Source organism: Amycolatopsis sp. (assembly GCF_025464955.1).
Classification (GTDB): Bacteria; Actinomycetota; Actinomycetes; order Mycobacteriales; family Pseudonocardiaceae; genus Amycolatopsis.
In genome coordinates, this window is record NZ_JAODNM010000067.1 from 1 (window position 1) to 56390 (window position 56390).

Here is a 56390-nt window from a genome sequence, read left to right on the forward strand (position 1 = left end):
TAGGTGTCGGAGTGCTCCAGCTCCTGGGCGTGCGGGATGACTTCCTTGTCCACGAACGACCGGACCGTGGACAGGATCTCGGACTGGACGTCGGTCAAGCCGGCGGTCTGGGCGAGGCGGGCCATCACTGCTCCCTTGAGTGGCGCTGTGCCGGCCCTGGACAGGCCCGACGCTGGGTTACCGGTGAGTATGCCTGAGTATGACGTCAAACCCCCGGTACTCGCTATGAGTGGGCTCACGTCCGGCTACGGTGATGATCCGACCTAACTGAGGGGTTCGCAGCATGACCGATCCGGCCACCCCGCCCGAGCAGCCGCCGTCCGACGCCGCCTCGACCGTCGAGAACACACGCGCCGAGAAGCCCTGGACCCCGGAGACTTGGACGCCGGAGCCCTGGACACCCGAGACGCCGCCCGCGCCTCCGCAACCGGCCGCCACGGAGGCTCCCGTCCCCCAGCCGCAGGCACCACCCGCGCTACCGGCGCCTGAGCCGCCGAACTCGTATGCGCCCGCCGCCCGACTCCCTCCGGCGCCGACGTACAACCCCGGCTACCAGCAGCAGCCCTACGGCTCGCCGTACCCGCCGCCCGCATATGGCTACGGCTATGGCTACGTGACCCCGACGCAGCAGGAGCTACGGCAGCAGCGAACCGGGCTCGCGATCGGCGCGCTGGTGTGCTCGCTGATCGGCATCTTGACCTGCGGCATCGGGTCGATCGCCGGGGTCGTCATGGGCCACATCTCCTATGGCCAAGCCAAGCGCGGCGAAGCCGGCGGCCAGGGTCTGGCGCTGTCCGCGGTCATCATCGGCTACGTGGTTTTGGCCCTGTGGGCAGGCTTCATCGTCGCGTCTTTCCTGACCGGCCTGTTCGAGGGAATCAACGCCCACTAGCGTCACTTTTGGACAGCCGGGCCGGAGTGTGGGACTCGCCGACGCGCTGTGCGAGTCCCACATTCAGCGAGGGCGAGTCCCACAGTCAGACCGGCGAGTCCCACACCCAGCTCCGGACACCGGCATTCGCCGTACACCGACACGACCCGGCCCTATACGACCGAAGAACCACAAAAGCGCCCTCCTTGCGCACGCTAAGGATCGCAACTCGACGGCGAGTTGCGATGGTGGCCGAGCCCAGCGGCCACTAGGGAGCGGGGGCGTCGTCCGATGCCCTGGGCAGCGGAGCGTGTCCGTTGCCCGCCTCGACGGCGGGCTGCGCGGGCGCTTCGACAGGAGCAGCCGCCGGAGCGGCGGCGGTGTTCGCGTTCGTCGCCGACTCGAGGAACCGCAGCAGTTCGACGGGGAACGGCAGCACCAGTGTCGAGTTCTTCTCCGCCGCGACCTGGACCACGGTCTCGAGCAGCCGCAGCTGCAGCGCGGCCGGGTGCTCGGACATCTCCGCCGCCGCCTGCGCCAGCTTGTACGAGGCTTGCAGCTCACCGTCCGCGGAGATCACCCTGGCCCGGCGTTCCCGCTCCGCCTCGGCCTGCCGGGACATCGACCGCTTCATCGTTTCCGGCAGCGCGACGTCCTTGATCTCGACGCGGTCGATGTGGATGCCCCAGTCCAGCGCGGGGCTGTCGATCATGACCTCGAGGCCCTGGTTGAGGTGCTCGCGGTTGGACAGCAGGTCGTCGAGGTCGCTCTTGCCGATGATCGACCGCAGGGAGGTCTGCGCGACCTGCCCGATGGCCGACCGGTAGTCCTGCACGTTGACCGCGGCGACCACCGGGTCGATGACCTTGAAGTACACGACGGCGTCGACCCGCACGGTGACGTTGTCGCGGGTGATGCCGTCCTGCGCGGGGATGGGCAGGGTGATGATCTGCATGTTGACCTTCTGCAGCCGGTCGGAGATCGGCATCAGGAAGGCGAGCCCGGCCTCGCGGATCTTGGGCTGGACGCGGCCGAAGCGGAAGACCAGCCCGCGTTCGTACTGCTTGACGACGCGGACGCTGGCACCGAGCCAGACCGCGCCAACGACGACGACTGCGGAGACTATTTCCACGATCATGGCAGCTCCCGGGTATTCCGCCCTGGATTCGATCGTACGCCTCAACGGGCCCGAAAAGAGGGAGATGTCCAGGTGAAGGGCCTGATCGTGCCGACAGGGTTTGCCGCCGTCACGGCCCGGCGCGAAGGCGAAGCGGGACGCCGCTGGCTCGAAACGCTGCCCGCGCTGGCTACCCGGTACTGCCGCGAATGGGACGTCCGGCTCGACGGCGAACCCATGCACGGTTACATCGGGGTGGTGGTGCCGGCCGTCCGCGCCGACGGCACCCCCGTCGTACTCAAGTTGACGTGGCTCGACACCGAAAGCAGCGGCGAACCGCTCGCACTGTCCACTTGGAACGGTCAGGGAGCGGTGCGGCTGCTGGAAAGCGACCCCGCGCGCGGCGCGATGCTGCTAGAGCGGCTGGACTCCGGACGCATCCTGCGCGACGAGCCGATCGACTACGCCGTCGAGATCGCCGGCGGTCTGATGCGCAGGCTCGCCGTGCCCGCGCCGCCCGAGTTGGGACGCGATCTCCGTACCGAAGCGGCAAGGCTGGTCGACGCGCTCCCCCGTCGCTGGCGCGAACTGGGTCAGCCGTTTCCGCGGTATCTCGTCGACGCCGCCGTGGACGTCTGCCGGAAGTCCGGCCCAACTTCGGGCGACCTACTGGTGAACGAGGATCTGCACTACGAGAACGTGCTCGGCGGAACGCGCGAACCCTGGCTCGTGATCGATCCCAAACCACTCGCCGCCGACCTCGAATTCGGCGTGCTGTCGCTGATGTGGAACCGCGTCGAAGAGTCCACTCCGGACGCTCGGATGGCCGCGATCGTCGCTGCCGCAGGGCTTGACGCCGAGCTTGCCGTCGGGTGGGCCCTCGTTCGAGCTGTCCGGAGCTGGCTCAACGCGATCGAGGAGGGCGAACCCACCGAAGACCCCGCTGCCCTCTTCGCGCCCAGGCTCGCCCACTGGGCGTATCAGGCGGCGCGGGCGATAGATTGACCACATGGCAGCTGTGAACAGGGTTTTTGCCGCTCAGCTGGCGGGTTTGCCGGTATTCGGTCCGGATGGCGAGTCGATCGGCAAGGTCCGCGATCTGGTCGCCGGGCTGCGGCTGGACCATCAGCCGCCGCGCATCCTCGGGTTGGTGGTCGAACTGTCGACGCGTCGACGCGTGTTCGTGCCGATGCTGCGGGTCACCTCGATCGAGCCGAACGCGATCACGCTGGCCACCGGATCGGTGAACATGCGCCGGTTCCACCAGCGGCCCAACGAGGTGCTGGTGGTCGGGCAGCTGTTCGACGCGCACGCGAAGCTGTCCGACGGCGAAACCCGGATAACCGTGGTCGACGCCGCGATGGAACCGACGCGGACCCGTGACTGGGTGCTCGCGAAGCTGGCGATCCGGGAGCGGAGTACGCGGCTGGGCCTGAGCAGGCGGCGGTCGTCGCTGCAGGTGCTGCCGTGGTCGGAGGTGTCCGGGCTGGGGCTCAACGACCTGTCCGGGCAGCCGCAGGGCGCCGGGCAGCTGCTGGTCCTGTTCGACACCATGCGCGCGGTCGACGTCGCCGCGACCCTGCGGGACCTGCCGATCAAGCGCCGCCACGAAGTCGCCGACGCGATGGACGACGAGCGGCTCGCCGACGTCATCGAGGAACTGCCGGAGGACGACCAGAAGGACCTGCTCGCGTACCTGCCCGAGGAGCGCGCCGCGGACATCCTGGAGGCGATGAACCCGGACGACGCGGCCGACCTGCTCGCCGAGCTCACCCCGGCCGACCAGACCAGGCTGCTCGGGCTGATGCAGCCGGAGGAGTCCGAGCCGGTCCGGCGGCTGCTCGCGTACTCGTCCGACACCGCCGGCGGTCTGATGACCCCGGAACCCGTCGTGCTGACGCCGGACGCGACGGTCGCCGAGGCGCTCGCCCGGATCCGCAACCCCGAACTGCCCGCCGCGCTGGCCAGCATGGCGTTCGTCTGCCGCCCGCCGACGGAGACGCCGACCGGCCGGTACGTCGGCTGCGTGCATTTCCAACGGCTGCTGCGGGAACCTCCCGCCGAACTCGTCGCCAGCATCGTCGACACCGACCTGCCGGCGCTTCGGCCGGGTGCCGAACTGGCGGAGATCACCCGTTACTTCGCGGCGTACAACCTCGCGTGCGGGCCTGTGGTGGACCCGCAGGATCACCTGCTCGGCGCGGTGACCGTCGACGACGTGCTCGACCACCTGCTCCCGGACGACTGGCGGGAGACCGGCCTGCACGACATCTCCGGCGGCTCCATCGACGAACCCGAGGCCACGACCGAGGTGAACCATGCCTGAGCTGACCACGCGGCGGCGGCTCGACCAGCCGCGCCGCCCCAACCGCTTCTCGATCAACATCGACCCGGACTTCTTCGGCAAGTTCTCCGAAAGGCTGGCACGCGGGCTCGGCACCGGGCGTTATCTGTTCTGGCAGACCGTGATCGTGATCGTCTGGATCGCGATCAACGTGTTCGCGGTGGCACTGCGGTGGGACCCGTACCCGTTCATCCTGCTCAACCTGGCGTTCTCCACGCAGGCGGCGTACGCGGCGCCGCTGATCCTGCTCGCGCAGAACCGGCAGGACGACCGTGACCGCGTCTCGCTCGACGAGGACCGCAACCGCGCGGCGCAGACGAAGGCGGACACGGAGTACCTCGCGCGGGAGATCGCCTCGCTGCGCATCGCTGTCGGCGAGGTCGCGACGCGGGACTACCTGCGCAACGAGCTCGACAAGCTGCGGGAGGACTTGAACACCAAGCCCCGCAAGTCGAAGAACCGCGTGGAGAAGGTCACCGATAAGGTCGCCGAGAAAGTAGACGGAAATGTCGCCGAACAGGTCGTCGAGCAAAGTAACTGACGGCACGTACGAAGGGTCGCTACCTGTCCGTAGCATGAAAGGGCAGTAGTTGTACCGCACAGCCGTTCTATCGCACAGCAGTTCTATCGCAGAGCAGTTGTATCGCACAGCCCCAGCAGAGAAGGCCGGTGCTCGACCCGTGACCAGTACGCAGCAGCTCCCCAGCGTCGAAGACGTCCGCGAAGCGATGAAGGACGTCCAGGACCCGGAGATCAAGAAACCGATCCTCGAGCTCGGCATGCTGAAGAACGTCACGATCGGCGAAGACGGCCTGGTCACCGTCGCGATCTACCTGACCGTCGCCGGCTGCCCGCTGAAGGCGACCATCACCAAGGACGTCACTGAAGCGGTTACCAAGCTCGACGGCGTACGCGAAGTGCGCGTCGAGATGGACGTGATGAGCGACGAGCAGCGCACCAACCTGCGCAAGTCGCTCCGGGGCGACAGCGCCGACCCGGTGATCCCGTTCTCCCAGCCCGGGTCGATGACCAGGGTGTACTGCGTGGCGTCGGGCAAGGGCGGCGTCGGCAAGTCGAGTGTGACGGTGAACCTCGCGGTGGCCATGGCGCAGCGCGGGCTTTCGGTGGGCGTTGTCGACGCCGACATCTACGGCCACTCGATCCCCCGCATGCTGGGGACGTCCGAGAAGCCGACCAAGGTCGACACGATGATCATGCCGCCGCAGGCGCACGGCGTGAAGGTCATCTCGATCGGGATGTTCACCCCCGGGAACGCGCCGGTGGTGTGGCGCGGCCCGATGCTGCACCGCGCGTTGCAGCAGTTCCTGGCCGACGTGTTCTGGGGCGACCTCGACATCCTGCTGCTGGACCTGCCGCCGGGCACCGGTGACATCGCGATCTCGGTGGCGCAGCTGATCCCGAACGCGGAGATCCTGGTCGTCACCACCCCGCAGCAGGCCGCGGCCGAGGTCGCCGAGCGGGCGGGCTCGATCGCGCTGCAGACGCGTCAGCGGATCGCCGGCGTCATCGAGAACATGTCGTGGCTGGAGAACGAGGACGGCTCCCGGCTGGAGATCTTCGGCTCCGGTGGCGGGCAGATCGTCGCGGACTCGCTGTCGAAGGCCGTCGGCGCGAAGGTCCCGCTGCTCGGCCAGGTCCCGCTGGATACCCGCCTGCGCGAAGGCGGCGACAGCGGCACGCCGCTGGTGCTATCCGAGCCCGACGCCCCGGCGTCGAAGGTGCTGCGCGAAGCGGCGTCGAAACTCACCGTCCGCGCCCGCGGCCTCGCCGGCATGATGCTGAACGTCACCCCCACCACCCGCTAACCCGCGGTCCGGGCGCCCCGCCCGCTCGCGCGTCCTCGCAAGTCGACGGCGAGTTGCGATAGTTGCGGACGCTAAGTACCGCAAGTCGCCGTCGAGTTGCGGTCCACGGCGTCCCGAAGGTGGGTTACGTGGCGTCCGGGTCGAAAGGGGGCTTTTCGCCGGAGGTCAGCGGCTCCGCCTGGGGCTTGACCTGGGGCGCGCTGGTGGCTGGGTAGCCGTTCGGCTTCGCACCGCCGCTGGTGCCGTTGATCTCGCCGTTGATGTCGCTCTTGATCGCGTTGATGCCCAGCGGGTCGGCGTCGCCGTCGAACAGGTGCTGGGTGACCACGCGCCGCGGGTCGAAGTTGCGCAGGCTGCGGAGGTCCTCCAGCGGCTTGCGGAGTTCTTCGAACTCCGGCCCCATTTCCTCCCGCAGCTGTTCACGCGCACCGGCCGCGAAACCCTTGACCTTGCGCAGGTTCTGCCCCAGCCAAGCCGCCGCGCCGGGCAGCCGCTCCGGACCCAGAATAAACAGACCGGCGACGATGAGCACCAGGATCTCGCCCCAGCCGACGCTGTCGAACACCCGTGACCTCCGCCTTCGTTCATCCCCAGGTCAGCGTACTCGCCGGACCATTCGATTCGTTAGTCAGAACCCAGAGTTACGTCAACTGTAAGAAGCGCCCCCGCGCGAACCAGCTGCACCGCGACGACCTCGCCGGGATTGTGCTCCCGCACGGCCACGGTCAGCTCGGCCGCGTTGCGCACCAGGCGGCCGCCGAGCTTGGTGATCGTGTCGCCTTCCTTGATGCCGGCGTTGGCGGCCGGGCCGCCGGGCGCGACGTTCTGGGCCTGCGCGCCTTCGGCGGTGTCCGCCGAGACCGACGCCGCGTTGATGCCGATGTCGGCGTGCTTGACCTTGCCGTCCTTGATCAGCGCGGTGGCGATCTTCATCGCCTGGTCGGCCGGGATGGCGAAGCCGATGCCGATGCTGCCGCCGGTTCCGTCGGTGCCGTCGGTCCGGATCGAGGAGTTGATCCCGATCAGCGCGCCGGTCGAGTCGACGAGCGCGCCACCGGAGTTGCCGCGGTTGATCGGCGCGTCGGTCTGGATCGCGTCGTAGGTGACCGGCGCCGCGCCCGCGTCGCCCTGCGCGGTGACCGGCCGGTGCAACGCGCTCACGATGCCGGACGTGACGGAGTTCTCCAGGCCGAGCGGCGAGCCGACGGCGATCACCGCGTCACCGGGCTCGAGGTTGGCCGACTTGCCGATCTGCATGACGGTCGGGTTGCTGACGTTCACCTTGATCACCGCGAGGTCGGTCAGCGGGTCCGTGCCGACGATCTTGGCTTCGGTGCGGGTGCCGTCGCTGAACACCGCCGTGATCTTCGCCGCCGGGTCGGTGGACGCGAGCGACACGACATGGTTGTTGGTGACGACGTAGCCCTGGGGGTCGATGATCACGCCGGAGCCGACATCGCCGGAATCACCCGACTTGACCTCGATCGACAGCACCGCCGGCGACACGCGCTTGGCGATGTCGGCAATCGAACCGGGCGCGCGTTCCTTGCTGGCCTGCGCCTGGGAGATGGTCGCCTCGCCGGTCAGCGAGTTGCCCGTGTCGGCGATCCACCAGCCGACCAGCCCGCCGACCGCCCCGACGAGCAGGGCGACGACGCCGAGCAGCGCCAACGCCCTCGGCTTGACGCGGCGGCCGAACAGCACCTCCGGCAGGCTGAGCATGGCACTGCGAGGACGCTCTTCCTCAGGATCTTCATGCTCGAGGTCGACAGCCGGACCACCCAGCACCGCGCCGGCGGCCGGGTCGCGCCACGGATCGGCCGCGTCGGACCACAGGGGCGCGCCGGAACCGCTGGCGAGGCGGGCGTTGCCATTGAGGCCGCTGTCGTCGCGGGGGCGTTCCAGCGTGACGCCGTTGGCGCCGGCGGGACGGCCGAAAGCCTCGGCCAGCGACTCGGGCGGCGGGGTCCGCGCGGCCGCGACCTGGCCGCGGCCGTTGCCGGTGTCCGGGGTGTACAGCTTGTCGAACGCGCCCTCGACCCCGCGCGGCCGACCGAAAGTGGCCGCCTGCACCGGGTCCACGGACGGCTTGTCCAGCGGACGGGGAGCCAGTCGGTCCTCAGCTGCCCGGGCACCTGGCTGCTCATGGTTCTCGTTCGGCTGCTCGGTCATCATTCCCCGGGACTCATCTAGCGCCGCGAGGCGTTGGCCGCCACCGGACACTGAAGGTTGCTCGGCGTGACGATACGCCAAGCCTCAACCATCGAGTTTGCCGTCGCACCGGTGAAGTGGGCGTTGCTTGGAGGACGTCGTCACCGACCGGCGACGAGGCCCGCCGTGAGCGGCACCGTGCTGGACAGCGGCGCGGGCACTACCTCGGACGTGGTCACGCCGGGTGCCGCGGGACCGCCGAGCTGCCCGAACTGCGCGGGCAGCAGGTTGACCCCCTGCGGCGGCGACTGCGGCCCGGTGTCGGTCGCGACCTCACCGGTGTCGCCACCGGTAGCGACCAGCGCGAGCGCGCTGAGCACCAGGCCCGAAACGACGACGCCCGCACCCTGAGCGGCGCGACGACGGGCGGCGCCCCGCGCAAACGGGCCCACCCGGCCGCCCCCGAGCACGGTCGGCGAGCTGCCGAGCGGGGTCGTGCGGCCCAGCGGCGCGGCGCCGCCGAGGACGCCCGCATCACGCAGGCCGGCGACCCGGTCGGGACGCTGGATCGCGACGAGCTGGCCGTCGGAAGTCATGGCGAGATTGTCCGGGGCACCAGGCAGCTCGGTGTGCTCCGGGATCGACATGAGGCTGGCGAGGAACCCTGCCGACATCGAAGGCGCGTCCGCGCGTTTGACCGCCGCGCACGCCTGACGCTGCGCGGTGATCTCCGCGGCGCAACCGGGGCAGCGGGCGATATGCGCCGCGGCACGGTCCTGTGCGCCTAGCGAAAGTTCACCGTCGACATAAGCGACGACGACGTCGGGAAGCAGGTGCGACTCGGGGAAACCCCAGCCTCGCGGTGCGGTCATACCGAAGACCTCACCCTCTCAAGAGATTCGTGCTCCATCGCGCGGCGGCGCTCGAGCGACGCGCGCAGTGCCTGACGGCCGCGGTGGATCCGGCTGCGGACGGTGCCGAGCTTAACCCCCAGCGTGGCGCCGATCTCCTCGTAGGACAGACCTTCCACGTCACACAGCACCACGGCGGCGCGGAACTCCGGCGGCAGCTCGTCGAGCGCGCTCTGGAGGTCCGGGTCGAGGTGGGTGGCGGTGTAGACCTGTTCCGGGCTCGGGTCGTCGCCGACGATCCGGTCGGTGTCGTCGGGCAGCGCCTCCATCCGGACTCTGGACCGGCGCCGCGCCATGTCGAGGAAGAGGTTGGTGGTGATGCGGTGCAGCCAGCCCTCGAAAGTGCCCGGCTTGTACGAGGCCAGCGAGCGGAAGACCCGGATGAAGGTCTCCTGCGTGAGGTCCTCGGCGTCGTGGGAGTTACCGGTCAGGCGGTACGCGAGGCGGTAGACGCGGTCGGAATGCTCCTTCACGACCTCGTCCCAGGACGGCGGCGTCCAAGCGGCCTCGCCGGCGTCGACCGGAACCGGCGCGACCTCGGTCTCGAGCTGCTTGGTCATCGAGTTCCTCTGCTTCGCGGGGGAAGGCGCCTCCATCAGGCTGTTCTCCCAACTACTCCACCCAACGCGGGCCATCCGCACTGTGTTCCCGGTACTGCGGTCCTGCTACTTCGTTCTTGCGACTGAGTCTGGCTGGTCTTCTTATGGTTCTAGTGAGACAGGACTGAGAAAGGCCTGAGAACTGCCCGTTTGGCTGCGTTGTGGGTCACCAATCGGCCACGTTTGGACTTCACACCCCGCCTACCAGGGAGCCTGCGCGGATTTATCGACAAGCACCGCTAACCTCGCACCGTGAGCTCCGGGACGCACGCCACCCCTTCGGCTGATCTTGGCGACGCCGAATTCGTCGAGGGGTACCTGCCTGACGACGAGGTGCTGGTCGCCGCCCGCGGCAGGGCGGCCGAATTCGGCTGCACACCGCTGAGTGCCGCGGCCGGGGCGGCGCTGCGGTTCCTGGCCGCGACCGTGCGGGCCAGAGCCGTCGTGGAGATCGGGACCGGAGCCGGGATCAGCGGCCTGCACCTGCTGCGCGGGATGGCTGCCGACGGCGTACTGACGTCGATCGACATCGAACCCGAGTACCACCGGGCCGCCCGCAAGACCTTCCTGGAAGCCGGCTACCCGCCGGGACGCACCCGGCTGATCATGGGACGCGCTCTCGACGTCCTCCCACGCCTGACCCACGGCGGCTACGACCTGGTGTTCGTCGACGCGGCGCGGATCGAGTACCCGAGTTGCTACGAGAAAGGCGTCGCGCTGCTTCGGCCCGGCGGCGTCCTCGCGTTCCACAACGTCCTCGGCGGCTCCCGCGTGGCCGACCCGAGCCGCCGCGACCCCGAAACGCTCGCGCTCCGCGAGGTCGCCCGTGCCATCCGCGAGGACGAACGCCTGGTCCCGGCCATGCTGCCGGTCGGCGCCGGACTGCTCGTCGCCGCCGTCGCCTGAGGGCTTCGCTCCGCTTCGCCTGCTTCGCAAAATCCCTAGACCCGCGCCATCCGACGCCCCAGCACCAGCGCGGGGACGGTGGCCAGTGCGAGCCAGACGGCGATGACGGCCACGAGCGCGCCCCAGCCGGCGTGGCCGTAGACGACAGCGCCGACCGTGCCGCCGACGCTGCTGCCCAGGTAGTACGACAGCGTGTACAGCCCCGACACCTGGCCGCGAGCCGTTTCGGGCGCCTCCGCGGCGGCCCAGCCGTTGGCGACGGCGTGTGCGGCGAAGAAGCCGCCGGTCAGCACTACAAAACCGACGATGATCAGCTGCAGCGAGTCCGGCAGCGTCAGCACCGCGCCGACAATCGTCATGAGCAGCGCCGCGACCAGCGACCGCGTCCGGCCGAAGCGTGTGATGAGCCGTCCGGCCATCGACGAGGACACCGCGCCCATCGCGTACGCCAGGAACACCAGCGACGCCACCGCCGGGGAGAGGTCGATCGGATGCCCGGTCAGCCGGAACCCGGCCGCGTTGTACAGCGCCACGAACGAGCCCATCGCCAGCAGCGCGACGGCGTACTGGGCCAGCAGCACCGGCTTGCGGATCGCGGCGCCCAGTCCGACGAGGACGTCGTGCAGCCGAACTTCGCCGCGCGGCGAAGGAGTGGATCGTGGCAGCGCCACCACGCTCACCACCCCGCACACCAGCCCCACCCCGCCGACGACGGCCAGCGCGCCGTGCCAACCCAGCGGACCGGCGGAGAAGCCGCTGGAGAGCCGTCCGAGCATGCCGCCGAGGGTGTTCCCCGCGATCATCGCGCCGACGGCCGCCGCGACGCCCTTCTTGCCCAGCTGCTCGACCAGGTACGCGGCCGCGACCCCGGGGAACCCGGCGATGGCGATGCCCTGCAGCGCCCGCAGGATCAGCAACGTCGAGAACGACGGCGCGAGTGGCAGCACCAGCCCCAGCACCACTGAGCCAATCACCGACGCGAGGATCACCGGCCGTCTGCCGATGACCTCCGACAGCGCCGCGATCGGGAGGACGGCCAGCGCCAGCGCACCGGTCGCGACGCTGACCGCCAGCGAGGCACCGCCGGGATCGAGCCCGAACCGGGCCGCGAGCTGAGGGAGGACGGGCTGAGGGGCGTAGAGCAGGGCGAACGACGAGATCCCCGCGGCAGCGACGGCAATGGTGACGCGCCGCGAACTCACGCGGGCGGGCAACTCGAGCGAAACTGACATGACCCGAAACTAAGCTCTGCTAACCAATACGTCTAATGCTCAAATGTGCGAGTATTGATACTGTGGCGCATGAAAGCTCGGAAACCCTGCTAGCCGCGCAGCTCGCGCCGAACCTGGCCCTGCTGGCCGCCCTGCACGAGGTGCCGAACGTCACCCGCGCGGCGGAGCTGCTGGGCGTGCCGCAACCGACCCTCAGCAGGCGTCTCGCTGCGCTGGGCCGTGAGCTCGGAGCTCCGGTGACAGTGGCCGACGGCCGAGGCGTACGCCTGACCAGAGCCGGCGCGTTGCTCGCCGAGGGCGCCGTCGCCGCACTGGCCGGCCTCGAATCCGGGACACGTCGAGCGCTCGAGGAGATCCAGCCGGACACCGGACACATCGTGCTCGGCTTTCTGCACCTTCTTGGCCGCTCCCTGGTGCCCTCGCTGCTACGCGACTATCGCGCTGTCAACCCGCGAGTCCGCTTCACGCTCATCCAGGGCTCACGCCAGGAGATGCTCGACAGGCTGACCTCCGGCGAACTCGACTTCGCTCTGCTCGCCCCGCTCCCCGCCGACGACCCGGCGTTGGACTCGGTGAAGTTCGCCGAGCAGGAGATCCAGCTGTCCGTGCCACACGCGCACCGGCTGGCCGGGCGCCACGAGGTGTCCATCCCCGAACTCCGCGACGAGCAGTTCGTCATGCTCGAACCCGGCTACGGCCTGAGGAAGATCACCGACGAGCTCTGCGCCCAGGCCGGTTTCACGCCGTCGATCGCCTTCGAGGGCCAGGAGTCCGACACCGTCCGCGGACTCGTCGCCGCCGGGCTCGGGGTCGCCCTGCTCCCCCGCTTCGAGCCGCGGGAGCCGGCCGGGGTCACCGAAGTGCCGCTGAAGCCGAGGCTCACGCGGACGATCGGACTCACCTGGCGGGCCGGGGAACGCCTGACCCCGGCCGCCGGCGAGTTCCGCGATCAGGTGTACGAAGCCGCCAGCTCGACCAGCGTGCGCGCGGCGAACCCGGTGGCTCCGGGGACGACGTCGGCGTAGGTCTTGTCCGACCGCGCGGGGCCCGCGATGTCCAGGTGCGCCCACGGCTTGCCGTCGGTGAACTCGCGCAGGAACAACGCCGCCGCGATGCCGCCGGGACCACCGGGGGCCTGCCGGACGTCGCCGAGCTCGCCCTGGACCGACTCGACGAGGTCCTCCAGCAGCGGCATCTGCCACCAGGCTTCGCCCGCGAGATCGCCCGCTTCGCGGACACGGTCGGCGAGCGCGTCTTCGGTGGCGAAGAAGCCGCCGGTGCGCGTGCCGAGCGAGACCTTCATCGCGCCGGTGAGCGTGGCGACGTCGATCACCGCGTCCGGCTTGAACTTGGCGATCCCGTAGGCCAGCGCGTCGGCCAGGACCATCCGGCCTTCGGCGTCGGTGTTGGAGACCTCGGTGGTCTTACCGCCGTAGTGGCGCACGATGTCGCCCGGCCGGTACGCGGACCCGGACACGTGGTTCTCCGCGGCCGGCACCAGCGCGGTGACCCGCACGGGCAGGCGCAACTCGGCGATCGCGCGTACCGCGGCGAGGACCGCGCCGCCGCCCGCCATGTCGGTGCGCATGAGGTGCATGCCATCGGCGGGCTTGATGGACAGGCCACCGGTGTCGAAGGTGATGCCCTTGCCGACGAACAGCAGGTGCGTCTTCGCGCCGCGAGGCCGGTACTCCGCCTCGATCAGCCGCGGCGGGCTCGCCGAACCGCCGCCGACCGCGAGGACGCCACCGAAGCCCTGCGCGGCCAGCCAGTTCTCGTCGCGGATCGTGACCTGCAGGCCCGTTCCGGCGCCGACGACCCGCTCCGCCGTGCCGGCCAGCCAGGCCGGGTCCTTGATGTTGGAGGGAGCGTTCGCGAGGTCTCGTGCCAGCGCGGCCGCGGCCGCCAGCTGACGGGCTCGCGCGACGGCCTCGACGGCGTCCGGGGCGTTCGTCAGGAGCCGGACGGTCTTCACACCGGGAGCGGGGTCTTCGGCGGTGACGGTGAAGCTGTACCCGCCCAGGAACAGGCCTGTCGCCAGCTCGGCGACCTGGGTGGCCGACGCGTTTTCGGGCAGCTGGACCTGCACAGCCCGTGACGGCTTGCGACCGGCCTCGGTCTCCGCGGCGATGAAGCCGTCTGCCGCGCGGACGAGCGCCGCGCCGGCGAGCCGGTAGTGCTTGCGCTCGCCGTCACCGACGCCGACCAGCCAGCGCGTACCGGCGCCGGACCCGGGGATCCGCTGGACGTCGCCCGCCTTGCCGGTCGACGTCACCTCCCCGACGGAGAACGGCTCGGCGTCTTCGGGCGGGGTGGGCACGAGGACCGCGACCGGGGCACCACGCCGCGGATCGATGGACACCTCGACGTCGATCAGCTGACTCGGAACAGAGGGCACCGGGTTGCGCACGGTCTGCTATCTCCAGGTAGATAGGCCGCAACCCCGGTCTCCAAGGAGGAAACCGGGGTGCGGGATCGGTAACTTTCGGGTCGAGGTCAGCTCAACCCGTGACCTCCTGCAGGGCAACACCTAGATCCTTCGCCTCTTCGGCCGAAAGCTCGACGACAAGTCGCCCGCCACCCTCGAGCGGTACGCGCATCACGAGGCCCCGCCCCTCCTTAGTCACTTCGAGGGGACCATCTCCGGTCCGGGGCTTCATGGCCGCCATAGCGTGCTCCCTCCGTCTCAACCGGCGCGCCCGGGTCGCGCTCGTCAAAGCCAGCCGGGTATATGTCCATTGTCCCTCATCAGCGCGGGACCGCGAACGCGGACCGATCTTTTGCCGCCGCATCGGTGCTGGTATGCGCCCCGCGCGGCTGGGAGACTCGCTCTCGAACCCGCATCTCCAGGAGGATTTACCCGTGACCCCCACCGACGTACTGCTGACGGCCGACGCCGACGGCGTCCGCACTCTCACGCTCAACCGGCCGAAGGCGTACAACTCGCTGACCGTCGAGTTGAAGGAACGGCTGCTGGAGGCGTTGCAGGCGGCCTCCGCGGACCCGGCCGTGCGCGCGGTGGTGCTGACCGGCGAGGGCAAGGCGTTCTGCGCCGGCCAGGACCTCAAGGAGCACGTCGGCCTGCTGCAGGCGAACGACCCGGCACCGCTGAAGACCGTCACGCTGCACTACAACCCGATCGTGCGAACCATCATCGGCATGGCGAAGCCGGTCATCTCGGCGATCAACGGCACGGCGGCCGGAGCGGGCGCGGCCTTCGCGTACGCGAGCGACCTCCGGATCGCGGCGGAGTCGTCGAGCTTCCTGATGGCTTTCGCCAACGTCGGACTCGGTCCGGACTCCGGCGCGTCGTGGACGTTGCAGCGGCTGATCGGGCTCGGCCGGGCGGCCGAGCTGATGCTGCTCGCGCGCACGGTCGGCGCGGAGGAGGCGCTGCGGCTCGGGCTGGTCGGCGAGGTCGTCCCCGACGATCAACTCGCCGCGCGCGCTCACGAAGTCGCCGCGAAGCTGGCCGCGGGTCCGACGGTGGCCTACGCGAAGATCAAGAGCACGCTGGCCACGGCGGCGGAGAGCACGTTCGAGGAGGCGCTCGCCGCGGAGAACGACGCGCAGACCGCCCTCGGCTCGACGTCCGACCACCTCGAAGCCGTCGAGGCCTTCGTCACCAAGCGCAAGCCCGAGTTCCAGGGCAAGTAACCCCGCAACTCGACGTCGACTTGCGCACCGCAACTACCGCAACTCGACGGCGAGTTGCGATGTCAGGTGGCGCGGAAGCAGCCTCGGACGTGGTCGTCGACCATGCCGGTGGCCTGCATGAGGGCATAGCAGGTGGTCGGGCCGAGGAAGCTGAACCCGCGCTTCTTCAGGTCCTTCGCCATCGCCTTCGACTCGTCCGTGACCGCCGGGACGTCGGCCATCGTCTTCGGCCGCTTCCGCCCGCGTGACGGCGGCGCGAACGACCAGAGCAACTCGTCCAGCGGCTTCTCGAGCTCCGCGATCGCGCGGGCGTTGGTGATCGCGGCCCGGATCTTCGCGCCGTTGCGGACGATCGAGGCGTCGCCCATGAGACGTTCGACGTCGTCGTCGCCGTACGCGGCCACCTTCTCCGGCCGGAACCCGTCGAACGCGCGCCGGAAGCCCTCACGTTTGCGCAGGATCGTGATCCACGACAGCCCGGACTGGAACGACTCGAGGGACAGCCGCTCGTACAGCGCGTCCTGGCCGTGGAGCGGCACGCCCCACTCCTCGTCGTGATAGCCGACGTAGTCCGGCGTCGAGTTCCCCCAGGAACAGCGCGCTACGCCGTCGGCTCCGACCAGCTCGTTCATGCCTCACCCACCGAGTACGACTCCGCGTACCGCGCGAACTTCTGCAGCGAGTACCGCAGACCGACGGTGAACACGGGTTTGGCGACCGGCCAGCCGAGCCGCCCGACGAACCCGAACGGCAGCACGAGGTGCTCCACCCAGACGAACGTCGACCGCTGGGGCCCCTTGTCGAGTACCTGGAACACGCCGGTCCCCTTGACCACCTTGCCCATGTGCTTGACCCCACAGCGCACCGGCGGCTCCCAGGTGGTGATCTCCATCGTGTCGGTGAACCCGATCCCGGCGATCCCGGTGAACGCGGCCAGCTTGGACCCGACGCTGCGGCCGTTACCGTCGACGACGCGCACGTCGGTGCCGAGCATCCACTCGCCTTGGCGCGCCCAGTCCGTCAGCGCGAGCCAGGTGGTGCCGGCGGAAGCCCCGATGTCGACCGAGAGGGCGACATCGGTCACCTGGACTCCTCGCGTTCGGCCTGCAGCGACCGCACCTGTGCCCGCAGCTCGTCGATCTCGACGCCGAGTCTGCGCATCACCCAGTCCACTTCGGACATCTTGTAGCCGCGCAGCACCAGCTGGTACCGGACGCCCTGGATGTCGTCGGCGGTGATGTCGCCGGCGGGCAGCCTGGTCGGCGAGCTGCCGGGCGGGAGCGGGGCCAGTTCCTCGCCCCGGCCGAACACGACGGCGGCCAGCAGGAACACCACCGCCGCCACCAGCAGCATGACTACGAGGTAGATCAGCGCGGTCGTCACGAAGAACAGTATTGCGCGGACCCGCCCCCATGCGCCCATGCCATGCTTGAACCACACCCTTGGAGGAGAGTTGCTTCAGCTGTTCGTCCGGTTCGTGCTCGGCCCGCTCGCCCGGTGGCTCTACCGGCCCACCGTCTTGGGCGCCGACCGGATCCCGGCCGAGGGCCCGGTGATCTTCGCGTCGAACCACCGGGCGGCGCTGGACACGGGTGTGATCACGTTCACCACCCCGCGCGCGGTCAAGTTCCTCGGCAAGGCCGAGTACTTCACCGGCACCGGCATCAGGGGCCGGTTCATGGCCGGGTTCGTCTCCGGGCTCGGGTACATCCCCGTCGAACGCGGCAGCGCGCAGGCCGGGCTGGCGGCGCTCGAAGCCGCGCGCAAGGTGCTCGACGCCGGGGGCGCGTTCGGCATCTACCCCGAGGGCACGCGATCGCGGGACGGCCGGCTGCACCGAGGACACACCGGCGTCGGCTCGCTGGCCCTCGCGACGGGCGCGCTCGTTGTCCCCGTCGCACTGATCGGGACCGAAAAGCTGCAGCCCGAAGGCCGGCGGATCCCACGCCCGGCGAAGATCACCGTCCGGTTCGGCGAGCCGCTGAACTTCGCCCGCTACGAGGGACTCGACGCCTCCCCCGCGATCCGGCGGGCCGTGACCGACGAGGTGATGTACGCGATCTTGGAACTTTCCGAGCAGGAGTACGTCGACAAGTACCACAAGCGCCCGGACGAATCCGCCGCCTGAGCCTCAGCTCGTGGCCGGAAGCCACTTTCCGGCGCTGGGCGGGGTGTAGGTGGCGAAGCGGTCGAGCAGCACGCGCGGATCGGAGTCCACCGCGACCATGTCCCGGTGCTCGGGACGCAGGAATCCCTCGGTCACCATGTGGTCGACCATGACGCGCAGCGGCTGGTAGAAGCCGCCGACGTCGATCAGCCCGATCGGCTTGCGGTGCAGGTCGATCTGCGCCCACGTCCACACCTCGAACAGCTCCTCCAGCGTGCCCGCGCCACCGGGCAGCGCGAGGAAGCCGTCTGACAGCTCGGCCATCTTCGCCTTGCGCTCGTGCATGTCGGCCACAATGTGCAGCTCGGTCAGCCCGTGGTGCGCGATCTCGACCCGCTTCATGTGCTCGGGCAGCACCCCGAAGACCTCGCCGCCGGCCGCGAGGGCACCGTCGGCGACCGCGCCCATCGTGCCGACGCTCGCGCCGCCGTAGACCACACCGATGCCGCGCTCGGCGAGCAGCGCGCCGAGAGCCTTCGCGTGCTCGACGTAGACCGGGTCGAAGCCCGGCTTGGACCCGCAGAACACACAGATCCGCCGCATCAGTGCGTGTCCTCCCACGCCTGGTAGGAGTCCTGCACCACGCGTACGGCGTCGTCGATGTCGTCGGTGACGTGCAGCAGCTGGAGGTCCTGCTCGCCGACCTTGCCTTCGGCGACCAGGGTGTCGGAGATCCACTGGTACAGCCCGCCCCAGTACTTGCTGCCGAACAGCACCACCGGGAACTTGGTGACCTTCTTGGTCTGGACCAGCGTCAGCGCTTCGAACAGCTCGTCCAGCGTGCCGAAACCGCCGGGGAGGCAGATGAAGGCCTGCGAATACTTGATGAACATCGTCTTCCGCGCGAAGAAGTACCGGAAGTTCACGCCGAGGTCGACCCAGGGGTTGAGGCCCTGCTCGAACGGCAGCTCGATGCCGAGCCCGACGGAGAAGCCGCCGGCCTCGGACGCGCCGCGGTTGACCGCCTCCATCGCGCCGGGACCGCCGCCGGTGATGGTCGCGAACCCGGCCTTCGCCAGGGCGGCGCCGATCTGGCGACCCAGCTCGTACTCCGGGTGATCCCGCTTGGTCCGCGCGGACCCGAACACCGTCACCGCGCGCGGAAGCTCGGCTAACGCGCCGAAGCCCTCGACGAACTCGGCCTGGATGCGCAGCACCCGCCACGGGTCGGTGTGCACCCAGTCGCTCGGACCGCGCGAGTCCAGCAGCCGCTCGTCGGTGGTGGAACCCTCTTCACGCTGGTCACGACGCAGGACGACGGGACCCTTGTGCCGCTCGACCGGTCGCTCGGGATACTGGCCGTTCGGAAACTCTGCCTGATCGCTCACACGCACAGCCTAGGGTCTCGGCGAAAGCCCTTTAGTGCGCGTCACCGGGTGGCTACCCAAAGTTCCCTCGGGGCCATCCTGATGGCGGCCGCCGCATTGGCGTTCAACGCCACAAGGGTGGCCCCGAGGGGTTCCTTGACACCGCTCAGGTGAGGAAAGTGCGCAGGATGTTCGCCACCTGGCGGATTTCCGACGCGGCGACGTGCTCCTGCTGCGTGTGGGCGAGCGTCGGGTCGCCGGGGCCGAAGTTGACCGCGGGCAGCCCCAGCGCGGAGAAGCGGGCGACGTCGGTCCAGCCGAGCTTGGCAACAGCCTTTCCACCGGCCGCTTCGACGAGCTCCGCGGCGGCGGGAGCACTCAGGCCGGGCAGGGCTCCGGGAGCAAAGTCCACAACGGACACGTCGTAGCCGTCGAACACCTCGCGCAGGTGCTTTTCGGCGTCCTCGGCGCTGCGGTCCGGCGCGAAGCGGTGGTTGATCGTGAGCATCGCCGCGTCCGGCACGACGTTGCCCGCGACCCCGCCGGTGATGCCGATCGCCTGCAGTCCTTCGCGGTAGGTCAGGCCGTCGATGTCGACCACGCGCGCCTCGTACGCCTCGAGCCGCCGCAGCGGTTCGCCGAGCGCGTGGATCGCGTTCACGCCCATCCACGCCCGCGCCGTGTGCGCGCGCGCCCCCGCGGTGCGCAGCTCGATCCGCATGGTGCCCTGGCAGCCCGCCTCGATGACCGCGTTCGACGGCTCGCCGACGATCGCGAGATCGCCTCGCAGCCACTCCGGCAGCTCGCGCTCGATCCGCCCGAGACCGTTCTTGGCCGCCTCGACCTCTTCGTTGTCGTAGAAGATGAACGTGACGTCGTGCCGGGGTTCGCGGATGGTCGCCGCGAGGTGCAGGAAGACGGCGTCACCGCCCTTCATGTCCACTGTGCCCAATCCGTGCAGCACCTCGTCGTCGCCGGAACCTTCACGCCGCGACGGCAGGTTGTCGTTGACGGGCACGGTGTCCAGGTGCCCGGCGAGGATGACCCGCGACGGCCTGCCGAGGTTCGTCCTGGCCAGCACGGTGTTCCCGTTGCGGACGACCTCCAGGTGTCCGGCCTGCACTTGGAGCGCGGCCTCGACGATCCCGGCGATGGCTGCTTCTTCGCCGGAGACACTGAAGAGGTCCACCAACGCGGCGGTGATGTCGACGGGGTCGGCCTCGAGCTCGAAAGACGTCATACCCGGCACGCTATCCCGCCGGAAGGCCGCTCCGGACGCTGCGTACGGTGAGGTGGTGCGCACTCGAAAGCTCATGGCCGTCGTCATCGGTGCCCTGGTGCTGCTCCTGAGCGGCTGTGGCGGCAACGAGGCCGGCCCGAAGGTGGCGCGGCCGGCGGGCGATCCCGGCCCGGACGCGCTGCCCATCAAGCTGAACGCGCTGACCGTCGACGACTGCTTCCTGTCGCCGTCGCTCCAGATCCCCAAGGGCTGTGAGAAGTACGTCACAGAGCTGGGAGGCACCGTCAACACGCTCCGGGACCGGGCGACCACGAGCAAGGACCCGAAGCTGAACGACGAGGCCGACGGCCTCAGCAAGGCGGTCGCCGCGTACCGCTCCAACTCGTGCGACACGGTCACCGCCTCGGGCAACGGTCCCTGCAAGGACGCCCTCGTCGACATCGCGGGCACGCTCGCCGTGATCAAGGCCAACGTGCTCAAGCAGGGCACGACGGGCTGATCGGCGCGATTCGGCTACCGTGGGAGCCGTGACCGAGCAGAGCCCGAACCCCGAATCCACCGGCGCCCACGGCGTCGGCATCGCCACCGTGACCAGCGATGGAACGGTGCTCGACACCTGGTTCCCGCAGCCGAAGCTGACCGAAGCCGCCGGCGCGAGCGGTACCGAGCGCCTCACCCGCGAGCAGACCGCCGAAGCGCTCGGCGAGGCCGCCGCGGCACTGCTCGGCCCGGACACCGAACGCGACGTCGAGGTCGTGGCCGTGCGCGTCACCATCGGCAAGCTCGCCGCCCCGGCGGTCGACACCCACGACGTCTACCTGCGCCTGCACCTGCTGTCCCACCGGCTGGTCCAGCCGCACGGGCAGAACCTGGACGGCATGTTCGGCCTGCTGGCCAACGTCGTGTGGACCAACCACGGCCCCTGCGCGGTCGAAGGCTTCGAGGCGACCCGGGTGCGGCTGCGCTCCCGCGGCCACGTCACGGTGTTCGGCATCGACAAGTTCCCTCGGATGGTCGACTACGTCGTCCCCAGCGGCGTCCGCCTCGCCGACGCCGACCGCGCCCGCCTCGGCGCGCATCTCGCGAGCGGCACCACCGTGATGCACGAGGGTTTCGTGAACTTCAACGCCGGCACGCTCGGCGCGTCGATGGTCGAAGGCCGGATCTCCGCCGGGGTCGTCGTCGGTGACGGCTCCGACGTCGGCGGCGGCGCGTCGATCATGGGCACGCTGTCCGGCGGCGGCAAGGAAGTGATCTCGATCGGCGAACGCTGCCTGATCGGTGCGAACGGCGGCGTCGGCATCTCCCTCGGCGACGACTCGGTGATCGAGGCCGGCCTGTACGTCACGGCCGGGACCAAGGTCGTCGTGGACGGCAAGACCGTCAAGGCCAGGGAGCTTTCGGGTATCTCCGGCGCGGTGTTCCGTCGCAACTCCGGCACCGGTGCGGTCGAGGCCGTCGCCCGCCCCGGCGTCGGTGTCGAGCTGAACGCCGCGCTGCACGCGAACTGACGGCACGCCGATTAAAGCCCGGGTTCACCTACTATTCATCGGGTGACCACCGAAACGTTGCCAGCGAAAGCACGGAAGCCGCGTCTGGCTTCGACGACCCCGGCCGCGTTGGGACTGGGTGACCGACCGGCGAAAGCCAAGCCCGGCGACCCGGCGGCCACCCATGTCCGCGCCAAGATCGACGTGCTCGTGCGGGAGCTGCTCGCCCGCGAGCCCGGCACGCGCTCCGGCGTGGATCCCGAGGACCTGCACCAGATGCGGGTGGCGCTGCGGCGGATGCGCAGTGTGCTCAAGACGTCCGGCGCCCTGCTCGGCGCGACCGCCGAGCCCGTGCGCGCCGAGCTGGGACAGCTCGGGCAGGCGCTCGGCGAGGTCCGCGACTACGACGTCCTGATCGGGCACCTGCGTGAACTGGTCGCCGCCTTCGAGGCGCGTGACCAGCTTGCCGCGCACGATCTGATCGCGCGGTTCACGGCTGCCCGTGCGGTCGCCAAACGGCGGCTGACCAAGGCGTTGTCGAGTCCGAAGTACCTCACGACGTTGCAGAGCGCGGCCCAGCTCGCCCGACAGCCGGAGCAGGAGCCGGAACTCCCCAGTGAGCCCGGCACGCCGGCCGCCCCCGTCGATCTGGTCGCCGGCCTGCGCAAGCCGTACCGCAAGCTGGCCAAGGCTGTCGCCGCGCTGCCGGAGGACCCGCCGGACGACGACCTGCACGCCCTGCGCATCGGTGGCAAACGTTTGCGCTACGCCGCCGAACTGGCCCAGTCCTCGGTGAAGAAGAAGGAAGCCGGCAAGGTCCGCAAGCTGGTCGACGCCACCAAGGATCTGCAGACCGTGCTGGGCGACCACCAGGACGCGGTCATCGCCGCCGACCGCATGCGTGCTCTGCTCGACGAGCTCGACGGCCACACCGGCTTCATCGCCGGCCGCATCGCGCAGCTCGAGCTGGCGAAACGCGCGCACAACCGCGAGCTGTGGCCGGCCGTCTGGGCCGAGGTCGACGCCGCGGCCCGCGCGATCACGGCCTGACGAACGTCCACACGCAGCCGTCGGGACGGACGAGCACGCTCGCCTCGCCGGTCACGTCGTACGCCTTGAACGCGTTGCCGTCGGTGTCGACGAACTCGCCCTCGACGGCGTTCTCGCCCGCGGCGAGGATGCGGTGGACGTGCCGGCCGGGTTCAAAAGCGGCGTGCCCGAACACCAACCGAGTCGCATGCGGGCCGTTGAACAACTCGAACAGGCGGACCGGCCGGCCGTCGGCGTCCTGCACGATCGCGTCCGGCGCGCGGTCGCCGGGCCGCAGCGCGCCGGTACCCTCGGGAGAGAGCGGGCCGCCGAAGAGGCACCGATGTGGGACTCGGCCCCTTCAGCGTGGGACTCGCCGACAGCCCCGCAACTCGACGGCGAGTTGCGGTGGTTCCGGCTAGGCGAGGCGGGCGGCGGCGGCGTCGATGCGTTCGTCGGTGGCGGTGAGTGCGACGCGCACGTGCTTGCTGCCGGTAGGGCCGTAGAAGGTGCCGGGGGCGACCAGGATGCCGCGCTCGGCGAGCCACTCCACCGTCTTCAACGAGTCCTCGTCGCGCGTGGACCACAAGTACAGCCCGGCCTCGGAGTTCTCGATCCGGAACCCGCTGTCCTGCAACGCCTTGCGCAGCACGAGCCGGCGTCGGGCGTAGCGTTCCCGCTGAGCGGCAAGGGATTCGTCGTCGGTCAGGCCGGCGATCATGGCTTCCTGCACCGGCCGCGGCACGATCATGCCCGCGTGCTTGCGCACTTCCAGGAGTTCGGCGACCAGCTTCGGGTCGCCGGTGACGAACCCGGCCCGGTAGCTCGCCATGTTGGCCGACTTCGACAGCGAGTGCACGGCCAGCAGGCCGTCCGTCCGGCCACCGTGTACGGCCGGGTGCAGGATCGACACGGGCTCGTCTTCCCAGCCCAGCGCCAGATAGCACTCGTCGGACACGACGACGACTTCACGCTCCTGCGCCCACTGGACGACCTTGCGCAGGTGCTCGACCCCGAGCACCTTGCCGGTCGGGTTGGACGGCGAGTTCAGCCACAGCATCGCGGGCCGCTGCGGGCCGATCGCGGTGAGACTGTCCGCGCGCAGCACCGAAGCCCCGGCGAGCAGCACGCCCACCTCGTACGTCGGATACGCGAGCTCGGGGATCACCACGGTGTCCCCCGGGCCGAACCCGAGCAGCCGCGGCAGCCAGGCGACCAGTTCCTTCGACCCGATCGTCGGCAGTACCGCGTCCGGCTCGAGGCCCTCGATGCCGTGCCTGCGGCGCAACGCGTCGAGCGCGGCCGCCCTCAGCGCGGGGATGCCGTGCGTGGTCGGGTACCCGGGAATGTCGGACACCGATGCCAGCGCGTCGCGGACACTCGACGGCACCGGGTCCACCGGCGTCCCGATGGAGAGGTCGACGACGCCGTCCGGATGCGCGCACGCCTTCTCCTTGAACTCGGCGAGCGAGTCCCACGGGAAGTCGGGCAGAGCGATCTTGCTCATTCGCCCTGCGGAGGCAGTGCCTTGATCCAGTCCGGATCGTGGGAGGTCGTGCCGACCTTCGAAGCGCCGCCGGGCGAGCCCAGTTCGTTGAAGAAGTCGACGTTGGCCTTGGTGTAGGCATTCCACTGATCGGGAACGTCGTCCTCGTAGTAGATGGCCTCCACCGGGCAGACCGGCTCGCAGGCACCGCAGTCGACGCACTCGTCGGGGTGGATGTAGAGCATCCGGTCGCCGACGTAGATGCAGTCGACGGGACATTCGTCGATGCACGCCTTGTCGAGTACATCGACGCAGGGCTCGGCGATCACGTAGGTCACTGCGGTCTCCTGCTTTTAGTCTGTGTTTTCCGGCTCTAGCCGCGCTCGGGACATTACGCGATCTCGACCACCATCGGGTGGTGAGGCAACCCTTAGCAAAGGTCTGCGGAACTCCCGAAAACGGCGTTAACGCGAGTCGCGCTTCTTGCGTGTCTTGGCCCGGCTGTCCCCGGTGACGACGAAGCGCGGCTGCTCGGCCGCCGGCTCGCCGTCCTCGGCCTTCTTCTTGGACAGCGCACGGTTGAAACTGTCCGAAATCTCGCCGACCAGGTCCTCGTTGTGCCGGTCGTCCTTGCGTAAGACGCTCATCTGACCACCTCCGGGTTCTTGTCATAATCTAACCGTGAATGCCGCCGAAGCGCTCGAAGTCGTCTGTTCCGACGCTTGGCCGCCGCTTTCGCAGGAGTTCCTCGGCCAGTGGCGACTGCGCTGGGCGGGCGGGTTCACCGGGCGCGCCAACAGCGCACTCGCCGTCGGCGAACCCGGGGGCGACCTGTCCGACACCCTCCGCGCGGTCTGTGACTTCGCCCACTCGCACGCCATCCCGCCCAAGATCCAGGTGGTGCAGGACACCGCCACGGAGGCGGCCATCGCCGCCGCGGGTTGGGTCCCGGACATCGCGCATCCGGCCGGACACGACGTCGTAGTGCTGATCGCCGACGCGCGACCCGGGGCACCCGGCGACGCCAGGATGCTGCCCGGCCCGACCCCCGCCTGGTGGGAGCTCACCGTCGGCTCGACGGAACCGACCGACGCCGAGCGGCACGTGCTGACCGGCGGCAAGATCGGTTACGGCGTCGTCGACGTGGACGGCGTCACGGCGGGTGTGGTGCGCGGCGCGGTCGTCGACGACGTCCTGCACATCGCGCGGCTCGCGGTGCGGCCCGGCTACCGGCGGCAGGGACTCGCGGTGCGGCTGCTCGACGCCGCGGCCGCGTGGGCGGCGGAGCTCGGCGCGACGCGCACGGTCCTCCAGGTTTCGGTAACGAATGCCCCGGCGCTGGCGTTGTATGGCTCACTCGGCTTCGCCGAGCACCACAGGTACCGGTACTGGGTGCCCCCTGTCGCCTCATGCGAGGATCGGACATCGTGAAGGTTGTCGTAGTAGTAGGCGGTGTCGGCGGGGCGAGGTTCCTGCTGGGGGTCAAGGCCGCGCTGGGCCTGCCGGAGATCGGCGAAGGCCCGCCCGATTCCGGCCACGAGATCACCGCCCTGGTCAACACCGGCGACGACGTCTGGATGCACGGCCTGCGCATCTGCCCGGACCTCGACACCTGCATGTACACCCTCGGCGGCGGGATCGACACCGCGCGCGGCTGGGGGCATTCCGGGGAAACCTGGACGGTCAAGGAGGAGCTGGCGGCGTACGGCGCGGAGCCGAGCTGGTTCGGCCTCGGTGACAAGGACATCGCGACCCACCTCATCCGGTCCCGGATGCTGCGCGCCGGCTATCCGCTCTCGGCCGTGACAGAGGCGCTGTGCGACCGCTGGAAGCCGGGTGTGCGGCTGCTGCCGATGTCCGACGACCGCGTCGAGACGCACGTCGTCGTCGACGACCCGGACGAGCCCGGCCAGCAGAAAGCGCTGCACTTCCAGGAGTGGTGGGTGCGCTACCAGGCCAAACTGCCGGCGCAGTCGATACTCCCGGTCGGCGCGGAGGAGTCCTCGCCCGCGCCCGGGGTGCTGGACGCCATCACCGGAGCCGACGCGATCCTCTTCGCGCCGTCGAACCCGGTCGTCTCGGTGGGCACGGTCATGGCGGTTCCCGGCGTGCGGGACGCGCTGCGCAAGAGCGAGGCCGGGATCGTCGGCGTGTCGCCGATCATCGCGAACAAGCCGCTGCGCGGGATGGCGGACGCGTGCCTGACCGCGATCGGCGTGGAGACCTCCGCCGAGGCCGTCGGCCGGCACTACGGCTCGCGCAAGGAATCCGAAACGGGGCTGCTCGACGGCTGGTTGGTCGCCGAGGGCGAGACCGTCGACGTACCCGGGGTCGCCGTGCGCGCGGTCCCCCTGCTGATGTCCGATGTGGACGCCACCGCGGCGATGGCCCGCGCGGCGCTGGAACTGTCCGGAGTGGACCTTGCCTGATCACGCCTCCGCCAAGATCGAGATCCTGCCCGTCCCCGGGCTGCCGGAGTTCCGGCCGGGCGACGACCTCACCGGCGCCATCGTGGCGGCCGCGCCCTGGCTGCGCTCGGGTGACGTAGTGGTCGTGACCAGCAAGGTCGTGTCCAAGATCGAGGGCATGCTGATCCGCGTCCCCGCCGACCCGGAGCAGCGGGACGCGATCCGCCGCGAATGGGTCGAGAAGGAGTCCGTCCGGATCATCGCCCGGATCGGCCGGACGGTGATCACCCAGAACAAGATCGGCATCGTGCAGGCGGCCTCGGGCATCGACGCGTCGAACGTGTCCACCGACGAGATCGCGCTGCTGCCCACCGACCCGGACGCGTCGGCTTTGGCGCTGCGCAACGGGTTGCGCGAGCGGCTCGGCGTCGAGGTCGCGGTCGTCATCACCGACACGATGGGCCGTGCGTGGCGGATCGGGCAGACCGACGCCGCGATCGGCGCGTCCGGCCTGCGCGCGCTGCACGCCTACGCGGGCGAGATCGACAGCCAGGGCAACGAACTGGCCGTCACCGAGGTCGCGGTCGCCGACGAGATCGCCGCCGCGGCCGACCTGGTCAAGGGCAAGCTCGGCGGCCTGCCCGTCGCTGTCGTCCGTGGACTGTCGCTTGTGGACGACGGGTCGACGGCGAGGAACCTCATCCGGCCGGTCGAGGAGGACCTGTTCCGCCTCGGCACCAACGAAGCGATCGCGCAGGGCCGACGGGAAGCCGTGCCGCTGCGGCGATCCGTGCGAGAGTTCAGCGACGAGCCCGTCGACGCGGACGTCCTGCGCCACGCGATCGCTGTCGCGCTCACCGCGCCGGCGCCGCACCACACCCACCCCGTGCGGTTCATCTGGCTGCGTGAGCAAGGTACGCGGGAGAAGCTGCTCAACGCGATGCGCGAGTCATGGCAAGCGGATCTGCTCGCCGACGGGTTCACCGCCGAGCAGATCGCCAAACGTGTCGGCCGCGGCAACATCCTGTTCGACGCGCCCGAGGTGGTCATCCCGTTCCTGGTGCCCGACGGCGCCCACACCTACCCCGACGCACGGCGGAATGTCTGCGAGAACACGATGTTCACCGTCGCGGGCGGCGCGGCGGTGCAGGGTCTGCTCGTGGCGCTGGCCGCGGAGGACCTCGGTTCGTGCTGGATCGGCTCGACCATTTTCGCCGCCGACCTCGTGCGTGCCACGCTCGGCCTTGGCGACGACTGGCAGCCGCTCGGCGCGGTGGCCATCGGGCACCCGGCGTCCGCGTCTCCGGCGCGTGGTCCGCTTCAGGCGGGCGAAGGGCTGCTGGAACTGTGAATCTTCGTCTTGACGCACTGTCCACACTGGACGACTGGAAGCCGGAGGCCGGCGATCAGGAGTCCCTGCGCCAGGCGTTTCTCGGCTTCCTCGCCGCGCGTGAGGACTCCTGCGCACGGTCCTGCGAAGCAGGCCACCTGACGGCGTCAGCCGTGGTCCTGGACGCCACGGGTGAGCGGGTGCTGCTCACGCTGCACCCCCGAGTCGGCCGGTGGCTGCAGCTCGGCGGGCACTGCGAGCCCGAAGACCGGACGCTGGCCGACGCCGTGCTGCGCGAAGCCCGTGAGGAGTCCGGAATGGACGGCCTGACGATCGGCTCCTCGCCGGTGCACCTCGACGTCCACCCGATCACGTGCTCGCTCGGCCTCCCGACCAGGCATTTCGACGTCCGGTACGCGGTCCGTGCGCCGGCGGGCGCCGAGCCGGTGCGCAGCCACGAATCCGACGACCTCCGCTGGTGGCCCGTCGACGCGCTGCCCGCCGGTTCCGAAGACCTCGCCGACGTCGTCGACGCTGCGGTCGCGGCTGCCAGGGAGGAGTGGGAGCAGTGATTCCCAGTGTGGACAGTGCTTCGCCGCTACCGCCGTACGAGCAGGTGCGGGCTTCGCTGGCGGCGCAGATCAACGACCGGACGCTGCCCGTGGGCACCAAGCTGCCGACCGTGCGCAAACTGGCCGCGGACCTCGGGATCGCGCCGAACACCATCGCGCGGGCCTATCGCGAGCTGGAAGAAGCCGGGCTGATCGAAACGCGGGGGCGGGCCGGGAGCTTCGTCAGCGCGTCGGGTGACCAGAGCCGCCAGAACGCCCAGCGGGCCGCCGCGGAGTACGCGAACATCGCCCGCGCGCTGGGCCTCAGCCGGGACGAGGCGCTGGCCATCGTGAACGCCGCACTGGAAAGCACGGTCACGCCCCACAGGTCGGCGTAGTACCCGCCCGGTCACATGGCGCGGTAGTCACGCAGCGCCGCGCGGGCGGCGATCCGGGGCTTACGGAAGCCGGCGGCGCCCAGGTAGCGCACGGCACGTTGACGCTGTGGCGCGTACGGCGCGAGGACTTCGAACAAGCCCGCGTCGTCGAGGGGGGCCCCGGTCAGGGCGTGGCCCACGATCGACGGGATGTTGTAGTCACCGAAACTGACCGCGTCCGGGTCGCCCCAAGCCCGCTGCGCGATCTCGGCGGCCGTCCAGACGCCGATGCCCTGCACCTTCCGCAGCAGCGAACGTCCTTCCACCCCACCGAGTTCGACCGCCCGTTCGAGCCGGTGGGCGACCCTGGCCGCGCGGATCAGGGTCGACCGCCTGCTGAGGTCCACCCCGGCCCGGTGCCATTTCCAGTCCACAATGGAACGGATCGCCACCGGCGTCGGCGGCACGCGCAGCCCTTCGGGCCCTGGTCCGGGCGCCGGCTCGCCGAACCAGGCACACAGCTCGCGCCAGGACCGGATCGCCTCGCGCCCGGCGACCTTCTGCTCCAGCACGGCCAGGACCAGCGAGTCCCAGACCCGGCCGGTCGCGCCGATCCGCAGGCCCGGGTGCCGCCGTCGGGCTTCGGCGATCACGGCGTGATGGGCGGTGAAGCCCGAGTCATCATCGTTCGCACCGAGCAGCGCCGGGACTCCGGAAAGCAGCCGATCCGCGCCCGGCCCCCACGCCTCCGCCTCGACTTCGCCGCCGGAACGCCTGCTCAGCGCCAGCGCGCCGGCGCCGTCGGGAGTGTTCGCGGCGAGCCAGGTAACGCCGGTGCCGTCGTCGATCAGGTTCGGCGACCACGCGCCGCGCCGCAGCGGACCCAGCACCCCGGCCAGGTCCACCTCGAACGACGGCGTCCAGAGCATCGTCAGCCGTCGCTCGAGAAGCGCACTACGCCGTCCCCGAGCTCGGCCTTCGGCCACACCCGCGCGCCGTCGAGCAGTTCGTTGTCGGCACCGACCGAAGCGCCGTCCCCGACGACCACCCCGCGCAGCACCGTTCCGGCACCGACCCGGGCGCCCGCGCCCAGCACCGACCGCTCGATCACCGCGCCCGCACCGACTTCGGCCCCGGCGAACAGGACAGACCCGCTCACCTGAGCACCCGCGCCGACCGTCGCACCGGGACCGATCGTGGAGCCGCCGGTCACCGACGCGTCCGCGGCGACGACGGCGCCGTCCAGCACCAGCGCCTCGCCCACCGCCCCGGGCAGTGCCGACGTCGGCGCGACGCCCTTGACCAGGTCCGACGAGCCGAGCACGAACGCCTCCGGAGTGCCGACGTCCAGCCAGTACGAGGTGTCGACGAACCCGTGGACGTGCGCTCCGGCGGACAGCAGCGCGGGGAACGTCTCCCGCTCCACCGAAACCGGGCGGCCGGTCGGGATGGACTCGATCACCGACCGGCGGAACACGTAACAACCGGCGTTGATCTGGTCGGTCGGCGGGTTGGGTGTCTTCTCGAGGAACTCCAGGACGCGCCCGTCAGCGTCGGTGGGCACGGAACCGAAGCGGCTGGGATCCTCGACACGCTGAAGGTGCAGCGTGACATCTGCGTCGGCTTCGACGTGGGTGCGCACGAGCTCGCCGAGGTCCGCGCCGGACAGGATGTCGCCGTTGAAGATGACCGCGTTCGGCGCGCGCAGGCGGTCGTAGACGTTGCGGATGGCCCCGGCGGTGTCCAGCGGGACGTCCTCGACGACGTACTCCAGCTCCAGCCCGAGCGCCGACCCGTCACCGAAGTAGTCCTCGAACACTTCGGCCTGGTAGGAGGTTCCCAGCACGACGTGGGTGATCCCGGCGGCGCGGATCCTGGACAGCAGGTGGCTCAGGAACGGAGTCCCGGCCGTGGGCAGCATGGGCTTCGGCGCGGACAGCGTCAGCGGCCGCAACCTGGTGCCCCGTCCGCCGACGAGCACCACGGCGTCGACCTCGAGCTCGGCATTCACGAAACGCTCCTCCTCGGGTTTTCTGGCCTGCAAAACTTTCGTCTATATCACGCACCGCTGAGCGACAAGCCGCGGGAAACACTGACGCCGAACCCCGCGAGGGCCTACCCTAGACAGCACACAGCAGGCTCTCCTCCCAGAGGGCCTCGGGTCAGTCGGGAGGCCTTGGGGATGGACCCCCGCGATCGGGCGGATGCCGTGCTCGCACGAGCACGAGCACGCGGAGCCTTCGTGGTGACACTGGAGAACGCGACTTCTCCGATGGACTCGTCGAACACCCAGCAGATCCCGCGCTCGGTGGTCAACGAGATCGACCGCGGCCAGGATCCCGACACCACCACCGTGCTGCCCGCGTCGATGATCGCGGCCAACGACGACCAGCACCATCTCGCCGAGGTCGAACCGACCACCAGGCTGGACACCGGCGAGCCGCGGCGGCAGAAGCCGCCGGAGGCACGACGACCGGCCGAGAACCGCAAGCCGGAGCCGGAGCCGAGCGACGAGCCGTCCGAGGACAGCTTCAGCGGGCTCATCCCGACGGTGACGCAGTCCAGCGGCCGGTCGAACCTGTCGCGTCGGCTGGACGGCATCTAGCGGGCACTTTTGTGGGTCTTCGGTCGTCTGTGTGGGTGCTGGTTGCTGTGGACTGGCTGCGTTTTAGCGCAGCAAGGGCCGGTCGTGTCGTGTCGGTGTATGGCGAATGCCGGTGTCCGGAGCTGGGTGTGCGACTCGCCGGTCTGACTGTAGGACTCGCCCTCGCTGAACGTGGGACTCGCACAGCACATCGGCGAGTCCCACACTCCAGCCCGGCGAGTCCCACGTTCAACCCGACGAGTCCCACAGTCACCACCAGCCGACCACACCCACTGACCTCAAGAACCCCACCAGCCACTGAGGCGTCGCGGACCCACACATCCGACACAAGAGCCACCTTTGTACTTTTGTGCCCTGCTTGAGACTTCAATGAGGGCACAAAAGGACAAAAGTGCCTAGGCCAAAGTGCCTAGCCCTTTCGGGTCTCCAGCTTCAGCCGCACCTTCAGGCCGAGCTTGATGACGGCCAGGACGGGCTTCCAGGCGAGGCCGCGGTGGCGGTCGGCGAGGTAGCGGTACGCGCTGTCGTGGTGCGCGCCCAGCATCTTCGCCGACGCCTGGGACGTCGAATGCCCGCCGATGTGCATCACGCTGGACGAAGGCGCGTAGACGTTGAGCCAGCCCGCCTTGGCCAGGCGGTCGCCGAGGTCGACGTCCTCGAAGTACATGAAGTAGCGGGTGTCGAACCCGTCGACCGAGTCGAACGCCTCGCGCCGGATCAGCTGACACGAGCCGGACAGCCAGCCCGAAGTCCGCTCGACCGGGGCGCTGTTCTCCTGCCGGTACTGCCGGGTCCACGGGTTTCCCGGCCACACCTTGGCGAACAGGGCATGGCCGACGCCCCGGCCCATCGACGGCAGCAGCCGCGCCGACGGGTACACCGTGCCGTCGAGGTCGTGGATGAGTGGGCCGAACGCGCCACCGCGCGGCCACCGCTGGGTGACGTCCAGCAGCGCGTCGAGTGAGCCCGGCTCCCATTCGAGGTCCGGGTTGACCACGACTACCCAGCCGTAGCTGTTGTCGAGTTCGGCGATGCCGCGGTTGGCGGCCGTGCCGTAACCGACGTTCTCCCCGATGCTGACCAGCTTCACGTTCTCCCGCGTAGCCGCCTTCTCCGGCGCGCCGTCGGTGGACGCGTTGTCGGCGACGACGACGAGGACATCCCTGTCCGTCGCCTTCTCGAGGGTGTCGAGGAAGCGCTCGAGGGTCTCGCCGGGGAAGTAGGTCACGGTCACCACGGCGAGCGCGTCACCGTACGAACTGCCGTTGCCGGGGTGCTCAGTCACCCCGCAATTGTGCCTCGGCTACCGAACGCGACTTCGGTGCCCCGCCCAGGCCTTGCCGTAGGCCTCCCGGTGCAGGTCGGCGGTGGTGGCCCAGGAGAACTCCTTGGCACGCTGCTGTGCGGCCGCGGCGAGCACCGCGCGCTTCGCCGAGTCGTCGAGCAGCTCCGAGATGGCCGCCGCGACGTCTCCGGCGCCGACCCCGCAGTACGCGACGGCGTCACCACCGACCTCGGGCAGCGAAAGACGTCGAGTGGTCAGCACGCAGGCGCCGGACGCCATGGCCTCCAGCACCGGCAGCCCGAAACCCTCACCGAGGCTGGGATAGGCCACCAGCTCGGAACCGCCGAGGAACCCGGCGAGTGTCTCGAACGGCAGATACCCGGCCCGGATGACGCGCAGCCTGTGCGGCACGGCGTCGAGTGCGTTCTCGACCTGGCTGTCCCAGCCGGGCTGGCCGGCGAGCACCAGCGCCGGCGGATTCGGGCGCCCGGCGACAGCCTGGGCGAAGCCCCTGATCAGCGCCGGAACGTTCTTGCGCGGTTCGAGCGCGCCGAGGAACGCGACATACGGGGTGTCGCCCAGGCCGACCGCGTCCCGCGCGGCGCGGATCTCGGCCGGGGACGGCGGATGGAACCGCTCAGCGTCGACGCCGTGCTGGATGATTTCGAAGTCGGACGCCCGCGCGTGAGCGACCCTGACCAGCTCGTTCGCCGTCGCCTGACTGGGCACCACGCACAGCGTCGCGCGCCGCAGGGCAGTTGTCGTCCAGGCGCGGAAAAACCGGGCCTTCACCGAGGAGTGCAGCACGGCGTCGGTGAAGAACGTGGCGTCGTGCAGCGTGACCACGGACGCGGCCGGGCTGGCCAGCGGCATCGTGTAGTGCGGCGAGTGCACGACGTCGACCCCGAGCCGGCGGATCAGCCTCGGGAAAGTCGTCTGTTCCCAGGTCAGCCGGGCTGTCCGGGTGGACGTCGACTGCGCCGTCGGGACGACGCGGGAACCAGGGGCGAGCGCGCCGTAGAGCCGCGCGTCCCGTGGCTGGCAGACCACGGTGAACCGCGCGCCGCCGTCGTCGAGGGCCGACACCAGAGAATCGACGTAGCGGCCGACACCACCCCGGTCGGCCGGGACTGCTGTCGCGTCGATCAGCACGCGGGGTTCGGACACCACCCGGGAAGCGTACGACCGATAGGTCGCGAGTTGGACAGGAACCAACAAACTGGGGGCATCCAGGTTGCTCCCGGGTCCCGCTTTGTGGTGTAGACCACGTCGGATCAGCGCCGGTGGAGGTCCCAGACCGAGCGGGCGGCGGAGTGCCAGGAGAAATCCGCGGCGCGGATCCGGCCCAGATCGGACAGGGTCGCAGCTCGCGCCGGAGCGGCGAGGACGTCGCGCAGCGCGGCGGCCAGCGCGGGAGCGTCGCCCCTGGGCACGGCGACGCCGGCGCCCCCAGCCACCTCTACGAGTGCCGGAGCGTCCGAGTGGACCACGGGGACGCCGGCCGCCATCGCCTCCAGCAGCGGCAGCCCGAAGCCCTCCGCGAGGCTCGGCACCGCGAGCACGCTCGCGCGCCGCAGGACGTACGCCAGTTCGCCGTCGGTCAGCCGCCCGAGGACGCGCACTCGCGCGCCCGCGTCGGCCGCCATCGACGCCGGATCGAGGCCGCCCCAACCGGATTGCCCGGCGAGCAGCAACGGCACGTCCAGCTCGCCCATGGCCCTGATCAGCACGTCGATGCCCTTGCGCGGCTCGACCGTCCCGATCGCGAGGACGTAGCGCTCCGGCACGTCGACCGGTTCCTCCGTGGGCAATTCCGTGACGCCGTGGCCGATGACGTGCACCGGAGCCGACACGGGAAGTCGCCTGGTCAGGTCGTCCGCAATCGCTTGCGTGGGCACCACCAGCGCGTTCGCCCGGCGCGCGGCCCGCCCGATCATCGCGCGGTGCCAGGTGACACCGCGGGGGGTCAACGTCTCGGGATGCGTCCACGGCACGGTGTCGTGCACGGTGACCGACAGCGTGCACCCGCGCGGCGCCCGGGCCGGGGCGAGCGGGGTCGGCGCGTGCACGGCGTCCCCGCGCCACCAAGGCAGGCCCAGCTGCCAAGTCGCGACGAGCGCGCGCGGTGGCAGCGGCAGCACGTGCGGCCCGTCGACGCCGTCGATCCGCGCGGCTTCGATGTCGGCGTGGCGGGCGACCACGCTCGACACGGTCCAGCCGGCCGGCGCCGACGCGGCGAGCGCCCGCAGCAGCTCACCGGTGTAACGGCCGGTGCCACCGGGGACGGGGGCGAGCAACTGCTCCGCGACGACGACGAGTTCGGGCACGGCCCGTATTCTGCTCGCTGTGGCATCCAGCGAGGTCGGCACCACCGTGGTCGTGGTGACCTGGCGCGGAGTGGGCCATGTCACAGCGTGTCTCGACGCGCTGGCCGCCCAGGATCGTCCACATCGGACCCTGGTGATCGACAACGCCTCCGACGACGGCACGGCCGCGCTGCTGGCCTCGCACCCGTCCGCGCCCGAGGTCGTCCGGACCCGCCGAAACACCGGCTACGCAGGGGCGATGGCCACTGCACTGTCCGTTGTGGACACTCCGTACACGGCGTGGCTGAACGACGACGCCGAACCCGCGCCCGGGTGGCTCGGCGCGCTGGAGGACTCTCTGGAAAAGGCTCCGACCGCGGCGGCCGCCGGCTCGTGGATGGAGCTTCCCGACGGGTCGCCGCAGTCACTCGGCGTGCGGTTGAGCGGGGACGGCCATGGCGTTGATGTGATCGAAGAGCGCGCCGAGGTCTTCGGCTTCTGCGGCGGCGCGGTGCTGCTGCGGACCGACGTCCTGCGGGCTGCGGGCGGCGTGCCCGCCGACTTCTTCTGCTACTACGAGGACACGGACACGGCGTGGCGGCTGAGGCTGGCCGGCTGGGACGTCGTGAGCGCCCCGGACGCGCACGTCGTCCACCGGCACGGCGTGAGCACCGCACCGGGGTCGCCGCTGTTCCACCGCTGGAACGAACGCAACCGGCTGCTGATGTTGCTGCGCTGCGCACCCGGCCGGATCGCCGCCCGCGAGCTGGTCAAGTTCGCCGTGCTCACGCTGGTCCTGCCGCTGCGGGGAAAGCCGGCAGCCGCCAACTTCCGGTTCGGCCTACGCTCCCAGGTGCTCGCCGAGCTGCTGGTCCGCCTGCCCGGCACGCTGCGGGCGCGCCGACGGATCGAACGGATCGCCCTGATCAGCCGGGAGACGGTCTGGGACGCCTGGGCCGGGGTTTGACGCAGGTCGTCCGGCCAGGGTGAGCTACCCTCCCTGCCATCCGGAAATGAGGGAGACGTCGTCTTGTCGCAGGGGGAAACACAGCCGCTGGTCTCGGTGATCGTGGTCAACTACCGCGGGGCCGAGGACACGATCACGTGTCTCGCCGCGCTGGCCGCCGAGCTGGACTACCCGCGGCTCGAGACGATCGTGGTCGACAACGCCTCCGGCGGGGACGACGTCGCCCGGATCAGGGCCGCGTACCCCGAGGTCAAGCTCATCGAGTCGCCGTCGAACCTCGGGTTCGCGGGCGGCTGCAACCTCGGCGCCGCCCAGGCCGCCGGCACCGTGCTCGCCTTTCTGAACAACGACGCCAAACCGGCGCCCGGCTGGGTCCGCGCGGCGGTGGCCGAGTTCCGCGCGCAGCCGACCGTCGGCGCGGTGGCCAGCAAGGTCCTCGACTGGGACGGCACCGGCACGGACTTCGTCGACGCCGGCCTGACCTGGTTCGGCATGGGCTACAAGCGGCACGCGGGCAGCCCACTGGCAGACGTCCCGGCCGCCGAGCACGAGGTCGCGAAGGACGTCCTGTTCGCCACCGGCTCGGCCATGTTCGTCCGCGCCGGGCTGTTCGCCGAGCTCGGCGGCTTCGACGACCGGTTCTTCATGTTCTACGAGGACGTCGACCTCGGCTGGCGGATGAACCTGCGCGGCTGGCGCGTGCGGTACGTCCCCGAGTCGCTGACCTACCACCGCCACCACGCGACGATGTCCTCTGTGGACGCTCCGGACTCCGGCCGCGAGACGTTCCTGCTGGAGCGCAACGCGTTGGCCGCGCTGTACAAGAACCTTTCCGACGAGACGCTCGCCAAGGTCCTCCCGGCGGCGCTCGCGCTCGCGGTACGCCGGGCGACCGCGCGCGGCGAGCTCGACGCGACCCAGCTCGACCTGCAGCGCGGGGTCGGCCCGATCGAGACGGCCGACGTCGCCATTCCCCGCACCAGCCTCGCCGGGTTCCTGGCGATCGACCAGTTCGTCGAGTTGATACCGTCCCTCGCGGAGTCCCGCGTGAAGGAGCAGGCCGCCAGGGTCCGCACCGACGCCGACCTGATTCCGTTGATGCGTAAGGCGTTGGAGCCCGCGTACCCGCTCCCCCGGTACCTCGCGGCGCACGAAGTACTCGTCGAGGCGTTCGGGATCGAGGGCATCTTCGGCAAGCGCCGGAAGATCCTCGTGCTCACCGGGGACGCGCTCACCGCGCGGATGGCCGGGCCGGCCATCCGCGCGTGGAACATCTCGTCGACGTTGTCGGTCGAGCACGAAGTCCGGCTGGTGACGGTGAACCCGCTGGCCGACCCGCCGCCGGCGCCGTTCGAGGTCGCCGGAGCCCGCCGCCGCGACCTCGACGCGCACATCGGCTGGGCCGACGTCGTGATCCTGCAGGGTCACGTCCTCGAGCTCGCGCCGTCGCTGAAAAAGGAGTACTCGGCCAAGATCGTGGTGGCCGACCTCTACGACCCGATGCACCTCGAGCTGCTCGAACAGGGCAAGGGCGTCGCCGACGACAAGCGCGCGAAGGACCTGATCGGCGTCACCAAGGTGCTCGACGCACAGCTCGAACGTGGTGACTTCTTCCTCTGCGCGTCCGAGCGTCAGCGGCACTTCTGGCTCGGCCACCTCGCCGCGCTCGGACGGCTTTCGCCGCGCCTGTACGACGCCGACCCGACCACCGGTTCACTGCTGTCGGTCGTCCCGTTCGGACTGTCCACAGAGGCGCCCACCCGCACGGGCCCCGGGCTGCGGGCGAGCCTCGACGGCATCACCGAGACCGACCACGTCGTGCTCTGGGCCGGCGGGGTGTACAGCTGGTTCGACCCGCTGACGCTGATCCGCGCGGTCGAAATCCTGCGCCAGCGCCGTGGCGACGTCCGGTTGGTGTTCCTCGGGATGAAGCATCCGAACCCCGAAGTGGCCGAAATGGACATCGGCGCGCAGACGATCCGGCTGTCGGATTCGCTGGGCCTGACCGGGAAGCACGTGTTCTTCAACGAGCAGTGGGTCCCGTACGAGGAGCGGCAGAACTGGCTTCTCGACGCCGATTGCGGCGTGACGACCCACTACGAGCACGTCGAGACGACGTTCGCGTTCCGGACCCGGGTGCTGGACTACCTGTGGGCCGGGCTGCCGATCGTGACCACCGACGGCGATTCGTTCGCCGACCTGGTGCGCGAGGAGAAACTGGGCGTCGTCGTTCCCGCGCAGGACGCCAACGCGCTGGCCGAAGCGCTCGAACGTTCCCTGTACGACACCGAGTTCGCCGCCGGCTGCGTCGAGCGCATCGCCGCGGTGGCGCAGCGGTTCGCGTGGCCGAACGCGCTCGCGCCGCTGGTGGAGTTCTGCCGCGACCCGCGTCCCGCCGCGGACAGACTCCCTGGGTCGGCTGATCTCGTCGTGACGGACCCCCTGCGGGGCAAGGAATTCCTGCGGCGAGACGTGGAGCTGTTCCGCGAGTACCTGGCGGACGGCGGACCGAAGGAGCTGGCGCGCCGGGCGGCCGGGCGCGTGCTGAAGGTCGCCAAGACGGCACGGCGTAAAAATGGCTGAGAAGCCACTCCGCGTCCTGCTCGACGGCACACCACTGCTCGGGCGCAGGACAGGCATCGGCCGCTATACCGCGTCACTGCTCGAAGAGCTCGCCTCACTATCCGAAGTAGACACTCGCGCGGTGGCGTTCACCCTGCGCGGCTGGCGCCGGCTGCGGCACGTCCTGCCGCACGGGGTCCAAGCCCGCGGAATGCCGGTGTCCGCGCGGTGGCTGCGCCAGAGTTGGCTGCGCTCGCAGTTCCCGCCGGTGGAGCTGTTCGCGGGCCCGACCGATGTTGTGCACGGCACGAACTTCGTCCTTCCCGGCACGGTCCGCGCGGCCGGGGTACTGACAATCCACGACCTGGCCTTCTTCGACGCCCCCGGTGAACTCGCGGAGAGCGATCGCGGGCTGCCACAGCTCGTCCAGCGCGGTGCCGCGCGTGCCGACGTGATCTGCACGCCGACGGCCGCGGTCGCCGACGCTATCGCCGAACGGTTCGCCGTCGACCGGGCGAAGATCATGGTGACGCCGCTCGGGGTCGACCCGGCGTGGTTCACCGCCCGCCCGCCGACCGACGAGGCTCGCGCGCGACTGCGGCTGCCGTCGAAGTACCTGCTGTTCGTCGGTACTTCCGGTCCGCGCAAGGGGCTCGACTGGCTCAACCGCGCGCACTCCGCCGCCGAGGGCCTGCCGCCGCTGGTTTTCGCCGGGCCTGGTCCGTTCACGGTGACCGAGCGCTCGCAGCACCTGGGCTACCTGTCCGATGTGGACCTGCGGACCGTGGTCGCGGGCGCGGCCGCCGTCGTCCTGCCGTCGCGGGACGAGGGCTTCGGCCTGCCCGTGCTCGAAGCGATGGCGTCGGACGTGCCCGTGGTCTGCACGGACGTCCCGGCGCTGCGCGAAGTCACCGGCGGCTGCGCGAGCCTGGTGCCCTACGACGACGTCGACGCGCTGGCCGAAGCCCTGCGCACCGCCGTCGACGACCCGCACGCCGTGGCCACCTCCGCAGCCCGCCGCACCCACGCCGCGAGCTTCACCTGGCGCGCCTGCGCACAAAAGACCGTCGAGGCCTACCGCACCGCCGCCCGTCGCCCGTAAAGACTCGTGAGTGTTCCGGCCGCCTGCTGTGCCTTGCGGGACACCCGCACCCGGGCGTGCCGGAACACTCACCAGTCCTGGACTTACTCACCAGCGAAGTAGGCCCTCAGGGCGTCTTCCCAGGAGCGCAACGGGGTGAGCCCTGCGTCGGCCCAGGAAGCGTTGGACAGCACGGAGTACGCCGGACGCGGGGTCGGGCTCGGGTAGTCGGCCGTGGTGCACGGGTTGACGCGCGCCGGGTCGGCGCCGAGTTCGGTGAAGATCGCACGGGTGAACCGGCACCACGTGGTGGCGCCGCCGCCGGTGCAGTGCAGGATCCGCTGGGCGGGCCCGCGACCGTCGACGACCTGACCGGCCAGTTCGAGCAGTCCGGCGGCGAGGTCCGCGGACCAGGTCGGTGAGCCGTGCTGGTCGTCCACAACGGACAGTGTTTCGCGCTCGCCTTCGAGGCGGATCATGGTCTTGACGAAGTTCTTCCCGGTCTTGCCGTAGACCCAGGCCGTCCGCACGACCCACGCCTGCGCGCCCGAGCCCAGCACGGCGTCCTCGCCGGCGGCCTTCGTGCGGCCGTACGCCGTCTTCGGTCCGACCGGATCCGCCGGCTCGTAGGGCTTCGACGCGTCCCCGGCGAACACGTAGTCGGTCGAGACGTGGATCAGCGGCACACCGCGCGAAGAGCACACCGCGGCCAGCATGCGCGGACCGTCCACATTGATCGCGAACGCCCGGCCCTCATCGGTCTCCGCCGCGTCGACCGCGGTGTACGCGGAGGCGTTGATCACCACCGGCTTGGCGCCCGCGGCCTTGGCGCGCGCGACCAGGTCGGAGACCGCGGTCACGATGGCGCCGGCCTGCGTCACGTCCAGTTCGGCCGAGGAGGGCGCGTAGACCTTGACGTCTTCGCCCTCGGACGCCGCGAGATCGCGGCCGAGCTGCCCGGAACCGCCCGGCACCAGTACTTCCAAAGCCATACGAGCACTCACTTCCCACCACGCGCCTGGCAAGGAACGCCGGGCGTTTCGCCGACAGTGTGTCACGACCGGGGCAACCTTCCGCCAGTCCGGGGACGTCTTGGCGTTGATCGCCTATCCTGCAAGCGGGGGCAGAGTGCGCCCCCCGGGGATCCTTGGGGAGGACCGCGTGACCGAGTGGCTCTCGCCACCCGTTCCGGCGGCGCGCCGCCGCCGCGTGGCGGTGTACGCACGCCGGGGCAGCAAGACGGTGTTCGGGCTTGTATCGGTCGCGGTGCTGGCCTTGACCTGGTACGGCTGGCAGGTCATCGGCGACCCCACCACAGGCCTGACCACGACCCCGGTCTTCGCGGACAACTCCGTGCACGCGATACCGCTCGACGGCGCGATCGACATCCTGCTGGTCGGCCAGGACAGTCGCACCGACGCCCAGGGCAACCCACTGCCCCGCGAGGTGCTGGACATGCTGCACGCCGGCGAAGCGGACGGCGAGCGCCAGACCGACACGATGATCCTCGTGCACATCCCGCAGAACGGGCAGCACGCGGTGGCCATCTCCTTCCCGCGCGACTCCTACGTCGACATCACCGGCGGGTTCGGCAAGCACAAGCTCAACAGCGCGTACGTCTACGCCTACAACGACACGTCGAAGACGCTCCAGCGCCAGGGCTCCAAGGACCTCAAGGACGTCGACGAGAAGTCCAAGCTCGCGGGCCGGAAGAACCTGATCGCCACGCTCGAGCAGTTCATGGGCAAGCCGGGGATGATCGACCGCTACGCCGAGGTCAACCTGTCGAGCTTCTACGAGATCACCAGGGCCATCGGCGGCGTGGACGTGTGCCTGAACCACGCTGTCAAGGAGGAGAAGTCCGGCGTCGACCTGCCGGCCGGGCAGCAGCCGCTTCAGGGCGTGCAGGCGCTGGCGTTCGTCCGGCAGCGCTATGGCCTGCCCAACGGCGACCTCGACCGCATCGCGCGGCAGCAGGCGTTCCTGTCCGGGCTCGCCGCGAAGGTGCTCTCCAGCGACACGCTGACCAACCCGGTGCGGATCGCGGACCTGGTCTCCGCGGTGAAGAAGTCCGTCGTACTGTCGGAGGGTTGGGACCTGGCCGAGTTCGCCGCGCAGATGCGCGGCCTGACCGGCGGGAATATCCAGTTCCACACGATCCCGACCGAGGGCAATGCCGTCATCGGCGGCGCCGACGTGCTCCGGGTCGACCCGGTGGCCGTGCGCGCGATGGTGAACCAGCTGACCACGGACGCCACGAGTACCTCGCCCGGCGCGTCCACGACCACGACTGCCTCGGCCGTTCCCGGGGCCGACGCCGTCACTGTGGACGTCTTCGACGGCACGGGCGCGCGGACTCTCGACACGACCACGCAAAACGCGCTTCACGGCCGCGGATTCAGCACCGGCAGCTCGGCGAAGCTCAGCCCGAGGGCAACCACGGTGCTCCGCTACGCGCCCGGCGACGCGGCGGCCGCCGACCTGGTCAAGCAGATGTTCGGCGCATCGGTCACCGCCGAGCCGGACAAGGATGTCACCAAGGGTCACGTCCGGATCCTGCTCGGCAAGGACTTCCAGGGCCTCACCACGCCCGGCACGTCGGCGGTTTCCAGCTCGGTTTCCAGCTCGGTTTCGGTGTCTTCCAGCAGCTCGCAGCCGCTGCCGAAGCCCATCACCGCGGGCGGTGTGCCCTGCGTCAACTAGGTGGTGACCACCTTGAACGGCAACGTGCCCTAGCCTAGGTGCGGGGAAAACGAGGGTGGGGAGCGAGCAGCGTGGACGACGAGCACAGACCAGCCGAGGAGCCGTCGGCCGAGGTGGACGCGGTCGAGCCGGAGAAGCACGAGGATGTCACCGAGAGTGATGAGCCTGTGCCGTTCGTCCCGAGCCCCTTCCCTCGCATGGACGTCGAGGACGCAGAAGACGCCGAACCGGAAGCCGAAGATCTCGAAGCCCCGGTCGCCGGCATCCTGCCCGAAGTCCCGGTCGTCAAGGCCCCGAAGCGGCGCCTCCGCACCACCGGGAAGGTCGTGCTGGCACTGGTCTCGGTCGTGGCTGTCGCCGTCACCGGCTACGCCTACGTCACCACGAACAAGCTCCAGGCCACCGTGAACACCACGGATGCGCTCACCCAGCCCGACGACAAGGCTGCCCCGCCGGTAGACGACGGCGCGACCGACATCCTGCTCGTCGGCAGCGACGCCCGGACGGACGCCGAGGGCGCCCCGTTGCCGGCCAGGATGCTGAAGAACCTGCGGACCGAGGACAAGGCCGGCGTCAACACCGACACCATCATCATCCTGCGCATCCCCAAGAACGGCGGCAAGGCGGCGGGCATCTCGATCCCGCGCGACTCCTGGGTGGACGTCCCCGGCCGCGGCAAGACCAAGATCAACTCGGCGTACGGCGTGGCGAAGGCGAACTACTCCGACCAGCTGCGGGCCCAGGGCGAGACCGACCGCGCGAAGATCGAGCGGGAGTCCGACCAGGTCGGCCGCAAGACGCTGGTGCAGACCGTGCAGGACTTCACGCAGCTCCGGATCGATCACTACGCCGAGGTCAACCTGCTCGGGTTCTACCTGATCACCGAGGCCCTCGGCGGGGTCCAGGTGTGCCTCAACCACGCGACCTCGGACAAGGACTCCGGCGCCGACTTCCGCGCCGGGGTGCAGACCGTGTCCGGCGGGCAGGCGCTGTCGTTCGTCCGGCAGCGCGAAAACCTGCCGCGCGGCGACCTCGACCGCATCGTGCGGCAGCAGACGTTCCTGTCTTCGGCGCTGCAGAAGGTCATGTCGGCTGGCACGCTGGCGAGCCCGTCGAAGACGAACGCGCTATTGGACGCGGTGCATCGGTCGGTCGTCCTCGATCCCGGCCTCGACCTGCTGGACTTCGCCGAGCAGGTGAAGGGCATCGCGTCCGGGTCGCTGACGTTCACCACGATCCCGGTGGTGAACAGCAACGGCCGCAGTGAGGACGGCAAGCAGAGCATCGTGCAGGTCGACCCCACCGCCGTACGGCAGTTCGTCGCGAGCCTCGCCGGCCGTACGGCGCTGCAAGCACCGCCCGCTGGTGGGGTCGTCGCCGGCGGTGGCGGTGGAGAAGGTGGCGGTGGCGGGCCGTTCGAGATGGCTTCGGGCAGCGTTCCCTGCGTCAACTAGCCCACCCGTCGCCCGACCACCACCCCCCACAGAAACGCTTCGCGTTCACAACTAGCCCACCCGCCACCCGACCACCACCCCCCACAGAAACGCTTCGCGTTCACAACTAGCCTCGGGGCGTGAGCATCACCGAGCACCTGTTGCGTCCCCTGCTGGCCAAGTCCGGCGCGCGTCCGCTGATCACGCACTACGACGACGCCGTCGGCAGCCGGGTCGAGTTGTCCGTCTCCACCACGGCGAACTGGGCCGCGAAAACGGCGAACTGGCTGGTGGAAGAGGTCGACGTCGAGCCGGGCGACGAGGTCTCGGTGCGCCTGCCCGCCCATTGGCAGACGGCCGGTGTGCTGCTCGGCGCGTGGTGGTGCGGCGCTCACGTGGTGACCACCGGCGAGGGTGCGCGGATCGCGTTCGTCGGCCCCGATGTCCCGGCGGGAGTGGGCACCGCGGTGGTCGCGCTGGACACGATGGGCATGGGCCTGCGGCAACCGCCCGCCAACGGCGCCGTCGACTACCTTTCCGACGTCCGCCTCGCTGGTGACGACTTCCAGGCGCTCTTCCCGATCCCCGGCGACACCCCGGCACTCAATGCGTCCACAGTGGACGATCTTCTCGCCGAAGCCCGTTCGCGTGCCGAGAAACTGGGCCTGTCCGGCACCGACCGCGTGCTGTCCACAATCGACTGGACGCAGCCGGACGGTATCCTCGACGGCTTCCTCGTCCCGCTCGCGGCAGGCGCCCACCTCGTCCACGTCAGCAATGCCGACCCGGCCAAGCTCGACGACCGCCGCCAGGCGGAACGCACCACCCGCGACCTCACGTAGACAACTCGTGAGCGTTCCGGCCGCTTCTAACCGGCCGGAACGCTCACGAGTCCTAGACGGTCTGGAGTTCACGGCTTTCGCGCTTGCTCCAGAACAACAGGTGGTCGAGTGAGTACCTGCCGCCGTTGAGCCCGAAGGCGAGTCCGGCGAGCGCGAGCACCAGCAGGAGTTCGAAGTTGCCTTGCCCGGTGAAGATATGGCCGGTCTCGGTGGACAGAATCGCGCCCACGGAATCGATGAGGAAGCCGGCGGCGATGAGCGGCAGCGCAAATCCGATGATGAAGGCAATCGCACCGAGGATCTCGATCGCGATCGCGAAGACCGCCGCGGCGGTCGGGAGCGGGATGCCGACGCTGCCGAAGAACCCCGCCGTCTTGTCCACCCCACTGTCCCATTTCTGCAGGCCGTGGTTGAGGAACACGACGCCGACGCCGATCCGGCCGAGAAGGAGTGCTGTGTCCTTGACACGAGCGAGCATGAGAAGACCACTCTCCGATCGGTGAAATTTCAACTGATTCACCTCAAGGTAGGGCGCCCGGCGTCGGAAAGGCACAGTCAGTAGCTGATCGACAGCAAGCCGACAGCAAGGGTCAGCTCTTATGAACGCGCGCGGCGGCGAAGCAGTAGACGCCGAACGCTGCCAGCCCGAGCGCGACGACGACCAGCAGGTACGGACCGAACGGCTGCGCGGCGAGTGTCCGTAGGGCGGCGTCGAGACCACCGGCCTTGCCCGCGTTGGAGCTGAAGGCGGCGATCGCTGTCAGCACGCCGACGATCGCGAAAACGGCACCCTTGGCGACGTAACCGGTCAAGCCGAGCCGTTCGACCCAGCGACGTGCGCCCACCGGCAACTCCGCCGTGTCGAGATCGTCGAGGAAGATCCGCTTGATTCCCTTGCGTGCGGAGGAAAATGCGACGCCGAGCACCATTGCCGCCAGCACCGCGACGAGCGCGGGGCCAGCTGGCAACGACAGGAGTTTCGCGGTGAACTCCTGCGGCTTCTGGTTGCCGGAACCTCCCTGGTTTCCTTCGGTGACAAGCTGGATCGCGGAGACGCCCAACGCGATGACGACTACTCCGCGTGCCACCGAACCCGCTTTGCGGACCGCGCGTCTGCGCTTGTCGGACACCCAGTCGTAGCCGGTCGCCGCCATCAGGAACTGCCACAGCCCGAACGCGATCAGCCCCAAAGCCAGCAGCCACAACAGGATCGCACCGAACGAACTGGACCCGATCTCGGCGATCGCGCCCTTCTGGTCGGCGGACTGCTTGCTGCCACCGAACGCGACGCGCACCGCGAGGTAGGCGATCACGAGGTGCACCAGCCCGTAGGAGGCCATCCCCGCACGTCCGAGCACCTGCGTCACCTTGCTGCGCTGTGCCCGCGACGCCGCCTTGTTCGCGCTCGTCTCCACGCTGGTTCCCGCGGTCGTGTCCGCCACCGACGCCTCCTCCGAGCCTCACCCGAACGAGGGATACCCGCCAATCGGCCATCCCAACCGGTGAGGGAACGTCAGCGGCGGTCGGCGCAGGAAATACACGACGTCGTAGCCGGGAGCGCTTCGAGACGCGGTGTGCCGATCGGGCGGCCACAGTGGAGGCACGTGCCATAGGTCCCGTCGCGCAAGCGCTCCTCGGCACGATCCAGCGCCTCGAGATCTGCCTGCGCCTGACGGAGAAGTCCTTGCGCCTGGGCACGTTCGTACGCGATCGTCGAGCCTTCGGGGTCGTGCTCGTCGTCGTTGGCGGTCCACTCGGAGGCCTCGACGATGCCCGCGACCTGCCGCTTCAGCGAGTCACGCAACCGGACCGTCGTCGACCGGTCCTCACGCAACAGTTGCCCGAAGTCAGGCTCCATCGGGCGGGGTGGTGTATGCGGCCGTAGTTCGCGCCGCCTGCGCTCGGGCGACGTCTTCGCCCTCACCACCGGCGATGTTCGCCTCGCACCACCGCTCGCTGCTGAGCGTCATGAACTCGATGCCTTCCTCGGACATCATCCACGCCATGACTTCCTGCGCATCGAGCGCTTTCCCGGACGAGAGGTGCAGCGCAAGGCCCATGAACCCGCCGTCCCAGCCGACACCGACCGCGCCCGGCCCGAACTGCTCCCAGCGCTCGTCGTCGACGTGGGCGATGTGCTCGAGCTCGAACCGCGTGCCGCCTTCCGGCTCGGCGGCGATCCGGACCTCGATCCAGCTCACCTCGCCGCCGAACTCCCAGGTCGCGGCGAACGACTTCGGCGGATCGCAGCGCTCGATCGTCCCGCCCGCGTTGCCTTCGAGCTGGTAATGCCCGCCGACGCGCAGGTCACCGGTTACCGGCAGAAACCAGCGCGGGATGCGCTCGGCATTGGTGGAGGCGTCCCAGACGTCATCGACGGTCGCGTCGTACACCTGGCTGATGGTGGTCACCCGAGCCTCGCCGGCCTCGAGCGTGCGCTTGCCGACCGAGCGGCGCACGGCGTTGATCTGGTGGTTGACGTCGATCATGATTCGCTCCCGTCGCCGGACTCGCGGAGCCGGCGTTCTCGTTTGCCTCGGGCGAGCTCGGTGCCCAGTGCGTCCAGATGCGGCGTCCAGAACCGCCGAAAGTGGTCAAGCCAGGCATCGACCTCGCGCAGCGGTTCGTGCTTCACCGCGTAGAGGCGACGTGCCCCTTCCGGCCTTACCGTCGCGAAGCCGTTGTCCCGCAACACCTTCAGGTGCTGGGAAACCGCAGGCTGCGAGACTCCGAACTCCTCCTGGATGACCGCGCACACCCCACCCGACGTCATTTCCCCGCCGGCGAGCAGCTCAAGGATCCGCCGCCGGACCGGGTCACCAAGTACGTCGAACGCGTGCACCCGGCAACCTTAACACCTTCTGCTTATATAAGCCATCATCGATATTCACAGCACCGCCCGCGCCTGGGCTTCGAGCAGGCGGAACCCGGCGTCACCGGCGAGCCGCACGGCGTGACGCGCGTGGGTGAGCGCGTGATCGGGCAGGCCGACCACTCGGTACAGCGCGGCGACCCCGATCAACGCCTCGGTTTCTTCATACCTGGCACCGATTTCCCTGGCGATCCCCAGCGCGCGCTCGTACTGGTCGACCGCTGCCCACGGATCCCTGACGACGACGCCCAGCGACAGCCGAGCGGAGATCTCGGTCCGTCGATCCCCGGCGTCGGTTGCCAAGGCCAAGGCGGCTTCCGCGGTCTCCAAGGCTTTCTCGGACCGCCCCAAGGCATCGTGAATGAGCGCGAGGTGGGTCAGGGTGTGCGCTTCGTCGTTGACCGTGCCGATCTCGCGGTAGACCTTGAGCGCCTGCGCGCACTGGTCCTCCGCAAGTCCGAACTCCCCGCGCAGGAAAGCGTTGTACCCGTGGAATTCCAGCGAGGTGGCTTCGCCGTGCCGCGAACCATTCGCCTGGCACACCGCCAGCGACTGGCTGAACCACTCGGCGGCCTCGTCGAGCTTTCCGCGCTGCTCGTCGATCTTGCCGAGGTTGATCAGCGCGATCTGCTCGTGGTCGTCCGGGCCGATCCGCTGCTGAAGGACCATGGCGAGCCTGTGCCGTTCGGCGGCGCTGTCCAGGTTGCCGCGCACGTGGTCGACGATGGCGAGGTTGTTCTGGGCGCCGATTTCACCGTGCTCCCAGCCGGCTTCGACGGCCAGCCGCAGTGCGAGGGTGTTCTGCTCGACGGCCTGCGAATACTGGCTGACGCTGTAGTAGGCCAGCCCCAGGCTGAGGTGCGCCGCGGCAAGGCCCTGCGGCTCGTCCGCGGCCGCGGCGATCGCGGCCTGCGCGACGGGGACCCAGTCCGCGAACCGCCGCCTGAAATAGAAGTAGCCGCGCAGAACGTCTCCGAGCCGCCAGGCGAGCCAACCGGGTCCATTTTGGACGGCTGCGAGCAGGTTCGGCCTTTCGTCGTCCAGCCATTCCCCCGCGCTCGCCTGGCTGTCGAACGGCTTGACCGGGCCGGACGGCGTGTACGGCACCCGGAGCACCTGCGGATACAACACATCCGCGGCCGCACTCGCGTAGTCGAGGTAATGCTCGAATAAGCGCTTCTCGGCAGCAGTGCACGTCTGCGTGCCGTCTTCCTCCCTCGCGCGGGCACCCGCGTACGCGCGCAGCAGATCGTGAAAGGAGTAGCGGCCCGGAGAAACCTGGTCGATCAAGTGCCGCGAAGCCAGCCGCGCCAACAGCCTGCGCGTCTCCCCTGGCAGTTGGTCCAGCAGTGCCGCCGCGGATTCGACGCTCACGTCGGGACCAGGATTGAGCCCCAGTAACCGAAAAGCTCGTCGGGCGTCGGGTTTGAGGACGGCGTAGGACAGGCCGAACGCCGTGCGCACGGCACCTTCTTCGTCACCGTCGACGGACAATTCCGCGAGCGGGTTTTCCCGCAGTTCAGCCAGATAGTCGTCGATCCGCCGATGCGGGTTCTCCGCCAGCTGCGCTGCCGCGATGCGCAGTGCCAGCGGGAGCCGCGCACAGGCCGTCGCGAGTTCGGCCACCGCGACACGCTCGGCAACGATCCGCTTCCGGCCGAGCATCGTGGTCAGCAACGCGACGGCCTCGTCGTGAGGGAGGACGTCCAGAGCCAGCCGACGCGCGGAATCAGTGGCGACCAGGCCTTCCAACCTGTCCCGGCTGGTGACGACGACCACGCAACCGACCCCGGAGGGAAGCAGCGGACGCACCTGCCCAGCAGAGCCGGCGTTGTCGAGCAACACCAGTATTCGCTTGTACGCCAACAAGGTCCGGTAAGTCCCGCTCGCCTCGTCGGCGTCGACGGGGATCTGCTCGGCCGGCATGCCCAGCGCTCGCAGAAACTGGGCGAGCACCTGCTCCGGCCGCAACGGCGGCCCAGGCGCATACCCGCGGAGGTCGACGTGAAGCTGGCCGTCGGGGAACCGCTCGCGGACGCGGTGTGCCCACGTCACCGCCAGCGCGGTCTTGCCGACGCCGGCCGTCCCGGAGATCGCGCTGATCGCCGCGGCGCCTTCCGGGGCCATTTCGTCCAAGCGCGCCAGGTCGGCCTCCCGCCCGGTGAAATCGCCAGGGAGGGGCGGCAGCTGGGCGGGCACCAGGACCTTCGCGGCGACGACCGGCGGCTTCAACCCCGGGTCGTTGCGCAGGATGTCGAGTTCGAGCTGCCGCAGCTCCTCGCCAGGTTCGATCCCGAGCTCGCGGATACGACGTCCGATCTCGAGCGCCTGGCTGGCCTGGCCGCCGCGGTACAGCGCGAGCATCAACTGGCGAACCAGCCGCTCCCGGCCCGGATGCTCGTCGACCAGCTCGGCGAGTTCGTCGACGACGTCCGCATGCCGACCGAGCCGCAACCGCGCGTCCATCAGATCCTCGACGGCGGACCGCCGGATCTCGTCGAAGTCCCCGACCGGCGGAGGCCCGCCCCAGAGCGCGAGTGCCTGGCCCAGCAGCCGAGCCTTGTCCTCGTCTTCAGCGGAACGAGCCCGCTCCACCAGTGCAAGGAAGCGGTGGACGTCGACCCGCGCGGGGTCACCGCGCAGGACGTACCCCGTCTCCTCGACGGAGATGTCGACGTCACGCCCATCAAGCAGGACGCGGAGCTTCGACACATACGTGCGGACCGCGTTCACGGCCGTGCGCGGGGGCGAGTCCGGCCAAACCAGCTCGACCAGCCGCTCGACCGGGACGAGCGTGTTCACCTCGAGCGCCAGCACCGCGAGCACGAGCCGCTGCTGGCGAGGCCCGAGCTCGACCGGCTGCCCGCCCTCGTGCGCCTCGACGGCTCCGAGCAACCGCAGCTCCACAGGCACCCTCCAATACGGACAGAATACCCAATCCCGATCACCCACGATGCCGTCACCAGCCGGTCGAGTTACGCGTCGCCACCTATGCCGTATCCCGCCAAGCACGGTGACGTTCGAGCACACGGGCATCGGCCTCTTGGAGCCAACGTACGTCTTCGCCGGCCGCCACGTTCCGGCCGATCGCAACCGGTTGCCTGCTCGGCCCATTCGACACGAGCGGCGCGTTCGGCGACCACGCCACCGGCTGAAGCTGCTGATTTTGGGCAGGCTCAAGGGGATTGGGATACGTCATGAGACTAGGGCCCTTCCTGGCTGGATCCGACCGGCGCAAACTGAGCGCCGCGTTGTCGGATGGGAACGCGTAGGTAGGTCGCCGCGACCACTACAGCCCTTACTCACCGCACCCGCAAGAACCCTCCCGCAACCAATTCGCAACCTAAGTGGACACTCGTGCGCCGGCGGCCACCCGACAGCAAACGACTCGGGGGGCGTTTTCGTACAATTGAATTGTACGAAACGCCCCCCGAGTCGGAACCGCGAAAGGCCGTCGAGGCGTCAGCCCTTCAACAGGGCCCGTGCCATCACCATCCGCTGGATCTGGTTGGTGCCTTCGTAGATCTGGGTGATCTTCGCGTCGCGCATCATGCGCTCGACGGGGAAGTCGCGGGTGTAGCCGGCGCCGCCGAACAGCTGGACGGCGTCTGTTGTGACCGACATCGCGACGTCCGAGGCATACGTCTTCGCGGCCGACGCCATGAAGCCCGCACGCTTGTCGCCGCGTTCGGTGGCGGCGGCGGAGGCGTAAACGAGGTGCCGGGCGGCTTCGATTTTCATGCCCATGTCCGCGAGCATGAACTGGACGCCCTGGAACTCCGACACGGCCTTGCCGAACTGCTTGCGCTCCTTGACGTACGCGATCGACGCCTCGAGGGCGCCCTGGGCGATGCCGAGGGCCTGCGCGCCGATGGTGGGGCGCGTGTGGTCCAGCGTCCGCAGCGCGGTCTTGAGGCCGGTGCCGGGCTCGCCGATGATGCGGTCGGCCGGGATCACGCAGTTCTCGAAGTAGATCTCGCGGGTCGGCGAGCCCTTGATGCCGAGTTTGCGTTCCTTCGCGCCGACTGAGAAGCCCGGGTCGTCCTTGTGCACGGCGAACGCCGAGATGCCGTAGGCCTTCTTTTCGGCCTCGGGGTCGGTCACCGCCATGACGGTGTACCAGGACGACTCGCCGGCGTTCGTGATCCACGCCTTCGTGCCGTTGAGGATCCAGGTGTCGCCGTCGAGCCGCGCGCGGGTGCGCATGGACGCGGTGTCCGAGCCGGCTTCGCGCTCCGAGAGCGCGTACGAGGCGGACGTCTCGCCCGAAGCGATCGACGGCAGGACGAGCTTCTTCACCTGCTCCGAACCGGACAGAATGATCGGCTGCGTGCCGAGCTTGTTGACGGCCGGGATCAGCGACGCCGACGCGTCGACGCGCGCGACCTCTTCGATCACGATGCACGCCGCCACCGCGTCCGCGCCCTGGCCCTCGTACTCGTCGGGGATGTGGACAGCGTTGAAACCCGCCTTGACCAGCGCGTCCCGCGCTTCGGCCGGGTAGCGCTCGTCCTCGTCCACCGCGGCGGCGTAGGGAAGGATCTCCTTCTCAGCCAGCGAACGCACGGCAGCCCGCAGCTCCTCGTGCTCGTCAGCGAGCTGGTACAGCCCGGGGCCGTCAGACACCTGAGTCACCTCTCTCGACGGTATGCGAATCCTGATCCGATGTTAGCGCTCGTTTACTCACTCGCTCTTGTGTCCTTGGCCGCACCCTTCGTATGTTCAGGTGATGCCGCTCACAGCGCCCGTCATGCCGTCGGATTTCCCCCATTCGTTGACTTATCCGGAGGTTCCGGTCGGCGCGATAGTCGCCGGCGCCGCCGCCCGGTTCGGCGATCGCGCCGCGTTCGTCCACTACGGTGACCAGCTCAGCGCCGCCGAGGTCTACCGAGGTGCCTGCCGGTTCGCGAACGCCCTGCTCGAACGCGGGATCGGCCGCGGCGACACGGTGGCCATCCACCTCCCGAACCGACTGGCCTACCCGGTCGCGTACTACGGCATCCTGCTGGCCGGAGCCACTTTCAGCCCCGCGAACCCGCTTCTCCCGCCAGACGACCTCGCCGCGCAGCTGGCGGACTGCGGCGCCGTCGCCGTCGTCACCTTCGGGCCCGTCGCCGGGGTGCTCAGGAGCGTCCTGGACCGCACGGCAGTCCGGCTCGTCATCGTCGACCAACCGCCCGGCGAGCTCGCCGACAACGAGGTCGAGTTCTCGGCGTTCCACGCGGGACAGCCCGAGACCAGGCCGGAAGTGGACATCGACGTCCACCACGACCTCGCCCACGTCTCGTACACCGGCGGCACCACCGGCCGCTCGAAAGGCGTCCGGCTGACCCACCGCAATGTCGTCGTCAACACGCTGCAGTACTGCTGCTGGGGCAGCGGCGCACTCCCCGACCAAGACGAAGACGGCAACCTGCGGCTGGACCAGGTCGGCAGCGAGGACGAGTGGCCAAGCCGGCTCGGCACCGGCATCACGATCAACCTGACCCCGTGGTTCCACGCGATGGGCACGATCGCCGGGCTCAACGCCGCGCTCCTCAGCGGCACCACCGTGGTCCTGCACGACCGGTTCGACCCCGTCGCCTACCTGGCCGACGCCGAGCTGCTCAAGGTCACCTCGCTCGGCGGAGCGCCAGCGCTGTTCGCGGCCCTGCTCGCGTGCCCGGACTTCCAGACGCGTGACCTGTCGTCGGTGCGGGGAGTCGGCTCCGGCGCGGCTCCGCTGGCCCACGAGATGATCAACGCGCTACACCGTCGCCTGCCCGGCGTGACGATCGGCGAGGGCTACGGGCTCACCGAGGTCACCATGTGCGCGACCACCGCGCCTTCGTACCGCTCGGGCGTGCGCAAGGTCGGCTCGGTCGGCCTCCCGATCTACGACACCGAGATCAAGATCGTCCCGGCCGAAGGCGGCGAGGAGGCCCTTCCCGCGGGCACGCAGGGCGAGGTCTGCATCCGCGGCCCGCAAGTCATGTCGGGCTACCTGAACCGGCCGGAGGACACCGCGGCGGCGCTGGTCGACGGCTGGTTCCACACCGGCGACATCGGGGTGCTCGACGACGACGGCTACCTGTCCATTGTGGACCGCAAGAAGGACATGCTGCTCTACAAGGGATACAACGTATACCCGCGGGAGCTCGAAGAGCTGATGATCGCCGAACCCGCCATCGCCGGGGTTGCCGTTGTCGGCAGGCCGAACGCCGAGGTGGGCGAGCTACCCGTCGCGTTCGTGGTGCGCGCGCCCGGTCACGACGACACGTCGAGTGCGGACCTCATCGCGAACGTCAACGCGAAGGTGCTGCCGTACAAGCGAATCCGCGAGCTGATCTTCATCGACCAGATCCCGGTGTCGGCCGCCGGGAAGGTGCTCAAACGCGAACTCCGGCAGCAGCTCTAGGGGTTCGGACGTTTCCTCGGGGCCACTGTGGCTTTCAACGCCACATTGTCAAAGCCTAGTTGAGTACGCCTTACGCCGTGAAGGTGGCCTTCACGACGCCGGCTACTCGCCGTCGACGCGTTTGCGGAGGGCGGCGTCCTTGTCGAGGACGAGCTGCGCGAGGTCGGCCTGGAAGGTCGCCATCTTCGCGCGGAGGGTCTCGTCGCTCGCGGCGAGGATGCGGACGGCGAGCAGGCCGGCGTTGCGGGCACCGCCGACGGACACGGTCGCGACCGGCACCCCGGCCGGCATCTGCACGATCGACAGCAGCGAGTCCAGCCCGTCGAGGTACTTCAGCGGCACCGGCACGCCGATCACCGGCAGCACGGTCGCCGACGCGACCATGCCCGGCAGGTGCGCCGCGCCGCCGGCGCCGGCGATGATCACCTTGAGGCCGCGCTCCGCCGCCGACGTCGCGTAGTCGAGCATCCGCTGCGGCGTCCGGTGCGCGGAGTACACCCCAACCTCGTACGGCACACCGAACTCGTCGAGCGCCTGACCTGCCGCTTCGAGCACCGGCCAGTCCGAGTCGCTGCCCATGATCAGGCCCACCTGCGGCGCCATAACGTCCTCCTAGAGCGGGGCACTTTTGTACAAAAGTGCCCTCGGTGGTCAGTGGATCTCGTAACCGTCGAGCCAGACGCCGTGGGACAGCCAGTGCGCGGACAGCAGTGCCCGGTCACGCAGCTGCTGCAGGTGCTCGCCGAGCATGTTCACGTGCCCCAGTTTGCGGCCCGGGCGCTCGCCCTTGCCATACAGGTGGACACGCGCGTCCGGGTACCGGGCGAACAGGTGGTGCAGACGCTCGTCGAGGCTCATCTCCGGCGCGACCCCGGCGCCGAGCACGTTCGCCATCACACACGCCGGCGCCAGCGGGTCGGTCGTGCCGAGCGGGTAGTCGAGGATCGCGCGTAGGTGCTGCTCGAACTGCGAAGTCCGCGAGCCGTCCATGGTCCAGTGGCCGGAGTTGTGCGGCCGCATGGCAAGTTCGTTGACCAGCAACCCGTTCTCGGTCTCGAACAGCTCCACCGCCAGCAGCCCGACCACGCCGAGCTGCGACGCGATGCGCAGCGCGAGGTCCTGGGCCCGGGACATCTGCTCCGCCGAGAGTCCCGGCGCGGGCGCGAGGACCTCGGTGTTGATGCCCGCGACCTGCACGGTCTCGACGACCGGCCAAGCGGCACCCTGGCCGAACGGCGAACGCGCGACCAGCGCGGACAGCTCGCGGAGCATGACCACCTTGGTCTCCACCAGTAGCGGCGTGCCTGCGGCGAGCAGTTCCGGCACGGTCTCGCGAGCCTGCGTGGCGGTGTCGAGCATCCACACGCCTCGCCCGTCGTAACCGCCGGAAGCCGCCTTCAGCACGACCGGCCACGAGTGCTTTTCGCCGAACTTCAGCACATCGTCCACTTCGGACACTTCGGCGAACGCCGGACCCGGGATCCCCAGCCCTGCCAGCATTTCCCGCATGACAAGCTTGTTCTGCGCAAACGCGAGCGACGCACCTGGCCGCATCACGACACCCTCGGCGGCGAGGGTCAGAAGGTGCTCACCGGGCACGTGCTCGTGGTCGAACGTCAGCACGTCGACACCCGCGGCGAACGAGCGCAGCGCGTCGATGTCCGTGTGATGCCCGATGACGACGTCCGCGGCGACGAGCCCCGCGGACTCGTTCTCGCTCGCGGCCAGCACGCGCAGCGACTGCCCCAGCGAAATCGCGGCCTGGTGCGTCATCCTGGCCAGCTGGCCGCCGCCCACCATCCCCACCACGGGGAGCCCGGTATGTTTGTCCATAGTGCACTCAGCGTAGCCGGACGCGTAGCGTCACCGGTCCGCGACAGGTCCGCGCGACGACCCCGCCACCAGCGCCTGGCGAAGTTCCCAGGCAGCCAGCCCGAGGATGCCGAGCGCCGCGACGAGCACGTAACTGTTGCCCAGTATCGACAAACCCCAGCCCCACCGGAATTCCGCGTTGCCGCCGTTGGGCACGATCATCACCACGCAACTCGCGAAGAACGCCCCGACGACCAGCGCGACAACCTTGCGTCCCCGAGTGACGAGCAGCGCGACCAGTGGCACCACCCACACCCAGTGATGCGACCAAGAAACCGGCGAAACGAGCAGCGCGTAGAACGCCGTGACGAGCAACGCGCCCAGCGCCTCACCGCGCCGATGCAGCCGGACGACCAGCCAGATCGACGGCACCGCCAGCAGCGCACCGATGCCCAGCGCCAGTTTCAACGACCAAGGCGCGAGGTGCGAAGTGCGGCTGACCAGCCCGTTGAGCGACTGGTCGAAG

General features: G+C 69.7%; 59 protein-coding genes and 1 pseudogene (1 of these 60 running past the window's edge). 25 read left to right on the forward strand and 35 right to left on the reverse strand.

The features are described from left to right. Positions 1-125, reverse strand: a pseudogene (locus tag JWQ81_RS15075) (acyl-CoA dehydrogenase); the annotation flags it as partial. Between the two features lie 158 nt (positions 126-283). On the opposite strand from JWQ81_RS15075, the gene JWQ81_RS15080 reads away from it, so the two are divergent. After that, positions 284-892 (forward strand): DUF4190 domain-containing protein, encoded by a 609-nt coding sequence (locus JWQ81_RS15080; RefSeq protein ID WP_297541849.1) that lies wholly within the window; start codon positions 284-286, stop codon positions 890-892. Positions 893-1139: 247 nt separating this feature from the next. Here JWQ81_RS15080 and JWQ81_RS15085 read toward each other — a convergent pair whose 3' ends face one another. Further along, positions 1140-2009: a slipin family protein gene (locus JWQ81_RS15085; RefSeq protein ID WP_297541851.1), complete on the reverse strand. Its 870-nt coding sequence runs from the start codon at positions 2007-2009 to the stop codon at positions 1140-1142. Between the two features lie 72 nt (positions 2010-2081). On the opposite strand from JWQ81_RS15085, the gene JWQ81_RS15090 reads away from it, so the two are divergent. The 4 genes from JWQ81_RS15090 to JWQ81_RS15105 all read left to right on the forward strand — a co-directional run bounded on the left by JWQ81_RS15090 (position 2082) and on the right by JWQ81_RS15105 (position 6158). Beyond that, positions 2082-2993 carry an aminoglycoside phosphotransferase family protein gene (locus JWQ81_RS15090; RefSeq protein WP_366942291.1) on the forward strand — a complete coding sequence of 304 codons (912 nt, stop codon included), beginning with the start codon at positions 2082-2084 and terminating at the stop codon, positions 2991-2993. Between the two features lie 4 nt (positions 2994-2997). Next, complete coding sequence (locus JWQ81_RS15095; protein WP_297541853.1) at positions 2998-4314, forward strand: CBS domain-containing protein; 1317 nt, start codon at positions 2998-3000, stop codon at positions 4312-4314. Then, a complete protein-coding gene (locus JWQ81_RS15100) occupies positions 4307-4873 on the forward strand; it encodes a DUF1003 domain-containing protein (RefSeq protein ID WP_297541855.1) in 567 nt (188 codons plus the stop codon). Before JWQ81_RS15095 ends, JWQ81_RS15100 begins: the two co-directional genes overlap by 8 nt. A 139-nt stretch (positions 4874-5012) precedes the next feature. Beyond that, on the forward strand, positions 5013-6158 hold the full coding sequence (locus tag JWQ81_RS15105; RefSeq protein WP_297541857.1) for an Mrp/NBP35 family ATP-binding protein: 1146 nt from the start codon (positions 5013-5015) through the stop codon (positions 6156-6158). Positions 6159-6282: 124 nt separating this feature from the next. Here the strand turns inward: JWQ81_RS15105 and tatB are convergent, their stop codons facing one another. From tatB to sigE, 4 genes are all read right to left on the reverse strand, one after another. After that, on the reverse strand, positions 6283-6723 hold the full coding sequence (gene tatB, locus JWQ81_RS15110; RefSeq protein ID WP_297541859.1) for a Sec-independent protein translocase protein TatB: 441 nt from the start codon (positions 6721-6723) through the stop codon (positions 6283-6285). A 59-nt stretch (positions 6724-6782) separates the two neighbouring features. Continuing rightward, positions 6783-8330, reverse strand: coding sequence for a trypsin-like peptidase domain-containing protein (locus tag JWQ81_RS15115; protein WP_297542070.1), 1548 nt, complete (start codon positions 8328-8330; stop codon positions 6783-6785). Positions 8331-8470: 140 nt separating this feature from the next. Then, a complete protein-coding gene (locus JWQ81_RS15120) occupies positions 8471-9181 on the reverse strand; it encodes an anti-sigma factor (protein ID WP_297541860.1) in 711 nt (236 codons plus the stop codon). Then, on the reverse strand, positions 9178-9816 hold the full coding sequence (gene sigE / locus JWQ81_RS15125) for an RNA polymerase sigma factor SigE (RefSeq protein WP_297541862.1): 639 nt from the start codon (positions 9814-9816) through the stop codon (positions 9178-9180). Before sigE ends, JWQ81_RS15120 begins: the two co-directional genes overlap by 4 nt. A 255-nt stretch (positions 9817-10071) precedes the next feature. On the opposite strand from sigE, the gene JWQ81_RS15130 reads away from it, so the two are divergent. Continuing rightward, positions 10072-10725 (forward strand): O-methyltransferase, encoded by a 654-nt coding sequence (locus tag JWQ81_RS15130; RefSeq protein ID WP_297541864.1) that lies wholly within the window; start codon positions 10072-10074, stop codon positions 10723-10725. A gap of 35 nt (positions 10726-10760) precedes the next feature. On the opposite strand, the gene JWQ81_RS15135 is transcribed toward JWQ81_RS15130, so the two are convergent. Next, positions 10761-11957, reverse strand: a complete 1197-nt coding sequence (locus JWQ81_RS15135) for an MFS transporter (RefSeq protein ID WP_297541866.1) — start codon at positions 11955-11957, stop codon at positions 10761-10763. Positions 11958-11992: 35 nt separating this feature from the next. Between JWQ81_RS15135 and JWQ81_RS15140 the strand changes: the two genes are divergently transcribed. Further along, positions 11993-12982, forward strand: coding sequence for a LysR family transcriptional regulator (locus JWQ81_RS15140; protein ID WP_297541868.1), 990 nt, complete (start codon positions 11993-11995; stop codon positions 12980-12982). Here JWQ81_RS15140 and JWQ81_RS15145 read toward each other — a convergent pair. Together JWQ81_RS15145 and JWQ81_RS15150 are read right to left on the reverse strand one after the other, a co-directional pair. Further along, on the reverse strand, positions 12907-14367 hold the full coding sequence (locus tag JWQ81_RS15145; protein ID WP_297541870.1) for a M17 family metallopeptidase: 1461 nt from the start codon (positions 14365-14367) through the stop codon (positions 12907-12909). The two genes, JWQ81_RS15140 and JWQ81_RS15145, sit on opposite strands and share 76 nt — an antisense overlap. A gap of 91 nt (positions 14368-14458) precedes the next feature. Next, the gene (locus tag JWQ81_RS15150; protein WP_091294302.1) at positions 14459-14626 is read right to left on the reverse strand and encodes a DUF3117 domain-containing protein; all 168 of its coding nucleotides are present in this window, start codon (positions 14624-14626) and stop codon (positions 14459-14461) included. Positions 14627-14819: 193 nt separating this feature from the next. On the opposite strand from JWQ81_RS15150, the gene JWQ81_RS15155 reads away from it, so the two are divergent. Further along, positions 14820-15614: an enoyl-CoA hydratase-related protein gene (locus JWQ81_RS15155; RefSeq protein ID WP_297541877.1), complete on the forward strand. Its 795-nt coding sequence runs from the start codon at positions 14820-14822 to the stop codon at positions 15612-15614. Between the two features lie 62 nt (positions 15615-15676). Here JWQ81_RS15155 and JWQ81_RS15160 read toward each other — a convergent pair whose 3' ends face one another. From JWQ81_RS15160 to JWQ81_RS15170, 3 genes are read right to left on the reverse strand one after another with little or no spacing between them, the layout of a single operon-like run. Further along, complete coding sequence (locus JWQ81_RS15160; protein WP_297541880.1) at positions 15677-16246, reverse strand: DNA-3-methyladenine glycosylase I; 570 nt, start codon at positions 16244-16246, stop codon at positions 15677-15679. Continuing rightward, positions 16243-16698, reverse strand: coding sequence for an SRPBCC family protein (locus tag JWQ81_RS15165; RefSeq protein WP_297541882.1), 456 nt, complete (start codon positions 16696-16698; stop codon positions 16243-16245). Before JWQ81_RS15165 ends, JWQ81_RS15160 begins: the two co-directional genes overlap by 4 nt. Further along, positions 16695-16997 (reverse strand): DivIVA domain-containing protein, encoded by a 303-nt coding sequence (locus JWQ81_RS15170; protein WP_297541884.1) that lies wholly within the window; start codon positions 16995-16997, stop codon positions 16695-16697. Before JWQ81_RS15170 ends, JWQ81_RS15165 begins: the two co-directional genes overlap by 4 nt. Positions 16998-17067: 70 nt before the next feature. Here JWQ81_RS15170 and JWQ81_RS15175 point away from each other — a divergent pair, with 70 nt between their 5' ends. Beyond that, positions 17068-17742, forward strand: a complete 675-nt coding sequence (locus JWQ81_RS15175) for a 1-acyl-sn-glycerol-3-phosphate acyltransferase (protein WP_297541886.1) — start codon at positions 17068-17070, stop codon at positions 17740-17742. A 3-nt stretch (positions 17743-17745) separates the two neighbouring features. Here JWQ81_RS15175 and JWQ81_RS15180 read toward each other — a convergent pair whose 3' ends face one another. The 3 genes from JWQ81_RS15180 to dapE all read right to left on the reverse strand — a co-directional run bounded on the left by JWQ81_RS15180 (position 17746) and on the right by dapE (position 20328). Beyond that, positions 17746-18324: a TIGR00730 family Rossman fold protein gene (locus tag JWQ81_RS15180; protein ID WP_297541888.1), complete on the reverse strand. Its 579-nt coding sequence runs from the start codon at positions 18322-18324 to the stop codon at positions 17746-17748. Continuing rightward, entirely contained in the window at positions 18324-19109 is a 786-nt protein-coding gene (locus JWQ81_RS15185; RefSeq protein WP_297541890.1) for a TIGR00730 family Rossman fold protein, read from the reverse strand. The genes JWQ81_RS15180 and JWQ81_RS15185 overlap by 1 nt, the downstream gene beginning before the upstream one ends. A gap of 145 nt (positions 19110-19254) precedes the next feature. Then, on the reverse strand, positions 19255-20328 hold the full coding sequence (gene dapE, locus JWQ81_RS15190; protein ID WP_297541892.1) for a succinyl-diaminopimelate desuccinylase: 1074 nt from the start codon (positions 20326-20328) through the stop codon (positions 19255-19257). A gap of 55 nt (positions 20329-20383) precedes the next feature. Between dapE and JWQ81_RS15195 the strand changes: the two genes are divergently transcribed. From JWQ81_RS15195 to JWQ81_RS15205, 3 genes are read left to right on the forward strand one after another with little or no spacing between them, the layout of a single operon-like run. Further along, positions 20384-20827 (forward strand): hypothetical protein, encoded by a 444-nt coding sequence (locus JWQ81_RS15195; RefSeq protein WP_297541894.1) that lies wholly within the window; start codon positions 20384-20386, stop codon positions 20825-20827. Positions 20828-20855: 28 nt separating this feature from the next. Continuing rightward, positions 20856-21839 carry a 2,3,4,5-tetrahydropyridine-2,6-dicarboxylate N-succinyltransferase gene (dapD, locus tag JWQ81_RS15200; protein ID WP_297541896.1) on the forward strand — a complete coding sequence of 328 codons (984 nt, stop codon included), beginning with the start codon at positions 20856-20858 and terminating at the stop codon, positions 21837-21839. A gap of 42 nt (positions 21840-21881) precedes the next feature. Then, positions 21882-22868 carry a CHAD domain-containing protein gene (locus tag JWQ81_RS15205; RefSeq protein ID WP_297541899.1) on the forward strand — a complete coding sequence of 329 codons (987 nt, stop codon included), beginning with the start codon at positions 21882-21884 and terminating at the stop codon, positions 22866-22868. Here the strand turns inward: JWQ81_RS15205 and JWQ81_RS15210 are convergent. From JWQ81_RS15210 to JWQ81_RS15225, 4 genes are all read right to left on the reverse strand, one after another. Then, complete coding sequence (locus JWQ81_RS15210; protein ID WP_297541901.1) at positions 22858-23112, reverse strand: hypothetical protein; 255 nt, start codon at positions 23110-23112, stop codon at positions 22858-22860. The genes JWQ81_RS15205 and JWQ81_RS15210 overlap by 11 nt on opposite strands. Before the next feature lie 153 nt (positions 23113-23265). Next, complete coding sequence (dapC, locus tag JWQ81_RS15215; protein ID WP_297541902.1) at positions 23266-24354, reverse strand: succinyldiaminopimelate transaminase; 1089 nt, start codon at positions 24352-24354, stop codon at positions 23266-23268. Further along, a complete protein-coding gene (gene fdxA, locus JWQ81_RS15220; protein WP_297541904.1) occupies positions 24351-24671 on the reverse strand; it encodes a ferredoxin in 321 nt (106 codons plus the stop codon). The genes dapC and fdxA overlap by 4 nt, the downstream gene beginning before the upstream one ends. 126 nt (positions 24672-24797) lie before the next feature. After that, entirely contained in the window at positions 24798-24980 is a 183-nt protein-coding gene (locus JWQ81_RS15225) for a hypothetical protein (RefSeq protein ID WP_297541906.1), read from the reverse strand. A gap of 34 nt (positions 24981-25014) precedes the next feature. Here JWQ81_RS15225 and JWQ81_RS15230 point away from each other — a divergent pair, with 34 nt between their 5' ends. Genes JWQ81_RS15230 through JWQ81_RS15250 form a run of 5 tightly spaced genes read left to right on the forward strand, consistent with a single transcriptional unit; the run spans position 25015 to position 29020 of the window. Continuing rightward, on the forward strand, positions 25015-25764 hold the full coding sequence (locus tag JWQ81_RS15230) for an N-acetyltransferase (RefSeq protein ID WP_297541909.1): 750 nt from the start codon (positions 25015-25017) through the stop codon (positions 25762-25764). After that, a complete protein-coding gene (gene cofD, locus JWQ81_RS15235; RefSeq protein WP_297541911.1) occupies positions 25761-26762 on the forward strand; it encodes a 2-phospho-L-lactate transferase in 1002 nt (333 codons plus the stop codon). Before JWQ81_RS15230 ends, cofD begins: the two co-directional genes overlap by 4 nt. Continuing rightward, complete coding sequence (locus JWQ81_RS15240; RefSeq protein WP_297541913.1) at positions 26755-28092, forward strand: coenzyme F420-0:L-glutamate ligase; 1338 nt, start codon at positions 26755-26757, stop codon at positions 28090-28092. The genes cofD and JWQ81_RS15240 overlap by 8 nt, the downstream gene beginning before the upstream one ends. Continuing rightward, complete coding sequence (locus tag JWQ81_RS15245; protein ID WP_297541915.1) at positions 28089-28643, forward strand: NUDIX hydrolase; 555 nt, start codon at positions 28089-28091, stop codon at positions 28641-28643. The genes JWQ81_RS15240 and JWQ81_RS15245 overlap by 4 nt, the downstream gene beginning before the upstream one ends. Continuing rightward, on the forward strand, positions 28640-29020 hold the full coding sequence (locus JWQ81_RS15250) for a GntR family transcriptional regulator (RefSeq protein ID WP_297541918.1): 381 nt from the start codon (positions 28640-28642) through the stop codon (positions 29018-29020). The genes JWQ81_RS15245 and JWQ81_RS15250 overlap by 4 nt, the downstream gene beginning before the upstream one ends. Before the next feature lie 11 nt (positions 29021-29031). Here the strand turns inward: JWQ81_RS15250 and JWQ81_RS15255 are convergent, their stop codons facing one another. Both JWQ81_RS15255 and JWQ81_RS15260 read right to left on the reverse strand, forming a co-directional pair. Beyond that, positions 29032-29928, reverse strand: a complete 897-nt coding sequence (locus JWQ81_RS15255; protein ID WP_297541920.1) for a DNA-3-methyladenine glycosylase 2 family protein — start codon at positions 29926-29928, stop codon at positions 29032-29034. Between the two features lie 2 nt (positions 29929-29930). Then, positions 29931-31010, reverse strand: coding sequence for an NDP-sugar synthase (locus tag JWQ81_RS15260; RefSeq protein WP_297541922.1), 1080 nt, complete (start codon positions 31008-31010; stop codon positions 29931-29933). Between the two features lie 171 nt (positions 31011-31181). Here JWQ81_RS15260 and JWQ81_RS15265 point away from each other — a divergent pair, with 171 nt between their 5' ends. Continuing rightward, positions 31182-31604: a hypothetical protein gene (locus JWQ81_RS15265; RefSeq protein WP_297541924.1), complete on the forward strand. Its 423-nt coding sequence runs from the start codon at positions 31182-31184 to the stop codon at positions 31602-31604. 409 nt (positions 31605-32013) lie between these two features. Here the strand turns inward: JWQ81_RS15265 and JWQ81_RS15270 are convergent, their stop codons facing one another. From JWQ81_RS15270 to JWQ81_RS15280, 3 genes are all read right to left on the reverse strand, one after another. After that, entirely contained in the window at positions 32014-32889 is an 876-nt protein-coding gene (locus JWQ81_RS15270; protein WP_297541926.1) for a glycosyltransferase family 2 protein, read from the reverse strand. Between the two features lie 18 nt (positions 32890-32907). After that, positions 32908-34041, reverse strand: a complete 1134-nt coding sequence (locus JWQ81_RS15275; protein WP_297542071.1) for a glycosyltransferase family 1 protein — start codon at positions 34039-34041, stop codon at positions 32908-32910. A gap of 122 nt (positions 34042-34163) precedes the next feature. Continuing rightward, complete coding sequence (locus JWQ81_RS15280; RefSeq protein WP_297541928.1) at positions 34164-35216, reverse strand: glycosyltransferase family 1 protein; 1053 nt, start codon at positions 35214-35216, stop codon at positions 34164-34166. Between the two features lie 19 nt (positions 35217-35235). On the opposite strand from JWQ81_RS15280, the gene JWQ81_RS15285 reads away from it, so the two are divergent. The 3 genes from JWQ81_RS15285 (at position 35236) to JWQ81_RS15295 (ending at position 39826) form a co-directional block, all read left to right on the forward strand. Beyond that, a complete protein-coding gene (locus JWQ81_RS15285; RefSeq protein WP_297541930.1) occupies positions 35236-36162 on the forward strand; it encodes a glycosyltransferase family 2 protein in 927 nt (308 codons plus the stop codon). A gap of 63 nt (positions 36163-36225) precedes the next feature. After that, positions 36226-38745 (forward strand): glycosyltransferase, encoded by a 2520-nt coding sequence (locus tag JWQ81_RS15290; RefSeq protein WP_297541932.1) that lies wholly within the window; start codon positions 36226-36228, stop codon positions 38743-38745. Then, positions 38738-39826 carry a glycosyltransferase family 1 protein gene (locus JWQ81_RS15295; RefSeq protein ID WP_297541934.1) on the forward strand — a complete coding sequence of 363 codons (1089 nt, stop codon included), beginning with the start codon at positions 38738-38740 and terminating at the stop codon, positions 39824-39826. The genes JWQ81_RS15290 and JWQ81_RS15295 overlap by 8 nt, the downstream gene beginning before the upstream one ends. Before the next feature lie 83 nt (positions 39827-39909). Here JWQ81_RS15295 and rfbD read toward each other — a convergent pair whose 3' ends face one another. Then, positions 39910-40797 (reverse strand): dTDP-4-dehydrorhamnose reductase, encoded by an 888-nt coding sequence (gene rfbD, locus JWQ81_RS15300; protein WP_297541936.1) that lies wholly within the window; start codon positions 40795-40797, stop codon positions 39910-39912. A gap of 169 nt (positions 40798-40966) precedes the next feature. Here rfbD and JWQ81_RS15305 point away from each other — a divergent pair, with 169 nt between their 5' ends. The 3 genes from JWQ81_RS15305 to JWQ81_RS15315 all read left to right on the forward strand — a co-directional run bounded on the left by JWQ81_RS15305 (position 40967) and on the right by JWQ81_RS15315 (position 44783). Next, positions 40967-42508: an LCP family protein gene (locus JWQ81_RS15305; RefSeq protein ID WP_297541938.1), complete on the forward strand. Its 1542-nt coding sequence runs from the start codon at positions 40967-40969 to the stop codon at positions 42506-42508. A 71-nt stretch (positions 42509-42579) separates the two neighbouring features. After that, on the forward strand, positions 42580-43962 hold the full coding sequence (locus JWQ81_RS15310; protein WP_297541940.1) for an LCP family protein: 1383 nt from the start codon (positions 42580-42582) through the stop codon (positions 43960-43962). 119 nt (positions 43963-44081) lie between these two features. Then, positions 44082-44783: a TIGR03089 family protein gene (locus tag JWQ81_RS15315; RefSeq protein WP_297541942.1), complete on the forward strand. Its 702-nt coding sequence runs from the start codon at positions 44082-44084 to the stop codon at positions 44781-44783. A gap of 52 nt (positions 44784-44835) precedes the next feature. Here the strand turns inward: JWQ81_RS15315 and JWQ81_RS15320 are convergent, their stop codons facing one another. From JWQ81_RS15320 to JWQ81_RS15350, 7 genes are all read right to left on the reverse strand, one after another. After that, positions 44836-45261, reverse strand: coding sequence for a DoxX family protein (locus JWQ81_RS15320; RefSeq protein WP_297541944.1), 426 nt, complete (start codon positions 45259-45261; stop codon positions 44836-44838). A 112-nt stretch (positions 45262-45373) separates the two neighbouring features. Next, entirely contained in the window at positions 45374-46123 is a 750-nt protein-coding gene (locus JWQ81_RS15325) for a DUF1206 domain-containing protein (protein WP_297542072.1), read from the reverse strand. 173 nt (positions 46124-46296) lie between these two features. Further along, complete coding sequence (locus JWQ81_RS15330; protein WP_297541946.1) at positions 46297-46641, reverse strand: TraR/DksA C4-type zinc finger protein; 345 nt, start codon at positions 46639-46641, stop codon at positions 46297-46299. After that, positions 46631-47272 carry an SRPBCC family protein gene (locus JWQ81_RS15335; RefSeq protein ID WP_297541947.1) on the reverse strand — a complete coding sequence of 214 codons (642 nt, stop codon included), beginning with the start codon at positions 47270-47272 and terminating at the stop codon, positions 46631-46633. The genes JWQ81_RS15330 and JWQ81_RS15335 overlap by 11 nt, the downstream gene beginning before the upstream one ends. Continuing rightward, the gene (locus tag JWQ81_RS15340) at positions 47269-47625 is read right to left on the reverse strand and encodes a metalloregulator ArsR/SmtB family transcription factor (protein ID WP_297541949.1); all 357 of its coding nucleotides are present in this window, start codon (positions 47623-47625) and stop codon (positions 47269-47271) included. Before JWQ81_RS15340 ends, JWQ81_RS15335 begins: the two co-directional genes overlap by 4 nt. Positions 47626-47670: 45 nt before the next feature. Beyond that, positions 47671-50562, reverse strand: a complete 2892-nt coding sequence (locus JWQ81_RS15345) for a BTAD domain-containing putative transcriptional regulator (RefSeq protein ID WP_297541950.1) — start codon at positions 50560-50562, stop codon at positions 47671-47673. Positions 50563-51117: 555 nt separating this feature from the next. Beyond that, complete coding sequence (locus tag JWQ81_RS15350; protein WP_297541952.1) at positions 51118-52290, reverse strand: acyl-CoA dehydrogenase family protein; 1173 nt, start codon at positions 52288-52290, stop codon at positions 51118-51120. A 94-nt stretch (positions 52291-52384) separates the two neighbouring features. Here JWQ81_RS15350 and JWQ81_RS15355 point away from each other — a divergent pair, with 94 nt between their 5' ends. Next, entirely contained in the window at positions 52385-54052 is a 1668-nt protein-coding gene (locus tag JWQ81_RS15355; protein WP_297541954.1) for an AMP-binding protein, read from the forward strand. 102 nt (positions 54053-54154) lie between these two features. Here JWQ81_RS15355 and purE read toward each other — a convergent pair whose 3' ends face one another. The 3 genes in view from purE to JWQ81_RS15370 are tightly spaced (at most 48 nt apart) and all read right to left on the reverse strand, a layout consistent with a single transcriptional unit that may run on beyond the window. Continuing rightward, positions 54155-54655: a 5-(carboxyamino)imidazole ribonucleotide mutase gene (gene purE, locus JWQ81_RS15360; protein WP_297541956.1), complete on the reverse strand. Its 501-nt coding sequence runs from the start codon at positions 54653-54655 to the stop codon at positions 54155-54157. 48 nt (positions 54656-54703) lie between these two features. Next, entirely contained in the window at positions 54704-55885 is a 1182-nt protein-coding gene (locus JWQ81_RS15365; RefSeq protein WP_297541958.1) for a 5-(carboxyamino)imidazole ribonucleotide synthase, read from the reverse strand. 30 nt (positions 55886-55915) lie between these two features. Beyond that, positions 55916-56390, reverse strand: partial view of a glycosyltransferase 87 family protein gene (locus tag JWQ81_RS15370; protein WP_297541960.1) — the 3' end only. 728 nt of this gene lie beyond the right edge of the window; only the last 475 of its 1203 coding nucleotides appear in the window; the start codon falls outside the window, past its right edge — the gene reads right to left on this strand; it ends in the stop codon at positions 55916-55918.

Bases quoted from the DNA above. Each gene is read 5' to 3' on its own strand.
- JWQ81_RS15095 (WP_297541853.1), top strand. From the start codon at position 2,998: ATGGCAGCTGTGAACAGGGTTTTTGCCGCTCAGCTGGCGGGTTTGCCG.
- JWQ81_RS15330 (WP_297541946.1), bottom strand. From the start codon at position 46,641: ATGGAGCCTGACTTCGGGCAACTGTTGCGTGAGGACCGGTCGACGACG.
- JWQ81_RS15265 (WP_297541924.1), top strand. From the start codon at position 31,182: ATGGACCCCCGCGATCGGGCGGATGCCGTGCTCGCACGAGCACGAGCA.
- JWQ81_RS15160 (WP_297541880.1), bottom strand. From the start codon at position 16,246: ATGAACGAGCTGGTCGGAGCCGACGGCGTAGCGCGCTGTTCCTGGGGG.
- JWQ81_RS15100 (WP_297541855.1), top strand. From the start codon at position 4,307: ATGCCTGAGCTGACCACGCGGCGGCGGCTCGACCAGCCGCGCCGCCCC.
- dapE (WP_297541892.1), bottom strand. From the start codon at position 20,328: ATGACGTCTTTCGAGCTCGAGGCCGACCCCGTCGACATCACCGCCGCG.
- JWQ81_RS15150 (WP_091294302.1), bottom strand. From the start codon at position 14,626: ATGGCGGCCATGAAGCCCCGGACCGGAGATGGTCCCCTCGAAGTGACT.
- JWQ81_RS15320 (WP_297541944.1), bottom strand. From the start codon at position 45,261: ATGCTCGCTCGTGTCAAGGACACAGCACTCCTTCTCGGCCGGATCGGC.
- dapC (WP_297541902.1), bottom strand. From the start codon at position 24,354: ATGAGCAAGATCGCTCTGCCCGACTTCCCGTGGGACTCGCTCGCCGAG.
- JWQ81_RS15180 (WP_297541888.1), bottom strand. From the start codon at position 18,324: ATGCGGCGGATCTGTGTGTTCTGCGGGTCCAAGCCGGGCTTCGACCCG.
- JWQ81_RS15135 (WP_297541866.1), bottom strand. From the start codon at position 11,957: ATGTCAGTTTCGCTCGAGTTGCCCGCCCGCGTGAGTTCGCGGCGCGTC.
- JWQ81_RS15365 (WP_297541958.1), bottom strand. From the start codon at position 55,885: ATGGACAAACATACCGGGCTCCCCGTGGTGGGGATGGTGGGCGGCGGC.
- JWQ81_RS15295 (WP_297541934.1), top strand. From the start codon at position 38,738: ATGGCTGAGAAGCCACTCCGCGTCCTGCTCGACGGCACACCACTGCTC.
- JWQ81_RS15225 (WP_297541906.1), bottom strand. From the start codon at position 24,980: ATGAGCGTCTTACGCAAGGACGACCGGCACAACGAGGACCTGGTCGGC.
- rfbD (WP_297541936.1), bottom strand. From the start codon at position 40,797: ATGGCTTTGGAAGTACTGGTGCCGGGCGGTTCCGGGCAGCTCGGCCGC.
- purE (WP_297541956.1), bottom strand. From the start codon at position 54,655: ATGGCGCCGCAGGTGGGCCTGATCATGGGCAGCGACTCGGACTGGCCG.
- JWQ81_RS15355 (WP_297541954.1), top strand. From the start codon at position 52,385: ATGCCGCTCACAGCGCCCGTCATGCCGTCGGATTTCCCCCATTCGTTG.
- JWQ81_RS15115 (WP_297542070.1), bottom strand. From the start codon at position 8,330: ATGACCGAGCAGCCGAACGAGAACCATGAGCAGCCAGGTGCCCGGGCA.
- JWQ81_RS15080 (WP_297541849.1), top strand. From the start codon at position 284: ATGACCGATCCGGCCACCCCGCCCGAGCAGCCGCCGTCCGACGCCGCC.
- JWQ81_RS15325 (WP_297542072.1), bottom strand. From the start codon at position 46,123: ATGGCCTCCTACGGGCTGGTGCACCTCGTGATCGCCTACCTCGCGGTG.
- JWQ81_RS15255 (WP_297541920.1), bottom strand. From the start codon at position 29,928: ATGCTCTGGACGCCGTCGTTCGAGGTGGACCTGGCCGGGGTGCTGGGT.
- JWQ81_RS15120 (WP_297541860.1), bottom strand. From the start codon at position 9,181: ATGACCGCACCGCGAGGCTGGGGTTTCCCCGAGTCGCACCTGCTTCCC.
- JWQ81_RS15085 (WP_297541851.1), bottom strand. From the start codon at position 2,009: ATGATCGTGGAAATAGTCTCCGCAGTCGTCGTCGTTGGCGCGGTCTGG.
- JWQ81_RS15335 (WP_297541947.1), bottom strand. From the start codon at position 47,272: ATGATCGACGTCAACCACCAGATCAACGCCGTGCGCCGCTCGGTCGGC.
- JWQ81_RS15140 (WP_297541868.1), top strand. From the start codon at position 11,993: ATGCTCAAATGTGCGAGTATTGATACTGTGGCGCATGAAAGCTCGGAA.
- sigE (WP_297541862.1), bottom strand. From the start codon at position 9,816: ATGGAGGCGCCTTCCCCCGCGAAGCAGAGGAACTCGATGACCAAGCAG.